Origin of the sequence: Promicromonospora sp. Marseille-Q5078 (assembly GCF_050315395.1) — a bacterium.
Classification (GTDB): Bacteria; Actinomycetota; Actinomycetes; order Actinomycetales; family Cellulomonadaceae; genus Isoptericola.
This window is the reverse complement of sequence record NZ_JBNPQG010000001.1, coordinates 451,957-508,490: the sequence shown is the minus strand read 5'-3', so window position 1 is coordinate 508,490 and position 56,534 is coordinate 451,957. Positions and strand designations below refer to the sequence as shown.

Sequence of the window (56,534 nt, the reverse complement as noted above, 5' to 3'; positions counted from 1 at the left end):
TCGAAGAACAGCACCGGGTCCGGCGACGCGATCGCGGCGCGCATCATGTCGTACGCGTCCTGCGGGGTGGACGGCGAGACGACGCGCAGGCCCGGCGTGTGCGCGAACAGCGCCTCCGGGCTCTCGGAGTGGTGCTCCACCGCGCCGATGCCGCCGCCGTAGGGGATGCGGATGACGACGGGCACCTGCAGCAGGCCGCGGGAGCGGTAGTGCATCTTGGCGAGCTGCGTCGTGATCTGGTCGTACGCGGGGAACACGAAGCCGTCGAACTGGATCTCGCACACCGGCCGGTAGCCCCGCAGGGCCATGCCGATCGCGGTGCCGACGATGCCGGACTCGGCGAGCGGCGTGTCGACCACGCGGTCCTCGCCGAAGTCCTTCTGCAGGCCGTCGGTGATGCGGAAGACGCCGCCGTTGCGGCCCACGTCCTCGCCCATCACGAGGACCTTCGGGTCCGACTCGAGGGCGGAGCGCAGGCCCTCGGTGATGGCCCTGGCGAAGGTCAGGGTCTCGCTCATCGGGTCGCCTCGCTCGTCTCGTTCTCGTACTCCTCGAACCACGCCCGCTCGGCCGCCACCTGGGCGTGCTCCGTCGCGTACACGTGCTCGAACATCGTCGTCGTGGGCGGGGCGCCGAGCTCGCGCACCTCGGTGCGCAGCCGCTCGCCGAGCGCGTCGGCCTCGCGGTCGAGCTCCGCGGCCCAGGCGTCGTCCCAGCCGTCCTCGGCGCGCAGCAGCGCGGCGACGCGGTCGATCGGGTCGCGGCGGCCCCAGTAGTCCTCCTCGGCGCGCTCCCGGTACCGGGTGGGGTCGTCGGAGGTGGTGTGCGCGCCCATGCGGTACGTGTACGCCTCGACGAACGTGGGCCCGCCGCCGGAGCGGGCGCGCTCGAGCGCCTCCGCCGTCACGGCGTAGCAGGCGAGGACGTCGTTGCCGTCCACGCGGACGCTGGGGATGCCGAAGCCCTCGCCACGCTGGTACAGCGGCGCGCGCGACTGGCGCGACGTCGGCTCGGAGATCGCCCACTGGTTGTTCTGCAGGAAGAACACGACCGGCGCGTTGTTCACCGCCGCGAACACGAGGGCCTCGCTCACGTCGCCCTGGCTGGTGGCGCCGTCGCCGAAGTACGTGACGACCGCGGCGTCGCGGGCGGCGTCGCCGGTGCCGACGGCACCGTCCCGCTGGACGCCCATCGCGTAGCCCGTGGCGTGCAGCACGTGGGAGCCGATGACGAGCGTGTAGAGGTGCACGTTGTGGGCGGCCGGGTCCCAGCCGCCGTGGTCCGCGCCGCGGTACAGGCGGAGGCGGTCCACCGGGTCGACGCCGCGCGCCTGCAGCACGCCGTGCTCCCGGTACGACGGGAACACGTAGTCCTGCGGCGCGAGGGCGTACGCCGACCCGACCTGGGCGGCCTCCTGGCCACGGCCCTGCGCATACAGCGCGAGCTCGCCCTGGCGCTGCAGGGCCGTGGCCTCGTCGTCGAACCGTCGCGTCAGCACCATGTCGCGGTACAGGGCGCGCAGGTCCTCGGAGGTGAGGTGGTCGACACGCGAGCGGTAGGTCGCGTTGTCGGGTTCGACGACACGCTCGCCGGTGGGCGAGACGAGCTGGACGAGGGGGGTGACGTCGGCGGGCGCGACCTCGGGCTCGCCGGTGACCTCGCCGGACTGGGTGTGCGGCACGCGTTCTCCTTCGCTGGCGGCCCCGGGCGGGGCTGGGCTGCTCCGGCACGGGCGAGGTCCCGGCGGGTGACCCACCGGAACCTACGCTTACGTAGCCTACGCCAGCGTAGGTTGTGGCCCAGGGGGCACACCCCCGGACTTCGGTACCAATGTCCCCCGTCTCGTTTTGGAGGAATCCTCCAAGCGTCGGCGGCTGTCGCGCGCGTCGTCGGGCCGCCGCCGCAGGTCAACGAGCAGGTCAGCGCGGGTACCCCTGCCCCACCCGCAGCGCGTCCCGCTCGCGCAGCACGGGCCAACGTGAGAAGGCGAACACGAGGAACATCACCACGTTGAGGATCGGCACGAAGCCGACGAGGATCCACCAGCCGGAGTAGCCGGCCTTCTGGATGACCCGGATGTAGGCGATCAGGAAGATCACGGCGATCGCCAGGTACACGGCGATGGCCACCCCGCCGACGAGCCACCCGTAGTCGTCGGCGAGCTGGTCGTAGTCCACGTTGTCCATGGTCAGGGAGTCTTCCGCGGCAGGGCTCCGCCGCAACCCGAGCGAAGGGACGCGAACGTCGCACCTCGTCGCCTACAGAGCCCGGGTTGACGACGAGGTACGACGCTCGCGCGCGAGCCGTGTCGGTGTCGAGCAGGATGCTCGGTGGACACCTCGACGAAGGGACGCGCCATGTCGACGCCGACGCCGGTCAACCCGCCGCAGCTGCACCAGAACCCCGCCTTCGCGCAGGGGATGATCCTGCCCGCCGGGCGCACGCTCTACGTGGGCGGCCAGAACGGCACCGACCCCGACGGCGCGATCGTCGAGGGCGGGCTCGGGCCGCAGACGGAGCAGGCGCTGCACAACGTGCTGGCCGTGCTCGCGGAGGCGGGCGCCGGCGCGGAGCACGTCGCGAAGATGACGATCTATCTCGACCCGTCCGTCGACCCGAACGACGCCTACGCCGCGTCGGGACGGGTCTGGCAGGCACGGACCGCCGTCACCGTCCTGGCCGTCGCTCCCGCCCGGCCCGGCGCGCTCGTCGAGGTCGAGGCGGTGGCCACGGTCCCCGAGGGCTGACGCGCCGCGCACGAGCCCCTACGGTGGGGCCGTGCGCCGTCGTCATACCGTCGCGAGGATCGTCGCGGCCGTCGCCCTGTGCCTCGCCGTCGCCGACGGGTTCCGCTGGGGCAACCGCTGGTACGTCTCGACGATGTACGACCGGTCCGGCTCGACCGTGATCTCCCACAACGTCCTCATGAAGGCCCACGACGCGCTGCTGCACGGGCTCGTCTGGCTCGCCGTCGCGCTCGTGGCCGCCGTCGTCGGCTGGCAGCTGCACCTCGTCCGGCGCCGTTCCGGCTGAGGCGAGCCCTCCCTCCGCACGGCCGGACCCTGCCCTCCGGTGGGCAGCGTCGCGGCGTCCGTGCGCCCCGAAGCGGTGGCAGCACTCTCCCCGAGCGTCTCGGCGTCGTCATCGACCGCACCAGACACGGTCGCCGATGTGAACTTGTGTGATCACAAGTGTGCTGACGTGTGACATTCTTGCCGAGTTTGTTATCGCACCGAGACCGCAACCGTTTGACCTGATCGGCCAGTATCCGCCAGAGTATGACGCGGACACCCGATCATCACCCTCGTAGTCGAGGATGACACCACAGGGACGTGGGCATGATGAGTTCACAAACTCACACTCTTGAACACACAAAGTCACAGACGACACCGCGTCGGCTCAGCGACGGCCAGTTCGCCGTCCTGCTGCTGCTGCCGGGCGTCGCGCTGCTGGCGGGCGTGGTCCTGTACCCGCTCGTCGCGGCGCTCGTCACGGCGTTCTTCGAGCAGAGCCTCGTCCTGCCCGGACGCACGTTCGTGGGGCTCCAGAACATCGTCGAGGTGCTGCAGGGCGACTTCCTGCGGCTGCTCGGCCAGACGATGGTCTTCACGCTCGGCACCACGATCCTGCCGTTCGTCATCGGGTTCGCCCTGGCGCTGGCGCTGAACACGAAGATCCGCGGCGCCAAGGTGCTGCGCGGCCTCATGCTCATCCCCTGGCTCGTGCCCGGCGTCGTCGTGTCGTTCCTGTGGATGTGGATCTTCAACGCCAACTACGGCGTGATGAACGCGCTGCTGCAGGGCCTCGGCGTCATCGACGACCCGCAGGCCTGGCTCGCCCAGCCCGGCACCGCGATGGGTGCCGTGATCCTGGCGAAGACCTGGCAGTCGTTCCCCTGGATGATGGTCATGCTGCTGGCCGGCCTGCAGACCGTGCCCGGCGAGCTGCACGAGGCCGCGGAGATGGACGGCGCGGGCACCGTGCGCAGGTTCTTCGCGATCACGCTGCCGCACCTGAAGGGCATCGTCGGGCTGGTGCTGCTGCTGGAGTTCATCTGGAACTTCCAGCACTTCGACATCATCTACGTCCTCACCGGCGGCGGCCCCGCGGGCGCCACCCAGACGTTCGCCACCGCGGTCTACGAGACGGCCTTCCACGGCTTCGACCTCGGCCGCGCCGGCGCCCTCGGCCTCCTGTGGATGGTGCTGCTCATGGCGCTCGTCGTCGTCTACGTCCGCTTCTCGGAGAAGGGGGAGGAGCGATGAGCGCGACGACGCAGCTCCCCGCCACGCCCACGCCCTCGACGCCCGCGCCCTCCGGCGCCGGCCGGCCCGCGGCCCCCGCCCGACGACGCCGCGGCGCGCTGCGCTCGGAGCGCCGCGGCGTGCGGGTCGCCGCCTGGACGACGGTCGTCGTCCTCGGCGGGTTCGGCCTCCTGCCCGTGTACTGGCTGCTGGCGACGGCGCTCACGCCGCGCAACCAGGTGTTCGCGTACCCGCCCCGGTTCTTCCCCGCGGCGCCCACGCTCGACGCGTTCGCCTCGCTCGCCTCGAACGACGCGCTGTTCGGCTACCTGCGCAACAGCGTCATCGTCTCGGTGATCACCGCGCTGCTGTCGGTGCTCGTGTCCGCGTACATGGGGTACTCGTTCTCCAAGTTCCGCTACCGCGGCCGCCGCTCGCTGATGTACCTGGTGCTGGCGTCGCAGATGTTCCCGCAGGCCCTGCTGCTCATCACGCTCTACTCGGTGTTCAGCGCGTACAACCTGCTGAACACGTACACCGCGCTGGTGCTGAGCTTCACCACGTTCACGCTGCCGCTGTGCGTGTGGATGCTCAAGGGCTTCTTCGACACCATCCCCGACGAGCTGATCGAGGCGGCGCGCGTCGACGGCGCCTCCCGCCTGCGGATCATCCACTCGATCGTGCTGCCGCTCGCGGCCCCCGGCCTCATCGCCGCCGGCCTGTTCGCGTTCGTCCGCGGCTGGAACGACTTCGTCTTCGCCCTCACCCTCGCCGGCCCGGAGAAGCAGACCCTCCCGCCCGGCCTGGTCAACACGTACATCGGCGAGGCGTCGACGGCGTGGCCGGAGCTCATGGCCGCCTCGCTCGTCGTGTCCCTCCCCGTCGCGATCGCCTTCATCGCCCTGCAGAAGTACCTCGTCGGCGGCCTCACCGCCGGCGCGGTCAAGGGCTGACCCGCACCCAGCGCACCACCCGTCCCGACAGACCCTGACCGACCCTCGATGCGGAGGATCCCCATGTCCCTCACCCTGCCCGGCTCCGCGATGTCGCGCCGCCGCATGCTCCAGCTGCTCGGCGTCGGCGCCGGCACCGCCGCCCTCGCCGCCTGCGCTCCGTCCGCCGGTTCGTCGACCGGCACGGCCGGTGCCGCCGCGAGCGGCGGCGCGAAGACGAACTTCGCGTTCTCCTCGTGGTCGTTCACGGAGGAGGCCGCCGCACCCGCCCTCGAGGCGATCGTCGCCGCCTACCAGGACAAGGAGGGCGTCACGATCAAGGACGTCTCCTTCCCCTACAACGAGTACATCAACCAGCTCACCCTGCAGGTGAAGGGCGGCCAGTTCACCGGCGCCGCGCACGTGGACGTCGCGTGGCTCGGCTCGCTCGCCGCCATGGGCAAGCTGCAGGACCTGTCCGCGCTCACCGAGGGCCGCGGCTACACCGACGCCGCCCTCACGGCGGCCCAGTTCGACGGCACGCAGTACGCGGTGCCCTGGACGATCGGTGCGATCGGCCTCATCTCGAACTCCGAGCTGCTGACGAAGGTCGGCGTCGAGAACGACGCCTTCCCGACCACGGTCGACGAGTTCGAGAAGACGCTCAAGGACCTCAAGGCGCTCGGCGGCGGGCTCATCCCCTACGCCGCGTCGACGAAGGCCGCGCAGCTCAAGGACATCCTCATCTGGATGCAGACCTTCGGCAGCCCGCTGGTCGACGGCGACACCGTCACCATCGGCGACGACGCGTCCGTCGAGGCCGTGACCTGGTACAAGAGCCTGTACGACCAGAAGCTCATCGCGCCCGACGTCGACCGCTTCGACGCCCGCTCGCTGTTCGCCCAGGGCCGCGCGGCGATCTACGACGACGCCCCGGTCGGCCGCGGCGCCGTGACCGAGGAGTCGCCGGACAAGGACCTGGACAAGAAGCTCAACCCCGTCGCGCGCCCGGTGCTGAAGGCCGGCGACACCCCGCAGGCGCTCGTCTGGGGCGGCGCGATCGCCGTCGTCGACGGCGAGGGCGCCGCGACCGCGGGCGACTTCGCGCAGTTCGCGACCTCCGACCTCGACACCGTGCTGGCCGACTACGAGGTGCGCGGCCTGCCGCCCGTGACGACCGAGGCGCTGGAGTCCGACACCGTCAAGGCCGACACCTTCGGGACCCTGTTCAGCGAGCGCATCACCGCGACCGCCACGACGAACCCGTTCTGGAAGTTCACCGCGTACTCGCAGGTCGAGACCGAGATCGCCGAGCAGGTGCAGGCGGTGCTCGTGGGCAAGACCGACCCGAAGACGGCCATGCAGAAGGCCGGCGAGGCCGCACAGAAGCTCATCGGCTGACCCTGCCCTTGTCCACCCCCGGAGTCATGACCACGGTTCAAGGAGGAACCATGCGACGACGCCCCACCCCGCGCGTGACGATCGCGATCGCCGCGGCTGCAGTGCTCGCCACCGCCGCCCTGCCGGCGGCGGCTGCGGTGCCCGCGGCGCACGCCAAGCACGCCGCGCAGGTCGAGGAGCTGCCGTTCACCGTCGACTCGTCCAACCAGGCGGGCTGGTGGAAGCCGATCGACGTCGTCGACGGCACCACGTACGTGGCCTTCAACGCGCCCGGGCCGACGGCCGCGACGCACGAGGTCCACGTGGCCTCGCGCGGCGTGGACGGCGGCTGGACCGACGGCTGCCTGCGGGCGGCGGACGGCGCCTGCGCGACGTTCGTCGACGACGACGGCCACAACCAGCCGTCGATCGTCGTGGACGGCGACGGGAACGTGCACGCCTTCGTCTCGATGCACCACGAGCAGTGGAACTACTTCCGCACCACGACGCCGGGCGACGTGACGAGCCTCGTCGACGTCTCGGCCGAGATGCCCGACCAGGACCTCGCCGTCACCTACCCGGTGACGGCCCGCGGCGCCGACGGCGACGTGTACGTCATGGCGCGGGCGGGGGCGGACCAGCGGCAGGCCCGCACGGGCAACCTGTACCGCTTCGACACGGTCGCGGGCACCTGGTCGCGGGTCGCCGTCGTGGCGGACGCCCAGGGCTATTCGTTCTACCCCGACGACCTCGAGGTGGGCACCGACGGGCGCGTGCACGTGCTGTGGGAGTGGGGCCCGTGGCCCGCCGACCCGTCGCGGCACCTCGGCTCGTACGCCGTGTACGACCCGGCCGACGGCTCGTTCCGCGACGTCGCCGGGACCGCGCTGAGCACGCCGATCACCCCGGCCACGCCGGGCTCGGTGGTCTACCAGCCCTACGTCGAGGGCGAGGACATCAGCTCCTACTGGCCGGCGCTGCAGACGGCGAAGCTGTCGGTGCACGGCGACGAGCTCGACGGCATCGCCTACCGGTTCCGCACCGAGGGCGTCACGGCCTTCGACGGCTACGACGTGCGGTTCGCCCGATGGGACGGCGGCGCGTGGCAGCGCCAGACCGTGCTCGACCTCGGGGCGGTGGGCCCCGGGGTCGAGACCTCGGCCGCGATCGAGACCACGTCGGCCGGCCCGACCACCCGCGTCTACGCGGTCGTCGAGACGAGCTCGTGCGCCACCGGCCGGCAGAGCGCCGTGCTCCGCGCCGAGCAGGTGCGCGGCGAGAGCACGTGGCGGTTCGGCACGCTGGGCGACGCCCGGACCGGGGCCCAGCGGCTCAGCGCCGTCACGGCGCCCACGGGCACCGACCAGCTGTACGTCACGGTCCCGAGCGCCGGGGAGCTGTTCCACGCCACGGTGCCCCGCACGGGCGGCACGCCGGAGGGCTCGACGGCGGCCGAGGTCGTCGCCGGGCTGCGCGGCGAGGCCTCGGGCACCAACGTCGCCCGGGGCGCCGCCGTCACGGTCTCGTCGTCGCTGCGCGCCGACACCGGCGGCGAGCTCGCCGTGGACGGCGACTGCACGGACGCCAGCCGCTGGATCTCGGCGGCCGACGACGCCCAGCCGGTGCTCACCGCCGACTGGGGCTCCGACGAGGCCGTGGACACCGTGCGCGTGCGCAGCGGCTACACGAAGTCGACCGGCACCGCCGACGTGCTGCGCTCCTTCTCCGTGGAGCTGCACACGCCGGACGGCTGGGTACCGGCCGGCCAGGTCACGAACAACACCTCGGGCACCGTCACCCTGCCGGTGCCCACCACCACGGCGGACCAGGTCCGCCTGCTGATCACCGACCCCTCGGCGTCGGCGACGGACGTCGCCCGCGTCTACGAGGTCGAGGTGCTCGCCGCGGACGGCTGACACGGCTCGTCGGTCGAGCCTGTCGAGACCACGTCGCGGGTCTCGACAGGCTCAACCACCGGGTCTCGACACGCTCAACCATCGAAGAAGGACTGGGAGAACATGCGCACGCAGACCGTCGAGGCGGACGTGGTCGTCGTCGGAGGGGGGCTCGCCGGCGTCAGCGCGGCGGTCGCCGCCGCGCGGCTGGGCCGCCAGGTCGTGCTGGTCAACAACCGGCCGGTGCTGGGCGGCAACTCCTCCTCCGAGGTGCGGGTGTGGGTGTGCGGTGCCACCGCGCACGGCAACCAGCGCTGGGCCCGGGAGACAGGGATCGTCGGCGAGATGTATGTCGAGAACCAGTACCGCAACCCCGAGGGCAACCCGGTCTACTGGGACGACGTCGTGCTGGACACCGTGCGCCGCGAGGAGAACCTGCGGCTCTTCCTCAACACGGACGTGCGCGAGGTGGTCGCCAGCGGCCCCGACGACGCGCGCCGCATCGAGTCCGTCACCGGCTGGACGATGGGCTCGGAGATCCTCACGACGTTCACCGCGCCGGTCTTCCTCGACTGCACCGGCGACGGCCTCGTGGGCCACCTGGCCGGCGCGCGGTACCGGCTCGGCAAGGAGTCGCAGGCCGAGTTCGGCGAGGAGTGGGCGCCGCCGGAGCCGGTGCGCGAGTTCCTCGGCTCCACGCTGCTCTTCTACACCAAGGACCTCGGCCACCCGGTGAAGTACGTCGCGCCGGAGACCGCGATCGACATCACCCGCACGCCCATCCCGATGAACCGCGTCATCCGCAGCGGCGACTCCGGCGCGCACTACTGGTGGATCGAGTGGGGCGGCGAGCTCGACATCGTCGACGACAACGAGCGCATCCGCGACGAGCTGCGCGGCGTCATCCTCGGCATCTGGGACTACATCAAGAACTCCGGGAAGTTCGACGCCGACAACCTCACGCTCGAGTGGATCGGCAACGTGCCCGGCAAGCGCGAGTACCGCCGCCTCGTCGGCGACTACACGCTGCACCAGGGCGACGTCGTCGACCAGACGGTGTTCGAGGACGGCGTCGCGTTCGGCGGCTGGTCGATCGACCTGCACCCGGCCCAGGGCATGTACGCCGAGGGCGCGGGCGCGCTGCAGCGGTTCTCCGAGGGCGTCTTCGAGATCCCCTACCGCTCCCTGTACTCGGTGAACGTGGAGAACATGCTGTTCGCCGGGCGGGACGTGTCGGCCACGCACATCGCCTTCGGCGCGGCCCGCGTCATGGCGACGTGCGGCGCGATGGGCCAGGCCGCGGGCACCGCGGCGGCCCTGTGCGTGGAGCACGGCACCACGCCGCGCGGCATCTACACCGACCACCTCGACGAGCTCCGCCAGACCCTGCTGCGCTGGGACGCGCCCGCGGTCGGCATCGCGAACGCCGACCCGCACGACCTCGCCCGCCGGGCCCGCGTCACGGCGTCCAGCGCGACGACGCGCGTCGCCGCGCCGGTCACGGAGCCGTCGGACGGCGACCCCTACGACGCGTACGACGTCTACGACCTCGACGTGGACCTCGGCATCGTGCTGCCCGTCGACCCGCGCCTCGACACGGTCGAGCTGCTCGTCTCCGCCCGCCGCGACACGACGCTCTCGGTCGAGGTGTGGTCCACCGGCAAACCGCAGAACGTGGTGCCCGCGCACCTCGAGGCCAAGACCGACGTCGCCGTGGCCGCGGGCGACGAGCGCTGGGTCACCGCGCACGTGCCGTTCACGCCCGACGCGCCGCAGAACGCCGTCGTCGTGCTGCGCGCCAACCCCGACGTCGCGGTGCGCACCACGTCCCCGCTGCCCGCGGGCGTCCTCACGCTGGTGCACCGCGTCGACAACGACGACCAGAACGTGCAGATCAGCTCCGACGAGCTGCTGGTGCAGTGGCCCACCAAGCCGCTGCGCGGGCGGTCCGTCGTCTTCCGCGCCGGCCCGGACACCCGCGCCCTCGCCCCCGAGCGCGCCACGAGCGGGTTCCACCGCAACCACGGCGGCCCGAACCTCTGGGCGTCGTCCCCGCTGGTGCCTGGCCGCGACGAGTGGCTGCGCCTCGACTGGGACGAGCCCGTGACCGGGCGCGAGGTGCGCGTGGTGTTCGACGACGACCTCGACGTCGAGCTCAATACGCTGCACCACCACCGCACGCCCGACGAGATCATGCCGACGCTCGTGAAGGACTACCGGGTCGAGGTGCTGCCCGCCGGCGCTCCCGGGGCCGGCGACGACTGGGTGACCGTGGCCGACGAGACGGACAACCGGTGGCGCCTGCGCGTGCACCCCCTGCCCGCCGACGTCGGGCCGCTGCGCGCCGCCCGCCTCGTGATCGGCGCGACGAACGGCGCAGCGCAGGCCCGTGTGGTCGCGCTGCGCGTGCAGGAGTGACGGTGCCGCACGCAGGACTCACCCGCACGGCCCGCGGCATCGTCACGCCGGCCCGGGCTACGCTGACGGCCGTGCACAGGAAGGAGCGCACCGGCATCGTGGCGCTCGCCGTGCCGGACCTCGAGGAGCCGTACTTCGCCGAGCTCACGGCGCTGCTGGTGCGGCGCGCGGACGAGCGCGGCCTGTCGATCCTCATCCAGCAGACCGCCGGCGACCACGAGCGCGAGGTGGACGTCGCCAACGGCCTCGGGCTGCCCCCGACCGACGGGCTCATCCACATCCCGCGCGCGCTGTCCGTCGCCGACCTGACCCGGCGCACCTCCCCCGGCCCGCTGGTGCTGCTCGGCGAGCACATCCTGGTCAGCCCGTTCACGCACGTGACGATCGACAACCGGGCCGCGTCGTACGCCGCGACCGCGCACCTCGCGTCCGTCGGGTGCCGCCGGGTGGCGTTCGTCGGCCCGCGCGACGCCCGCCCGTCGGACGCGGCCGACCGCCGGTACGCCGGCTACCGGGAGGCCGTGGCCGCGCTCGGCATCGCGGACGACCCGGAGCTCGTCGCCCAGGTCGAGTCGTTCACGCCCGCCGAGGGGCTGCGCGCCGTGCGCGAGCTCCTGGAGCGCGGCGTGGAGCTCGACGGCATCGTCTGCTCCAACGACTCGGTCGCGTTCGGCGCCCTGCCCGCCCTGCACGACGCCGGGCAGCGCATCCCCGAGGACGTCGCGGTCGTCGGCATCGACGACGTGCGCGGCGCCCGCTTCACGACGCCGTCGCTCACGTCCGTCTCCCCCGACAAGGAGGCGCTGGTGGAGCGGGCGCTGAGCGAGCTCGAACGGCAGATCGCCACGCCGCCCGGCGCGAACCTGCCGGTGCAGCACGTCGTGGTGGACGCGCGCGTCGTCCACCGCGCGAGCACCGCCCGCTGACGGCGGTGCCGCCCCGCAGCGTGCCGGAGCACGGCGGTCAGCCGACCGGGACCACCCAGAGCTCGCCCACGTGCGCCTCGACGAGCTCGCGCGCGTCGTCGTCCAGGCCGTCGTCGGTGACGAGGCGCTCCACCTCGTGCAGGTCGACGATGGTCGTGAGGCCGACGACGCCCCACTTGGTGTGGTCGGCGAGCACGACCGCGTCCTGGCCCGCGGCGAGCAGCGCCCGGTCGGTCTCCGCCTCCAGCAGGTTGGGCGTCGTGAGGCCGGCGTGCAGGTCGACGCCGTGCACCCCGAGGAACGCCACGTCGAGGTGCAGGTGCTCCAGCGAGCGGACGGCGACGGGGCCCACGAGGGCGTCGGACGGCGTGCGCACGCCGCCGGTGAGCACCACGGACTGCGTGTACGGCTCGTCGGCGCGCTCGGGCCGGCGGAGCACCTCGGCCACCGGGAGCGAGTTGGTCACCACGGTGAGGTCCGGGACCGCGCGCAGCTCCTGGGCGAGGATCCACGCCGTCGTGCCGCCCGAGAGGCCCACGGCCATGCCCGGCTCCACGAGCTGCGCGGCGCGGCGGGCGATGGCCCGCTTCTCGGCGACGAGGTGCTGCGTGCGGGCGGCGAACGCCCGCTCGTGGCCCGCCTCGGGCGCGTCGCCGCGCGTCGTGGCGCCGCCGCGCACCCGGTCGAGCTCGCCCGCGTCCGCGAGCGCCTCGATGTCCCGGCGCACCGTCATGGCGCTGACGCCCAGCTCCTCCGCGAGCTCGGTGACGCTCGCGGCGCCCCTGCGGCGCACCTCGGCCACGATCCGCGACCTGCGTTCTGCGACGAGCACCCGCACCCCTTTCGACCCGCGGCACAGTCTGTCACGCAGGCTGCCACCCGTTGGCCCTGACCCGGAGAACCTGGAGACCCCGTGACGCCGCCCGCCCCCTATGACGCCTGGTTCCCCGACAGCCCGATCGACGGCACGTACGGCTTCGACCGGGACGCCCTGCTCGCCGTGCCGCCGGCCGCGGAGCCGGAGGGGTTCGCCGACCTGTGGCGGTCGTGGCACGCGGCGGCCCGCGGCGTCCCCGCCGACGTCGTGACCGCGCCGGTGGGCCGCCAGGGTGCGCACGACGTGTCCGTCGTGACGTTCACCGCCGCCGGCGGCCTGCGGCTGCGCGCGTGGCTCGCGCTCCCCGTAGAGGGCCCGGTGCGCGTGGGGATCGTGCACGGCCACGGGTACGGCGGCCGCGACGCGCCGTCGTTCGAGCGGGTGCCGCGCGACGCGGCGGTGATCTTCCCGGTGGCCCGCGGCCTGGGGTCGCTCAACTCCGGGGTCGGGGCCCCGGCGGTGAGCACCGAGCACGTGCTCGCCGGCATCGAGGACGTCGAGACGTACGTGCTCGGCCGCTGCGCGGTCGACCTGTGGCACGCCGCCACCGCGCTGCAGGAGGCGCTCGCCGGCGTCCCCGGGGTGCCGGACGACCTGCCGCTGTACTACGTGGGCACCAGCTTCGGCGGCGGGGTCGGCGCCCTGGCCCTGCCGTGGGACGACCGGTTCGTGGGCGCCACGCTCGAGGTGCCGAGCTTCGGCCAGTACGACGAGCGCCTCGCCGTGCCGTGCACCGGCAGCGGCGAGGCCCAGCGCCGGTACGTGGCGGCGCACCCCGGGGCGCGCGCGGTGCTCGCCCTCACCGACGCGTCCGTGGCGGCCACGCACCTGCGCGTCCCGACCCGCGTCGAGTGCGCCCTGTGGGACGCGCACGTGCCGCCGCCCGGCCAGTTCGGCGTCGCGAACGGCGTCCCCGCGGCCGAGCTGGAGCTGGCCGTGCACTCCGCCGGGCACGCGGAGTACCCCGGCCAGGCGCGCGAGATGGCCGCGGCGTTCGCGGCCACCCGCGATCACGTCGCACGCGCCGTGGCGCGTGCGACGTGATCGCGGCGAGGACGCTCAGTTCCAGTCGTCGATCTTCACGTCCCGGGGCGACGGCGCGGCGTCACCGCCCTCGACCAGGGCCTTGAGGCTCACCAGGAACGTGGCCCACTTGGTGCTGCAGTGGTGCATGAACTCGACGGGCTCGCGCCAGCCGCGGTGCGCGAACAGCACGATCGTGAAGTCGCCGTCCTGGCGCAGGTCCCACTCGATCGTCGTCCCGACCCACTCCTCGGGGCCGTCGACCACCCGCCACACCACGCGCTGCTGCGGGACGGCCTCCACGACCTCCATGACGAAGCCGCCGTCGGGGAACCGGAACTCGACGGTGCCGCCGAGCCCGGCGTCTCCCGTCGTCTTCTCGGTCCACCAGCGGGCGAGGCCGTCGACCGTCGTCAGCGCGTCGTACATCGTCTCGGGCGTCGGGGTCTCGGCCCCGATGCGGTGCAGGATGTCCACCATCGTGATCAGCTCCTTCTCGTGGTCTCGATCGCCTCGGCGATCGCCTTGATGCGGTGCAGCCTGCGGTCCCATGCCCGGCCGACGGACGCGAGCTGGTCCGCCGCCCGGGCGAGCTGGGCGGCGTCCACCTGGCACCGCCGCTCCCGGCCCACCGAGGTCGAGCGGACGAGGCCGGCCCGGTCGAGCACGTCCAGGTGCTTGGCCACCGCCTGCCGGGTGACCGGCAGCTGCCGGCTCAGCGACGAGGCGGTGCCTCCGCCGTCCGCGAGCAGCAGGTCGAGGATGCGGCGCCGCGTGGGGTCCCCGATCGCCGACCAGAGGTCGTCGTCGACCGGGCCCGGCGTCGCGGGACTCACGACGCCACCCCCGGCGACTGCGCGTAGGTCACGAGCCGCGGCAGATAGAAGGCCCAGCCCTCGACGTGCTCCCGGTACTGCTGCTCGAGGACGGCGACCTCCCAGCCCATCTCGCGGAAGCCGGTCTCGGTCATCCGCAGCAGCGTCCCGCCGCCCGACGGCACGAGCTCGAAGGTGACGAGCAGCGAGTTCCCCTCGGCCGCGGCCTCGCCGGCCGGGTGCGTCCAGCGGAACGAGAACGTCCGCGGCGGCAGCGACTCGACGACGGTGAGCTGCTCGACCGACCGGTCGGCGCCCTCGCCGAAGACGATCTCCCCCGTGCCTCCCGGCTCCGAGGAGTACCGGGCGTCGTCCGGCCACCACTGCTTGACGTGGTCCGGGCTGCTCACCACCTCGAAGACGACCTCGGGTGACGCGTCCACGAAGATCTCGCGCTCGATGCTTCCCAGCTCCATGACGCCCTCCCGCAACTATTGGTTGCACATCAACATAGCCTCGCCGGACCAGATGCGCAACCATGAGTTGCGGAATATGCCATCAGGTCGGAAAGTCAGTCCTCGGCGAACAGGCGCGCGGCGAGCGCGCAGGGGTCCGCGGGGTCGTCGGCGACCGGGGCGGCCGCAGTCAGCGGGCTGGGGGAACCCGACGGCGAAGCGGCCGTCGTCGGGCCGCCCGTCCCGCACGCCGTCAGCAGGGTCAGGAGCGCGACGGCGGGCAGCACGGAGCGGACGCGACGAGGCATGGGCACATGCCTCACCAGCACCGCGGACCGCGGGCAAGACCCTCGCGACCGCGCCTACCGCCGACGCGTCGCCAGGAACTCGCCGATGCGGCCGATGGCCTCGGTGAGGACCTCCTCGTCGGGCAGGGTGACGAGGCGGAAGTGGTCGGGCTCGAACCAGTTGAACCCGGTGCCGTGCGTGACCAGGATCTTCTTCGCCCGCAGCAGGTCGATGACGAACTGCTCGTCGTCCTCGATCGGGTACATCTCCGGGTCGAGGCGCGGGAAGCAGTACAGCGCGCCCTTCGGCCGGACCGATGTGACGCCGGGGATCTCGTTGAGCAGCTTGTCGGCCAGCATCGCCTGGTCGTAGAACCGCCCGCCGGGCACGATGAGCTCGTCGATCGACTGGTAGCCGCCGAGCGCCGTCTGGATGGCGTGCTGCGCGGGCACGTTGGCGCACATGCGCATGTTGGCCAGCAGGGTGAGGCCCTCGAGGAACTCGGTGGCGGTCTCCTTCGGGCCCGACACCATGACCCAGCCGGCGCGGTAGCCGCACACGCGGTACGCCTTCGACAGGCCGCTGAAGGTCAGGCACAGCACGTCGTCGCCCGCGGCGGCCGCGGCGTGGTGGTGGGTGGCGCCGTCGAACAGGATCTTCTCGTAGATCTCGTCGGTGAGGACCACGAGGTCGTGACGGCGGGCGATGTCCACCATCGCCTCGACCATCTCCTTGCTGTACACGGCGCCGGTGGGGTTGTTCGGGTTGATGATCACCATGGCGTGCGTGTTCTCGGTGATCTTCGACTCGAGGTCCTCGAGGTCCGGCATCCAGCCGTTCTCCTCGTCGCACCGGTAGTGCACCGCCGTGCCGCCGCACAGCGTGACCGCGCCGGTCCACAGCGGGTAGTCGGGCGCCGGCACGAGGATCTCGTTCCCCTCGTCCACGAACGCCTGCAGCACCATCGAGATGAGCTCGGAGACGCCGTTGCCGATGAACACGTCGTCCACCGTCGTGTCCCGCAGGCCGCGCGACTGGTAGTACTGCGCCACCGCGGTGCGCGCCTCGTAGATGCCGCGCGAGTCGCTGTACCCCTGCGCCTCCGGCAGGTGGTGCACGACGTCGGCCTGGATGGCCGCCGGTGCCTCGAAGCCGAACGGCGCCGTGTTGCCGATGTTCAGCTTGAGGATGCGGTGGCCCTCGGCCTCGAGGCGCTGGGCCTCGACGAGGATGGGGCCGCGGACGTCGTAGCGGACGCCGCGGAGCTTGCGGCTCTGTCGGATGGTGCGCACGGGGACCATCATCCCCCGCGCCCCCGCCGTCCGACACGGCCATTCCGCGACGAGCGGCCCCAGGGTCACGACGGCGGGCCGACGTCGCAGGTCAGCGGGCCGCGGCGTCGCCCGTCGCGGGGCGGCCGGTCGCGGCGTCGTCCCGCGAGGTCGTCGCCGGCGCGGCGCCGACCAGCGCGTCCAGGCGCTCCAGCCGCTGCGCGGTGGCGTCGTCGGCGGGCGTCATGAGGATGATCCGGTCCCCGCGGGCGCGGTCCAGCCACAGGCTCTGGAAGTGCACGTCCAGCCGGCCGACGCGGGGCGACCGGTAGCGACGCAGCTGCGTCCGGTCGGCCGCGACGTCGTACGACTCCCAGTGCCGGACGAAGTCGGGGGACGCGGCGCGCAGCCGGGACACCAGGGCGGCCCAGCGCGGGTCGTCGCGGTGCTCGGGCTCGCGGGCCCGCAGCCGCGCGGCGATGTCGTGCAGCACCGTGTCCTCGGCGTCGCCCAGGGCCCCGCGCCAGCGCGGGTCGGTGTACATCAGCCAGGCGCAGTTGCGCTCCTCGGGCGGGTGGGCGTCGAGGTCGTCGAACAGGTACCGGTAGGCGCGGTTGGCCGCCAGGAGGTCGTAGCCGTCGGTCTGGACGGCGGCCGGGAACGGCAGCAGCCCCGCCAGCACGGCCAGCTGCTCGGGCCGCACCTCGGCCGGCGCCCCCGGCGCGACCGCGGCCTCCCGGCCCGCCAGCGCCATGAGGTGCCGGCGCTCCGCCGGGTCGAGCCGCAGCACCCGGGCCACCGCGTCGAGCACCTGGTCGGAGACGTTCTTCGCCCGCCCCTGCTCGAGCCACGTGTACCAGGTGACCCCCACCCCGGCGAGCTGCGCCACCTCCTCCCGGCGCAGGCCGGGGGTGCGGCGGCGGCCGCCCGCGGGCAGCCCGACGTCGCCAGGACGGACCCGGCCGCGGCGCTCGCGCAGGAACTCTCCCAGGGCGGCCCGGTCGGGGGCGACGGCGGTCATGCCGCCCAGTCTCGCCCCGCGCGGCCCGCGGATCCAGGTGCTGCCGGTACCACGATCAGCAGGCTCCTGGTACCAGGATGACGAGGAGCGCACCGTCGGGTCATGACCTTGCCCCCCACGGCCGCGCCCACCACGGCGCCCACCTCGGCCCCGAGCACCGCGCGCGTCACGACCCACGACGCCGCCCCCGTCGAGGCCGCGACGCCCACCCGCGCGCTCACCGGCCTCGGCCTCGCCGTCCTGCTCCTCGCCTACCTGCCGGTCAACATGACCTTCGGGTCCGTGAACCTGCTCGCCCCGGCGATCACCTCGGACCTCGGCACCGCGATCTCGGGCGGCCAGCTCGTGCTCTCCGCGTACACGACGACGTTCGCCGCCACCCTCGTCGTCGCCGGCCGCCTGGGCGACCGCTACGGCCGGCGACGGCTGCTCGCCGTCGGGCTGACGGCGTTCGCCGCGCTGTCGGTGCTGGCGGCAGTCGCGCCGAGCCTGACCGTGCTGGTCGCGCTGCGGGCCGCCCTCGGCGTCGCCGCGGGCCTGTTCACGCCGCAGGTGCTCTCCACCATCCAGGCCACCGCCCCCGACCGGCTGCGCACGCTGGGCGTCACCCTGTTCACCGCGGTGAGCGGCGTCGCGACCATCGCCGGGCAGGTCCTCGCGGGGGCCGTGGCCGGGCTCGCCGGGGAGCACCTGGGCTGGCGGCTGGTGCAGGCGGCCACGGGCGCGATCGCCGCCGCGGCCCTGCTCGCGCTGCGGACCGTGCCCGAGTCCCGCTCGTCGGCGCCGCTGTCCCTCGACCTGCGCGGCGCGACCCTGCTCGGCGCCGGGCTGCTGCTGCTCGTGGTGCCGCTGACGCTCGGCGCGTCGGCCGGCTGGCCGCCCGCCCTGATCGGCATGCTCGCCGCGGCCGGCGTCGTCCTCGCCCTGTTCGCCCGGTCCCAGCACCGGGCCGAGCGGCGCGGCGAGCTGCCTGTCGTGCCGCCGAGCGTGCTGCGCAGCCCCGCCGTGCGGCTCGGGCTGGTCATGACCCTGCTGTTCTTCACCGGCTACGGGGCGTTCCTGTACGAGTTCTCGGCCCTCGCGCAGGGCGCGCTCGGCGCCGACGCCTGGGGCACGGTCGTGCTGCTGCTCGGCTTCGGCGGCGCGTTCGTCGCCACGGCCCTCGCGATGCCGGTGATCGAACGGCGCACGGGCCGCTGGACGATGGCCGGGGCCGCCGTCGCGCAGGCCCTGGTGCTCGGCGCGCTCGCCGTCGTGGTCGGCGGCGGGCACGGCGGGACGACGGCGGTCCTGCAGCCGCTGCTCATGGCGCTCGGCGCCGCCCAGGCACTCATGTACGGGCCGGTGCTCCGCACGGTCCTGTCGCGGACGCCGACCTGGGCCGCCGGCGTCGCGGGCGGGCTGTTCACCACGCTGCAGCAGCTCGGGCTCGGCCTCGGCGTCGCCGTCCTCGGTGGGCTGTTCCAGTCCGTCGCCGCGCGGGCGTCCGGGGGCGCGGCGGCCGGGCTGCCGCGCGGCTTCGTCGTCGCCGTCGTCGTGCAGGCGGGCCTGGCGCTGACCTTCGCGGCGCTCGCCACGCGGGTCGCGCGCGGTCAGCGCTGACGACGCGCTCGGTTCGGCAGGTCGATCTGCCGCATGGGTGGCACCGTCCCGCCTGGTGCGCGACGGTGGAACCTCACGCTTCACGCTTGGAGGTCGTCATGAAGGTCGTCGTCATCGGTGCGCTCGGCAAGGTCGCGCGCCAGCTCGTCCCGCTGCTCGCGGACGGCGGCACCGGACCCGTCGTCGACGTCGTCGGCGTCGTGCGCAAGCCCGAGCAGACGGACCGCGTCGCGGACCTCGGCGCGGACCCGCTGCTGCTCGACGTCGAGCACGCGAGCACCGAGGAGATCGCCGGCGCGCTGGCCGGCGCCGACGCCGTCGTGTGGGCCGCCGGGGCGGGCGGCGGCAACCCCGACCGCACGTACGCCGTCGACCGCGACGCCGCGATCCGGTCCATGGACGCCGCCGCGAGCGCCGGGGTGCGGCGCTACGTGATGGTGTCGTGGGTCGGCTCCACGCCGGAGCACGGCGTCCCCGAGAGCGCGGGCTTCTTCGCCTACGCGGACGCCAAGCTCGCCGCCGACGACCACCTGCGCACCACCGACCTGGACTGGACGATCCTCGGCCCGGGCACGCTGACGGACGAGCCGCCCACCGGGCGGATCGCCGTCCTGCCGGAGACGGGCGCCGTGCCCTCCGGGACCGACACGAGCGTGCCGCGCGCCGACGTCGCACAGGTGGTCGCCGCGGCGCTGCGCGAGCCCGCCACCGTCGGTCGGTTCGTCCGGTTCTCCTCCGGGGACACGCCGATCCCCGCCGCGCTGCGGAGCCAGTCGTAGGCGACGGCGCAACAGCGGGCTTCAGCCGCGGCGCAGACGCTGCGCGTACACGTCGAGCACCTCGATGATCCCCGCGTGCTGATAGACCCGGTTGCGCTGCATCCCGGTGCGCTCCTCCAGCACTCCGGCGTCGACCAGCTGGCCGAGCGCGCGCTGCGCGCCCATCCCGTTCATGCCCACACTCTCGATCAGCAGGCTCGCGTTCACCACCGGGTGTGCGACCAGGTGCGGCAGCACCCTCCACGCCCCCGCGTTACGGCGCACGCCCGACATCCGACCCCGTGACCACTCCACCTGTGCGGCGAGGTCGTCGACCAGCTGAGCGCCGGAGGAGGCCGCGAAGCGGCTCGCGTTGCCGAAGCTCTCGATGATCGGTCTCGCGTCTCCGGCGCGATAGGCGCCGAGCGCTCGGAAGTAACCCTCGGTGTCGCGGAGCAGCCCCGCCGAGACAGGCGCCGTGGTGCTGGTCAGCACGCCTTTGGACCTCAGCAGGGCGTGCACGATCGCGCGGCCGGTGCGACCGTTGCCGTCGGCGAACGGGTGGACGGTCTCGAACTGGGCGTGCGCGATCGCCGCCTGCACGAGCACCGGCATGTCGTCGCGGCGCATGAACGCGACCAGGTCGTCCATCGCAGCCGGTACGCGCTCGGCCTGCGGAGCGATGTGGCTGGCCCCGATCGGGGTGAGTCCGCTGGAACCGACCCAGACCAGGCCTTCGCGGTAGCGACCGGCGTGCTCCTCCCAGCCTGGCTGGGCCTCGAGCAGCTCGCGTTGCATCGAGAGGATCGCGTCGGCGTCGAGGCGATCGGCGAGATCGAGCGCGGCCTCCATGGCACGCACGTTGGCCACGACCACTGTGGCGTTCCGCGAGGTCGACTGGTCGATCTCGGCGAGGGCCAGCTGCCGAGCGCCGACAGTCAAGTTCTCGATCTGGGAAGAGGAGGTGGACTCGGTCCGCAGCAGGATCGACGACATCGGCCCGAGCGTCGGGCTGTCCGCGCCGAGCACGGATCGGGCGTAGGTGTCGAAGCGCGCCAGGGCCGCGGTCGCCTCCTCGGCGTCAGCGGCGAGGTCCGTCGGCACGTTCGGCACGAACTGCGCGATGGGCGGGGTCACCGTGGACCGGTACGGGCCGCTGGCGGCCGCCACCCGTGCGCGGCCGTGCAGCCCGTCCGGCTCGGCCTGCCAGACATGCTCCTCGTCGCCCATCTCGGGGACGTTCACCGGAAGTGTGACCACGCCCGCCATCTTAGTAACACTTCATGCGAATGTGTTTCTTAGCGCCCGGCGAGGGTCACATGACGCCGGCTCCGCGGCCGACGCCGCGCGCTGATCGCCCCGTGCGGGCGGACGCCGGGGTCGGTGCGGGCGGCGGCCGCGACGACCTCGAACCCGGCCCGGTGCAGCCTGGCGGCCAGCTCCTCGATCGGCCAGTACCAGGCCCTCGTCACCGCGTGGTCGAACGGCTCCACGCGCGGGCCGCGGCAGAACCCGACCAGCAGTCCGCCGTCCGGCGCGACGGCGCGGGCGAGCCCGGCCAGCACGGCGTCCATCTCCTCCGGCGGCGTGTGGATGAGCGAGTACCAGGCGAGGACGCCGCCCAGGGACTCGTCGGGCACGCCGAGGTCGTCGAGCGAGGCGCGGCGGAAGCCGACGCCGGGGTACGCCGACCGCGCGCGCTCCAGGAACGGCTCCGCGAGGTCGACGCCCTCCGCGTCCAGGCCCTGGCGGGCGAGGAAGTCGGTCCAGTGCCCCGGCCCGCAGCCGGCGTCGACGACGCGCCCCGTCAGCCCGGCGGCCCACCGCGTGACCAGGTCCCGGTCGTCGTCGTGCACCGCGTCCATCGACCCGAACAGTGCGGTGTACTCCTCCGCTCGCGCCGCGTAGTCCGCGCTCGCGTCGCGCACGCGGTCAGCCCAGCTCACGCAGCGGCGCGGTCCGCTCCCCGCCGGCGTCCCCCGTGTTGACGGTCGCGGTCGGCTCGACGAGGAGCGCGTGCACCTCGCCGTCGGCCCGCGGGCAGTGCTCGACGCCCTTCGGCACGACGAAGACGTCGTGCGGCCCGAGGACGACGTCGCGGTCGCGGAGCTGGATCGTGAGCCGTCCGCTGAGCACGAGGAACAGCTCGTCCGTGTCGTCGTGCGTGTGCCACACGAACTCGCCGTCGAGCTTCACCACCTTCACGGCGTAGTCGTTGACGCTCGCCAGCAGGTGGGGCTGCCAGGGCCCCGGGACGCCCTCGAGGGCGGTCAGGATGTTCCGCACGTCGCTGCTCACCCCGTCACCTTAGGCACGCGGCACGGCGGTCAGGCCAGGAGCGCCGTGACGCGGCGGCGCACGCCCGCCGCATCGAGCCCGTGCGCGGCGGCGTGCTCGCGCGGGGTGCCGTAGCGCCGCAGCTCGACCTCGCCGGGCACGCCCACGTGCAGCACCCGGCTCGGCCGGTCGACCAGCGCGGCGGCCACGGCGGCGGCGCTCGTGCCCTCCAGGTAGGGCTCGACGACGGCGAGCACCGGCGCCGGGCCGGCCAGCGCACGCAGACCTTCGGCGTCGAGCGGGTGCGGGGTGGCGGTCCACGCGACGCGGACGGGCAGGTCGGCGGTGGCCTCCAGGACGGTGTCGAGCATCGGCCCGACGGCGACCACGAGCGGCGCGCCCGGCGTCCCGCCGTCGCGCACCAGGTGCAGCCGCCCGTCCACGGGGCCGGGCCGCGAGTTGCGCTGCCCGGACAGCCGCACGTAGACGCGGCCGGTGCCCGCGGCCTCGCGGTGCAGGATCTCCGCGACCTCGTCCGCGTGGCCGGGCACGTGCACCGTCCACCCCGGCAGCGCGGAGATCAGCGCGACGTCGGCCGGCGCCTGGTGGGTGCGGCCGCCGGCGCTGACGTCGTAGGAGGCGCCCGCGCTCACGAGCACCGCGCCGACGTCCTGGTGCCCGAGGTCGAGCTTGACCTGCTCGTACGGCCGCTCGACGAGGAACGACGCGAACGTGTGCACGATCGGGCGCCGCCCGGCCAGCGCGAGCCCGCCGGCCACGCCGATCAGCGCCTGCTCGCGGATCCCCACGTCGATGACGCGCCCGGGGTGCCGCTCGATCGCGCGAGTCATGTAGCCGGCGCCGATGACGGCCAGCACGACGTCCACGTCGGGGTGCGCGTCGAGCAGCGGGTCGATCTCCTCGTAGAAGCGGGTGCGCAGGTCGAGGGCAGGCGCCGCCGGGGCGAGGGTGGTCATGCGGACTCCTGCGTGGTGCTGTCGGACGTCGTGGTGGTGTCGACGACCACGACGGTGGGCCGGTCGGGCTCGGCGCGACGCAGCGCGGCGGCCAGGCGGGCCTGGTCGTGGCTGCGGACCTCCGCGGGCGACCAGCCCTCGACGGCGAACCGGGTGGCGATGCCGCCGGGCCACCCGAGGCCGTCGCTGTGGTTGTCGACGACGACGCACGTGAGGTTGCCGAGGCCGAGCCGCCCGGCCACCTGGATCGCCTCGGCGTTGCTCCCCTCGTCCAGCTCGGCGTCGCCCACCAGCACCACGACGCGAGCGGACGAGCGACCACGCAGGCCCAGCGCGAGGCCGACGGCGATCGGCAGCCCGTGGCCCAGGGAGCCGCTGCCGATCTCGACGCCCGGCACCAGCGTGCGGTCGGGGTGGTGGCCGAGCGGCGCGTCGAAGGCGCCGACGCCGTCCAGCCACTCCTCGGGGAAGAAGCCCTTCGCGGCCAGCACCGCGTACGTCGACGCCGGGCCGTGGCCCTTGGAGAGCAGGAACCGGTCGCGGTCCGGGTCGTCCGGACGGTGCGGATCGACGCGCAGCACCTGGTCGTACAGGGTCCACACGACGTCGAGCGTCGAGTGGGCGCTCGGGTCGTGCTTCTCGTCGCCCGTCACCCGGGCGACGAGCGCCCGGACGGACGGCGGGACGGTGGCGGCCTCGGCCGGTGGCGCGGATGTCGTCGTCATGGCTCGATCGTCACACCTCAACCAAACTTGAGGTCAAGCGTCCTCCGAGCACCACGTGCGGCACGTCACGCGGCGACGTCCTGCGGAACGTCCACGCCGGGGGCAGGATCGACAGCGGACCCGCCGCCGTCACCAGGAGGTCTTGCCATGGCCCGCACCGTCGCCGAACACCTCGTCGACCAGCTCGTCGCCGCCGGCGTCAAGCGCATCTACGGCATCGTCGGAGACTCGCTCAACCCCGTCGTCGACGCCGTGCGCCGCACGGAGGGCATCGACTGGGTGCACGTGCGCCACGAGGAGGCCGCGGCGTTCGCGGCCGCCGCAGACGCCGAGGTCACGGGCGAGCTCGCCGTCTGCGCCGGGTCGTGCGGGCCGGGCAACCTGCACCTCATCAACGGCCTCTACGACGCCAACCGGTCCCGCCTGCCGGTGCTCGCCATCGCGTCGCACATCCCGAGCGCGCAGATCGGCACGCAGTTCTTCCAGGAGACCCACCCGGACCGGATCTTCAACGAGGCCTCCGTGTTCTCGGAGCTGATCTCGTCGGCCTCCCAGCTGCCGCGTGTCACGCGCTCCGCCATCCAGCACGCCCTCGCCGCCCCCGGCGTCGCGGTGCTGACCCTGCCGGGCGACGTCGCCGACGAGCGCGTCCCCGACGACGACGCCCCGATCCTCGTGCCCGGCGCCTGCCCGGCGCGCGTCGTGCCGAACGAGACCGACGTCGAGGCCCTGGCCGAGGCGATCAACAAGGCCAAGAAGGTGACGCTCTTCGTCGGCGCCGGCGCCCGCGGTTCCCGCGACGCCGTGCTCGAGCTCGCCGACCTCGCCGCCGCGCCCGTCGGCCACTCGCTGCGCGGCAAGGAGATCATCCAGTACGAGAACCCCCACGACGTGGGCATGTCCGGGCTGCTCGGCTACGGGTCCTGCCACGAGGCGATGCACTCGGCCGACCTGCTGATCATGGTAGGTACGGACTTCCCGTACGACTCGTTCCTGCCCTCCGGCGTGCGGACCGCCCAGATCGACGTCGACGCCTCCCACCTGGGCCGGCGCACCCGCCTCGACCTGCCCGTGCACGGCGACGTCGGCGAGACGCTGCGGCTGCTCAACCCGCTGGTCACGCGCAAGAAGGACCGCAAGTTCCTGCGCTCCATGGTGGACAAGCACGCCGGCCTGATGACCAAGGTCGTCGGCGCGTACACCCGCAACGTGGAGAAGCACACGCCGATCCACCCCGAGTACGCGGCCGTGCAGCTCGACGAGACGGCCGCCGACGACGCCGTCTTCACCGTCGACACCGGCATGAACAACGTGTGGGCCGCCCGCTACCTCACGCCCAACGGGAAGCGGCGCGTCATCGGGTCGTTCATCCACGGGTCGATGGCGAACGCCCTGCCGCACGCCATCGGCGCCGCGTTCGCGCAGCCCGGCCGCCAGGTCGTGGCGCTCGCCGGCGACGGCGGCCTGTCCATGCTGCTGGGCGAGCTCATCACCGTGCGCACGTACGACCTGCCGGTCAAGATCGTCGTGTTCAACAACGCGACCCTCGGCATGGTGAAGCTCGAGATGCTGGTCGAAGGGCTGCCCTCGTACGGCACCGACTCGCCCCCGGTCGACTACCGCAACGTCGGGCTTGCCCTCGGCATCCCGTCGGTGCGCGTCGAGCGGCCGAAGGACCTGCGCCGCGCCCTCAAGGACGGCCTCGACCGCAAGGGGCCGGCGCTGATCGAGGTGGTCACCGACCCGAACGCGCTCTCCATCCCGCCGTCCATCACGTCCGGTCAGATCCGCGGGTTCGCCACCGCCATGACCAAGGAGATCTTCGGCGGCGGCATGGGCGAGGTGATGTCGATGGCGCGCTCGAACCTCAGGAACCTGCCCCGCTGACGCTCACCGCCGCTGGTCGACCAGCGGGTCAGCGCCAGGCCGCGGCGACGGCGAGGAACGCGTCGTTCGCCTCGATCTCGCCGATGGTCACCCGCAGGCCGTCGCCGGCGAACGGGCGCACGAGGACGCCGGCGGCGGTCGCCTCCGCGGCGCGCGCCACGGTGGCCTCGCCCAGCGGGAACCAGACGAAGTTGGCGTGCGTCTCGGGCAGGTCCCAGCCCTGCGCGCGCAGGGCGGCGGTGACGCGCTCGCGCTCGGCGACCAGCGCGTCGACGCGCTCGCGCAGCTCGTCCTGCGCCACCGGCTCCAGGGAGGCCAGCGCCGCCCGCTGCGCGACGTGGTTGACGCCGAAGGGCGTGGACACGGCCCGGATCCCGGCGGCGAGGCGCGGCTCGGCGACGGCGTACCCGACGCGCAGGCCCGCCAGGCCGTACGCCTTCGACAGCGTGCGCAGCAGGACGACGTTCGGGTGGCGGCGCAGCAGGTCGACGCCGTCGGGCGCCTGCGGGTCGCGCACGAACTCGAGGTAGGCCTCGTCGACGATCACCAGAACGTCGCGCGGGACGGCGGCGAGGAACGTCTCGAGCTCGTCCGCGTGCACCGCCGGGCCGGTCGGGTTGTTCGGCGTGCAGACCATGACGACGCGGGTGCGCGGCGTGACGGCGGCGGCCATGGCGGGCAGGTCGAGCCGGCCGTCGGGACCCACCGGCACGGTGACGGCGACGCCGCCCGCGACGGCGACCACGATCGGGTACGCCTCGAAGGACCGCCAGGGGAACACGACCTCGTCGCCGTGCTCCACGACGGCCTGCAGCACGTGCGCCAGCACGGCCACCGACCCGTTGCCCACCACGACCTGGTCCGCCGGGACGCCGACGTGCGCGGCGAGCGCCTCGACCAGCTCGGTGGCGTACATGTCCGGGTACCGGTTCGTCTCCTCCGCGGCCCGGGTGATGGCCTCGAGGACGGACGGCAGCGGCGGATACGGGTTCTCGTTCGACGACAGCTTCCACAACTTCGCGCCCTCCGCGGGCCGCGCGCCCGGGACGTACGCGGGCAGCGCGGCGACGGCGGCGCGCAGGGGGACGGTCGACGAGTCAGCGGGGGTGGTCACAGCCGTCAAGGATGCCACCTCGAGCAGGGCGGCTGACGTCCAGATTGCCAGGGCCCCACGGCACGCGCGCGAGCCGAACTGTTGACGACGGGGCGATGAACTCTGCCTCGCCGGTCTTGGCCCGGGTGCTCGCCCCGACGAGCATGTAAGTCATGCCAGAGCACCCCAGGTCCGCCGTGCCGATCACCCGACGCCGCGCTCTCGCCGTCGCCGCCGCCGTGACCGCGGCGACGACCGTGCACTCCGCGGTCCCGCCGGTGGCGGCAGCCACCGGCAGGCGCCCCGAGCCGACATACGGCCTCCTCATCGACATGCGGGAGCACGGCGCGGCCGGCGACGGGGTCACTGACGACACCGAGGCCCTGAATACCGCACTCGACGAGGTCGAGCGCAACGGCGGCGGCACGATCTACCTCCCGCCCGGCACGTACCCGGTCGGCAACAGCGCGCGCCCCCGGCTGCGGGACAATCTGACGATCGTCGGGAACGACGCGACGATCCTCAAGGCGGGCCCCAACGGTGCGCTGTTCGTCGCTCTGTCCCGGGGGCGCTCGGGGTACGGGACCGGCGTCCGGCATGTCCGGATCCGCGGGCTGAGGTTCCTCGGCTCCTTCCGCGACACCCGCCTGATGTGCCCGTTCGCGCTCAACCACGCGAGCGACGTCGTCGTGGAGAGGTGCACCTTCGAGCAGGTGCAGGGTTCGCGGCACTCCTTCGACCTCAACGCGTGCGAGGACGTCGTGATCCGGGACTGCACGTTCCTGGGCTACCACGACAACGAGGGCTATCAGAACAGCGAGTGCATCCAGGTCGACTACAGCTACAACGGCGCACTCTCGTACAGCGACGAGCCTGGGTCGCACAGCGGGTTGATGAGTCGCAGGATCACCGTCGAGGACTGCCAGTTCCTCCCGATCCGCGCCGACGGCGTCGACTACCCCTGCCCCAACCCGTTCGGCTCGCACGGGCTGAAGGAAGGCTCGTGGTTCACCGACCTCACCTTCCGGCGCAACGTCGTGGTCGACCCGATCCACGCCCCGGCGACGAGCGACGGACCGAACGTCGGCCACGACCGCGGGCTGATCCACCTTCCGACCTCGTCCCGCGTCCGGATCGAGCGCAACCGTTTCGTCCAGACACGGCCCGGCATGCTCCGGGCGATCTCGTTCTGCGCCGCGTCGTACGTCATCACGACGCAGTCGGACCCCAACGCCTTCCCGCCCGTCAAGGAGACGCTGGAGCACCCGCTCGACTGCCACGACATCAGGATCCGCGACAACGTCTTCCAAGGGTTCCGGGCCACCGACCCGACCGTGCCACCCCAGCAGGTGATCTTCCTCGGCGGGCTGCCGGACGGCGGTGAGCTACGGAACGTGGAGATCCGGGGCAACCGGTTCGACGACTCGGACCACCCGACCGTGTCCGGGGCGCCGGCCATCGAGGCGCGGTACGTGCACGGGCTGACCGTCGCCGGGAACACGTTCGACCGCAGCAGCCGGCTCGTCCGGGTCGACGAGTCGTGCCGCGACGTGCGGATCGAGTCCTCGACCGCGACGTCGGTCACCGGATCCGTGGCCGCGATCGACGTCGCCGCGAGCCTCTACACCGTCACCGGCAACCGGCTCCGCGGACGCCGGCCTCGGCCGGACGTCGGGGTCGCGATCGGGGACGGGAGCCCCGGGCTCGTCGCCCGCAACACGATCACCGGCTTCACCGAGGCCGTCCGGACCCCGCAGCCCCTGCCCGAGGGAGTCGTCGTCCGGCACTAGGTGTACTCGTGCGCGAGGCGTCTACCGTCCGCGGGCCCTCAGGCGGCCGTGCTCGCGTGCTCGACCTCCGCGGCCACGAGCCCGGCGAAGAACCGGGCGATCGCGTCGGCGGCGGGCACCTCGACCGACGCCTCGACGTCGGGGCTGTAGTTGGTGTTGGTGTTGATGTCGTACGGCACCGTGCGGCCGTCGACCGTCTCGAAGAACTCGACCCCGGCGATCTCGATCCCCTGCTCCGCGAGCAGCCGCTCGAGCGGGGCGACCAGCGGGTGCTCCGCCGTGATCTCGGGCCGCAGCGCGAACAGGGGCGGAGGCGTCTCGCCGTCGGCCCCGGGCAGCGCGCACGCCTCGGCGGGGCACAGCTCGAACCCGGTGGACGTGTCCACCCGCACGGCGTAGTGGAACCGTCCGCCGACGAACTCCGCGCGCGTGACGAACGACTCCGGCGCCACGAGCAGCTCCTGCAGCAGCCACACGCCGTCGACCGGCTCGTCGACGAGGCCGGCGTCGAGCGCCGCGGCGAACGTCTCGACGTCGTCGAAGCGCTGCACCCCGAGGCCCTTGCCCCCGCGGTTGTGCTTGGTGATGAACGGGGTGCCGATGCGCTCGGCGGCCCCGCGCAGCGCCGCGCGGTCCGTGACGGCGACCGTGCGCGGCGTGTCGAGGCCCGCGGCGCGCAGCAGCGCGTACTGCCGCACCTTGCTCACCTCGAGCGCCGCGGCGCGGGTGCCGTTCACCACCCGCCGGCCGGCGGCCTCCGCCGCGGACAGCAGCGCCTGCGCCGCCTCGGGGGCGTGCGGCACGCCGCGCGTGTGGGCGGACGCGCTCAGCCGGGACCAGTGCACGGCCTCCGGCGGCGGCGCGGAGAGGTCCAGGGTGACGTCGCCCAGGTGCCGGGGCTCGAGCCGGACGCCGGCGCGGTCGAACGCGCGCTCGAACGGCGGCAGCCACTCGGGGTTGTCGTGCAGGACGAGGACGGTACGGTCGCTCACCCAGCGAGCCTACGCGCCGCCGCCCCGAGAGTCGTGCCTGCGTCGCAGGGCCTTGACGTGCCACGATGACCGGATGAACTTCATCGTCCGCGTGATCGTCACGGCCGTCGCGCTGTGGCTGAGCGACCTGATCTTCACCAACCTCGAGATCTACGGCGGCGACGACAGCACGCTGAGCCGCATCCTCGTCATCCTCGGCGTGGCGCTGATCTTCACGATCGTCAGCAGCTTCGTGAAGCCGATCGTCAGCATCATCTCCATCCCCCTGCTGATCCTCACGCTGGGGTTGTTCTACCTCCTCATCAACGCCTTCATGCTGTGGCTCACCACCTGGATCACCGACCAGGGGTGGTTCGGCGACTGGGGCGTCGAGGTCACCGGCGGCTTCTGGTGGTTCATCTGGATCGCCCTGATCCTCGCCGTGCTCCAGGCGATCATCGGAGCGTTCGCTCCGAAGAAGGACTGAGACCAGCAGCAACACCTGCCTCTCCGGCGCCCTCGGGCCCGGGCGCCAGCACGGCGTCCGGGCCCGCTGTCGTCCGGCGGGCCGCGAAGAACCAGGTCTGCGCGCGCGTCCCGCCGAGCAGCCGCTCCAGCCGGCCCGTCACCCCGGCCACCTGCACGCTCCCGGAGTCCCGAGCCGCGGCCAGCGTGCGCAGGTGGGTGGGCATCGCGTGGGCGAGGGCGATGCTGCCGGACGCCGCGAGGTCGGCCGCGTCGGCCGACGCGAGCAGCCTGCGGCCCACGGTCACCCGGTCCGGCGTCGCGGGGTTCTCACCGCTGGAGCGTCCGTCCACCGTCGAGACCAGCTCCTCGTCGTTCTCGAGGTGCAGGACGGGCACGCCCGCCGGGGTGGCGAACGTCGCCGTCGGCGCGCCCGCCGTCACGACGCCTCCCACCGGGTGCTTCGCCCGGAACGCCGGCGACGCCGCGAGCGCCGTCGCCGCGATCCCGCCGAGGCTGTGCCCCACGAGCACCACCTCCTCGTCCTCGTCCGCGCCGGCCAGGTCGAGCGCCTGCTCCACCGCGGCGGACACGTCCGCCGACTCGTGCGCCATGAGGTCGAGGTCCGTGGCCGCGTCGAAGGGGTTCGTGGGTGACAGGAGCGCCTGGGTGCCGGGGATCAGCACGGTCCACGACGTGGAGCCGTCCTCGTGCGACACCCGCTCCACCGCGAGCGTGCCCGCGGGGACGCCGACGCCGGGCCGGCCGACGACGCCGCTGCCCTGCGGGTAGAGGTCGGCCGTGCGGGCGAGAGCCTCCGCGACGGTGCCCGAGGGACGGTCCGCCCAGCCGGGCGCCGGGCCGGCCAGGTCGGCGTCGGACAGCGCGAGCACCCGGACCTCGGAGGCGGGCAGCAGCGCGTCGACGAGGTCCGAGAGCGTCCCCGCGCCGCGCGTCAGGCCGCCCACGCCGGCCAGCCCGAGGACGGTGCCGGCGACCGCCTCGTCCGCGTACGGCGCGACGACCCGCCACAGGTTCGCCACCAGGTCGTCCGACGGCTCGACGGCCTCGCGCGTCGCCGGCGGCGGGGGCGTCGCGGCCCGGGGCGTCGGCACGTCGACCGTGGCCGGTCCGGCCAGGCCCTTCGCCCCCTGCGACACGGCGACGAAGGTCCGCACGGCCGGCTGGCCCACCAGGAGGTCGGCCACCGCCCCGACGGCGAGGGCGTTCCAGGAGACGAACGCGCCCACGGCCTGCTCGACGAGGGACTCCGTACGGCGGTAGAGCCCGGCCGCGAGCCGGAGCCGCAGCGCGCACCGGTCGACGCGGGAGGCCCGGAGCTCCAGCCGCGCGGCGGCGTCGGACACGCGGTCGGCGAGGACGAGGCCCGCCGCGACCGCACGCGGGTCCGGGGCCGTGAACGGCGCCGCCAGCGGGTCGGGCGCCCACGTCCACCGCACCAGGACGCCCTGGGCGGCCGCGCCGTGCCGGGCCGCCTGCCGCAGCCGCTCTGCCGCGGCGTCGAGCAGCGCGGACGCCCCCTGCACGGCGTCCGCGTCGACCCGCGCGAGCCCGCGCCCGCCCGAGATCGCGAGCGTCTCCGGCGGGGGTTCGCGCCCCGTCATCGGCCCAGCACCCCCGCCAGCTCCTCGAGCCGGGTCAGGTCGGCGTCGAGCTCGGCCAGCAGCGCCGCCACCTCGTCCCGGAACCGCTCCGCGGCCTCCGACTCCCACGCGACCGCGAGGCTGCGGCGGGCCGCGGCCGCGGCGTCGGCGACGCCCTCGTGCGCCGCGAGCAGCAGGGCTCGCGCCTCGACCGGCACTGCGCGCGCGGAGCCGGAGGCGGTGGCCGGAGTGAGCGGCCCGAGGCCGCCGTGGGAGGTCATGACCGCGACGCTAGGCCGGGCGGCGCCACACCTTCGGCAGGCCGTTCGCCCCTGTGGACGGCGGCCGCCTGGGGACAGGCTCGGCGCCGCGAGGCGCGGCGGCGCCGTCCCCTCGGTCTCGACAGGCTCGACCGACGGGACCCGGCCTCGTGGGAGAATGTGGGCCGTGACCTCCCCCGCGCCGCAGACCTCGCCGTCCGACGTCCAGCCCGCCCGCGTGAACCTCGCCGACGTCACGCCGCCCGTCGCGCTCGGCCCGCTCGACGGCCGCTACCGCGGCGCCGTCGCGCCGCTCGTGGACCACCTGAGCGAGGCCGCGCTGAACCGGGCACGCATCCACGTCGAGGTCGAGTGGCTGGTCACGCTGTGCAACGGCACGACGACGTCCCCCGGCGCCGTCGTCCCGGGCGCCCCCACCCTGACCGACGCCGAGATCGCCTACCTGCGGACGATCCCCGCCACGTTCGGGGCGGACGAGATCGCCGAGCTCGCGGCCATCGAGCGCGAGACGGTGCACGACGTCAAGGCCGTCGAGTACTTCATCAAGCGCCGCATCGCCGCCGCCCCCGAGGTCCTCGGGGAGACGAGCCTGCCGGCCGCGAGCGAGCTCGTGCACTTCGCGTGCACCAGCGAGGACATCAACAACCTCTCCTACGCGCTCATGGTGCAGGGCGGGGTGCGCGACGTCTGGCTGCCCGCCGCGGACGACCTGGCCGACCAGCTCGCCGGCATGGCGCGCGAGCACGCCGAGGTGCCGATGCTGAGCCGCACGCACGGTCAGCCCGCCACGCCGACGACGATGGGCAAGGAGATCGCCGTCCTCGCGCACCGCCTGCGCCGCCAGCTGCGCCGGATCGAGGGCGCGGAGTACCTGGGCAAGCTCAACGGCGCCACCGGCACCTACGGCGCGCACACCGTCGCCGTCCCGGGTGCCGACTGGCCCGCGGCCTCGAAGGGGTTCGTCGAGCACCTCGGCCTCACGTGGAACCCGCTGACCACGCAGATCGAGTCGCACGACTGGCAGGCGGAGATCTACGCCGACGTCGCCCGGTTCAACCGGATCCTGCACAACCTGGCCACCGACGTGTGGACGTACATCTCCCTGGGCTTCTTCACGCAGGTGCCCGTGGCGGGCGCCACCGGATCGTCGACCATGCCGCACAAGGTCAACCCGATCCGCTTCGAGAACGCCGAGGCGAACCTCGAGATCTCCTGCTCCCTGCTCGACACCCTGTCCGCGACGCTCGTCACGAGCCGCCTGCAGCGCGACCTCACCGACTCCACGACGCAGCGCAACATCGGCCCGGCGTTCGGCCACTCGCTGCTCGCGATCGACAACGTCCGCCGCGGCCTCAAGGCGCTCAACGTCAACGCTGCCCTCATGGCCGACGACCTCGACCACAACTGGGAGGTGCTCGGCGAGCCCGTCCAGTCCGCGATGCGCGCCGCGTCCGTCGCCGGCGTCGAGGGCATGGAGAACCCGTACGAGCGCCTCAAGGAGCTCACCCGCGGCCAGCGCGTCGACGCCGCCCGGATGCGCGAGTTCGTCGCCGGCCTCGGCCTGCCCGACGACGTCGCCGCCCGCCTCGCGGACCTCACGCCCGCGTCGTACACCGGCATCGCCGCGCAGCTCGTCGAGGACTACCTGAGCTGAGCAGCGCCCCGCCGAACATGCACCTGCGCTCGGAATCCGGTCCGGATTCCGAGCGCAGGTGCATGTTCGGCATCACGACTACCTCGACCGCGTCATCGCCTGCTGCCCGACGACGGCCAGCAGCGCGAGCTTCTCCTCCGCCTCGGAGCGGGGCGGGGCGGTGAGCACGAGCAGCGCTTGCGTCTGGTCCTCGGTGAACAGCACCTGGCAGTCCAGCTCGACGGGCCCGACCTGCGGGTGCACCAACGTCTTGTGGTCGGCGAAGCGCTGGTGCACCTCGTGCCGGTCCCAGATCTCGGCGAACTCGTCGCTGCGCGCGCGCAGGGCGTCGACCAGCTCCCCCGCGCGCGAGCGCGGGCCGAGCATCCCGTGCGCGACGCGCAGCGTGGAGACGAGCGAGCGGCCCTGCCGGTCGCGGTCGCCGGTGGGGTACAGCTCGCGCTCCGCGGGGTCGGTGAACCAGCGGTAGACGTCGCTGCGCGCCCACCCGGTCAGCGCGGAGCGGTCGCCCAGCAGGGCGACAGCGAGGTCGTTCGCCACGAGGGTCTCGCCGAGCGCGGAGAGCACGAGGGCGGGCGTGTCGGACAGCCGGTCGAGGACGCGCAGCAGCGCGGGCGAGACGTGCGACGACATCGTCGTGCGGTCGGGCGCGCCCCGGCCGGCGACGCGGAAGAGGTAGTCCCGCTCGTCGTCGGTGAGCCGCAGCGCCCGCGCGAGCGAGGCCAGCATCTGCTCGCTGGGCTGCGGTCCGCGCTGCTGCTCGAGCCGGGTGTAGTAGTCGGCGGACATGGCCGCGAGCGCCGCGACCTCCTCGCGGCGCAGCCCGGCGGTGCGCCGCCGGGCCCCGGCGGGCAGGCCGACGTCGTCGGGGTGCACCGCCTCGCGGCGGCGGCGCAGGAACTCGGCGAGGGCGCGACGGTCGACGGCTCGGTCCATGCGACCCATCGTCCGCCGACGTCGCCGGGTCGGCCAGGCCCCAGCCAGGGACCGTCGGTCCCCCGATGACCGCTCCCCTCCCGTCCCCCGGGCCGGCGGCGCAGGGTGGGAGACATGGACATCACGCGCAGCACCGTCTTCATTCCCGGCGCGACCAGCGGCATCGGCCTCGCACTCGCGCTCCGCCTCCAGGCCCGCGGCAGCACCGTCATCGTCGGAGGACGCCGCACCGCCCTGCTCGACGAGATCATGACCGCCCACCCCGGGATCGACGCCGTCCGCGTCGACACGGCCGATCCCGACAGCATCGAGGACGCGCGCCGCGAGGTCCTCGAGCGCCACCCCGGCCTCGACGCCGTCGTCGCGATGGCGGGCATCATGCGGGCCGAGGACTGGACGTCGTCGGACTTCCTCGCCACGGCCGAACGGACCGTCGTGACCAACCTGCTCGGGCCGATCCGGCTGGCGGCCGCGTTCCTGCCGCACCTGCGGACCCGCCCGGGCGCCGCCTTCGTCACGGTCTCGTCGGGCCTGGCGCACGTGCCGCTCGCGGTGACGCCCACCTACAACGCCACGAAGGCGGCGGTCCACCGGCTCAGCGAGGGCATCCGGCTGCAGCTCGAGCCGGCGGGCGTGCAGGTGATCGAGATCGTGCCGCCCGCGGTGCGGACCGCCCTCATGCCGGGACAGGAGGAGAGCCCGGTCGCGATGCCGCTCGACGCCTTTGCGGACGAGGTGGTCGAGCTGCTGGCGGCGGACCCCGACGCGCACGAGATCCTGGTCGAGGGCGTGAAGTTCCTGCGGTTCGCCGAGACGTCGGGCGCGTACGACGCGACGGTCGCGCGGCTCAACGCCACGGACCCCCACGCCGTCGCCCGGACGAGCTAGGCCTACTTGCGCAGGTACTTCGTCGCGACGTACCCCTGCTTGCCGTTGACGTAGACCTTGACCCACCCGTTCGAGGGCTCCCAGACCTTCTTCACGGCCTTGCCCTTGTTCAGCGAGTCGAGGATCCGGCCGCTGGTGCTGGGGGTCGAGCGCAGCCGCAGGCCGTTCACGGTCACGTACCGCGTCCCGAGCGAGGTCACCCAGGGCGAGACGTAGCTCGAGTGCATCCAGCCCGTGGTGCCGTCGCGCGTCACCTTGCGCCACAGACCCGAGCTCGCCCCCGGCTTCGCGGTGAGCTTGCGGTTGACCCGCACCTCCTTGATCACCCGGTAGTTGGTGCCGGGGCCGGAGCGCAGGTTGACGCGGGTGGTCGTGTAGTAGGTGCACGAGGACGGCACGACGCGCCGGTTGGCCCACGACGCGCCCGCGGTGAGCGACGCGCCGTGGTTCTTCATCCAGGGCAGGGGATCGGTGGTCGAGCCGGAGCCCTTGTAGGCGCCCTTCCAGATCTCCAGGTGCAGGTGCGGCGCGGTCGAGGTGCCGGAGCTGCCGACGTCCGCGATGTGCTGCCCGCGCTTCACGTACTTGCCGGTCTTCACGTACTTGTTGCCGTCGATGACGTGCCCGTAGACGGCGAAGACCTTGCCGCCGTTGGCGTTCGACCGCACCACCACGACCTGGCCGAAGCCGGGGGCGGAGCCCGCCTTGATGACGGTGCCCGGTGCCACGGACTTGATCTTGGTGCCCTTCTTGGCGCTCATGTCCTGGCCCAGGTGCCAGGCGGACGCCGCCTTGATCGGCATGCACCGCGGACCGTAGTAGGAGGAGAGCCCGTAGGACTTGTCCGGGAGCGGGCGGACGGCGGCCGACGCGGCGCCTGCGCCGGCGATGCCCGTCGTCAGCGCCATCACGGTGGCGATCCCCATGGTGACTCCGGTCGTGATGATGCGGCGCACGGTGCGCATGGTGGTGCCCCCTCCAGCGTCAGTGAGCTCGGGCATCGTTGCCCAAGCCGCACGGTAAGCACAGGGGGTGGGGTAGCGCGCGCGGTACGACATCCACGACACTCGTCTTCACAGGTGATCGTGAGCGTGAAACTCCCTTACCAGTCGTCGTGACCCACGGAGGACCCGCAATGTCGCACCCGTCCGCTCCCCGACCCGCCGTCGCCGTCGACCGGCGCCGCTTCCTCACCCTCGCCACCGCCGGGCTCGCCGGCTCCGCCCTGTCCGTGACCGTGGGGTCGATGGCGCCCGCGCACGCCGCCGGCGCGGAAGCCCCCGGCACGACGGGCGCGGGCGCGACGTCCCGCAAGCGTGAGCTGCGCGCGATGTGGATCTCGTCCGTCGTGAACATCGACTGGCCGTCGCGCACCGGGCTGAGCGCGGACGAGCTCCGGGCCGAGTACGTGCACTGGCTCGACGTGGCCGCCGACATGCACCTCAACGCGGTCTTCGTGCAGGTCAGGCCCACGGCGGACGCCTTCTGGCCCAGCCCCTACGAGCCGTGGTCGCAGTACCTCACCGGCACGCAGGGCGGCGACCCCGGCTTCGACCCGCTGGCCTTCGTCGTCGCCGAGACGCACGCGCGCAACCTGGAGCTGCACGCCTGGTACAACCCGTATCGGGTGTCGATGCAGACCGACCCGGCGCAGCTCGTGCCCGAGCACCCGGCCCGCCTGCACCCGGACTGGGTGTGGCCGTACGGCGGCAAGCTCTACTTCGACCCGGGCCTGCCCGAGGCGCGCGAGCACATCTACGCCGCGATCCTGCACAGCGTCGAGCACTACGACCTCGACGGCGTGCACTTCGACGACTACTTCTACCCCTACCCCGTCGCCGGCCAGACCCTGCCCGACGCCGGCACGTACGCCGAGCACGGCGGCGGCTTCGCGACGATCGAGGACTGGCGCCGGCACAACGTCGACGAGTTCGTGCAGACGATCTCCGAGCGGATCAAGCAGCTCAAGCCGTGGGTCAAGTTCGGCATCAGCCCGTTCGGCATCTGGCGCAACGCGTCGACCGACCCGCGCGGCTCGGACACGGGCGGGTCGCAGAGCTACGACCTGCAGTTCGCCGACACCCGCCGGTGGGTGCTCGAGGGCTGGCTCGACTACATCAACCCGCAGATCTACTGGCAGTTCGGGCTCGCCGTCGCGGACTACGCCAAGCTCGTCCCGTGGTGGGCCGACGTCGCGGCGCAGGGCGGCACGCACCTGTACATCGGCGAGGCCCTGTACAAGGTGACGTCGGGGGTGTTCACCGACCCGGCGGAGCTGAGCAACCACCTCACCTTCTGCGCCGAGGTCACGGACCGGGGCACGCCCGTGCACGGCAACGTGTACTTCTCGGCCGTGCACGTGCCGCAGGACCCGCAGGGCTCGATGTCCCGCGTGCGCGCCGACCACTACGCCCACCCCGCGCTGGTCCCGACCATGCCGCACCTGCCGGGCACCCGCGTCCAGCAGCCGCTGCTCACACACGCGCACCACGACCGCGACGGCGTGGAGCTGCACTGGGTGGACGCCGCCCCGCACCGCCGTCGCGCGACGTCGTTCGCGGTCTACCGCGCCACCGGCAGGGGCGCGCGCGTCGACGTCGACGACGCCACGCAGCTCCTCGGCACCGTCCGCTCCGACGGGCGCGTGCTGCAGGACTGGACCGACGCGACGGCGGTGCGCGGCGAGCGGTACACCTACGCGGTGACCGCCCTCGACCGGCTGTGGAACGAGTCCCGGCCCAGCCGCTCCCGCTCGGTCGGCTGAGCCTCGTCGGTACCGGGTCTCGACAAGCTCGACCAGCCAGCGTTGGTTGAGCCTGTCGAAACCGGGTCTCGACAAACTCGACCGGCGGTGGTCGGTCTCGACAGGCTCAGCCAGCGGTGGTCGGTCTCGACAGGCTCGACCGGCGGTGATCGGTCTCGACAAGCCCGACCGGCGGTGGGTCAGCGGGCGCAGTCGAGCGCCCGGAGGTCGACGGCGTCGGCCATCGCCCGGTACCCGGCGTCGTTCGGGTGCAGGTGGTCGCCGACGTCGTACGCGGGGAGGAGGCGGCGCGGGTTCGCGGGGTCGCGGGTGGCGGCGTCGAGGTCGACGACGGCGTCGTACTCGCCGCTCGTGCGGATCCACTCGTTGACCCCGACGCGCACCTGCTCCTTCGCCTCGTCGGCGTAGACCGCGCCCTCGAACGGGGTGAGGGTGGCCCCGACGACGCAGACGTCCGCCGCGTGCGCGCGGGAGATGAGCTGCCGGTACGCGGCGATCAGCTGGTCGGCCGACGTCGCGTCGCCGTGGCCGATGTCGTTGATGCCCGCGAGCACGACGACGGTCTCGACGTCGGGCTCGGCGAGCACGTCGCGGTCGAACCGCGCCAGGGCGCTCACGCCCATGCTGTCGACGAGGACCCGGTTGCCGGCGATCCCCTGGTTCGACACCCCGAGGCGCTGACGGCCCGGGGCGGCGGCGAGGCGGTCGGCGAGGCGGTCCGGCCACCGGTGGTTCGCGCCGGCGGTGGAGCCGTACCCGTCGGTGATCGAGTCGCCGAGCAGCGCGAGCGTGCCCGCCCGCTCGGGCGCGTCGACCGCCACGCCGGTGACCCAGTACCAGTGCGGCGAGGTCTCCGTGTACGCGGCTCCGCCCTCCTCGGCGGCCACGTCCCCGGGGCCGGAGAGGTAGTTCGCCTGCATCGCGAGGCGGTGCCCCGTCAGCGCCACCTGCTCCCCGACGGCGTGCACGCTCACCGCCAGCGTCGTGTCCGCCGGGACGTCGCCCTCGACCGGGTCGCTCAGGACCTGGGCGCCGGGCGGCACGGTGACCGTGCCGGAGCCGGCGAAGGTCACTTCCCGGTTGCTGCCGGGCACCACGTCGGCGCCCGCGTCCTGGAGCCCCACGTACACCGAGTCGAACGTGACGGGCGCGGCGCCGAACGTGTTCGACAGCTCCACGCGGGGGTCCGCCCCCCCGACGCTGGTGTGCACGAGGTTGCGGACCGTGCGGTCGTCGAGCGTCCCCCGGACGCGGTCGGCGCTCGCGCCCCACGTCGCCACCCGATCGGTCCCCGCGGTAGGCGTCGACACCGTCGTGGGCGTCGACACCGTCGTGGGGGTCGACCCGGCCGTCGGCGCGACGGCCGACACCCCCAAGAGGCCGACGGAGGCCACGAGGACGGCGGCGAGGGCGCGGCGGCGGGGGCTGCCGCCCTCAGACATCGCCGACATCGTCGGCCCCGGTCCGGACGTCGCTCACCCCGCCACCGTCGCGCGTGACGCGGCTCCCGCGCAACCGTGCCGTGGCGGCGGCGGGATCAGCTCTCGAGGAAGATCCCGTTGCCGGGGCCCACGGGCAGGTCGAGGAAGAAGAACACGGTGAGGATCGCCGCCCACACCAGCCAGAAGCACACGGTGAACGGCAGCAGCCGCGCCATGACCGTGCCGAGCCCCGCCTGCGGCTCCCACCGCCGCAGGTAGGCGAGCAGCACGATCATGTACGGGTTCAGCGGCGTGATGATCTGCGTGGCGGAGTCGCCCACGCGGAACGCGGCCTGCACGAACGCCGGCTCGTAGCCGATGAGCGCGAACATCGGCACGAAGACGGCGGCCATGAGCGTCCACAGCGCCGAGCCCGAGATGATGAACAGGTTGAGCAGCGACGCCACGACGAGGAAGCCGAGGATCGCGCCGTAGCCCGTCAGCCCGATCGACTCGAGCGCCGACGCCCCGGAGACGGCGATCCACTGCCCGACGCCGGACCAGTTGAACAGCGCGACGAACTGGCCGAGCACGAACGCCAGGACGACGAACCCGATCATGTCCTTGAGGGCCTGGCCGAACATGATCGGCACGTCCTCGATGCGCCGCACCGTCCCGACCGCGCGCCCGTAGGCGATCGCGGGGACCAGGAACAGCGTGAAGACGATGAACACGATCGAGCTGAGCAGCGGCGACTCGGGCAGGAACGCGCCGTCCTCGTTGCGCCACGGGGAGGCGGGCACGAGCGCGGCGACGACCATCACCGCCGCCACTCCGAGCGCCACGACCAGCGCGTTCCGCAGGCCGCGCCGCTCGTCCGCCGTCGTCGCCGCGGACGCGTCCGCCAGCGGGTCGTCGCCGTCCTCCACGACCTGCTCCGTCGGCACGCCCTGGCGGCGGACCCGCGGCTCGAGCACCCGGTCGATGAGGAAGCCGGCGAGCAGCGCCAGCGCGATCGAGGAAACGGCGTTGAAGAACCAGTTCGACAGCGGGTTCACCGGCGAGCCCGGGTCGGGCAGGATCTGGGCGACCGAGCTGGTGATGCCCGCGAACAGGGCGTCCAGGCTGGTGACGAGGATGTTCGTCGAGTACCCCGCACCGGCCGCCGCGAACCCGCCGAGCAGGCCCGCGACGGGGTGCCGGCCCGCCGCGCGGAACACCATGGCCGCGAGCGGCGGGATGATGATGAAGGCGGTGTCGGACATGATGCTGCCCATCACGCCGACGAAGCCGACCGCGTACGCGAGCGCCCACCGCGGCGCGGACCCGAACGCGTAGCGCACCGCGGCGCCGAGCAGGCCTGACTTCTCGGCCACGCCGACGGCCATGAGGATCGGCAGCACCGTGACCAGCGGCGGGAAGCCGAGGAAGTTGGGACCGAGGTTCTCGGTGAGCCAGGTCATCCCCTCGGCCGTGAACAGGCCCTTGACCTGGACGACCTCGTCGCTGCCCGGCATCTGCACCGTGACGCCCGCGAACGCCATCGCGGTCGACACGACGGCCACGACGCCGAAGAGGACGAGGAACAGGGTGAACGGCTCGGGGAGCTTGTTGCCGACCCGCTCCACGCCGGCGAGGAAGCGGTCGGTGCGGGATCGTGCGTCGACGGAGCTGGTCACGCGGTCTCCTCGGTCCGGCCCGCCGCCGCGGGCGTGTCCGCCCGACCGTAGTAGCCCCGATCATCCGTTGCGAGAGTTTCGTCCGCATCATGAGATTCGCGCCGTTCCTCCCGGCCGCGGCGACCGCGTCCTTACGATGCCTGACATGACTGTGCCCGCATCGAACGCCGCGCCCGACTCGAACGCCGTGCCCGACTCGAACGCCGTGCCCCCCGCCCGGCCGAGCACCGCCTACCTCGACCACCTCGTCCGGGAGTCGGAGGAGAAGCGCCGCGCGTCCGCGCCGCCCGACGTCGCGCCGTCGCCCCTGCCCGACGCGGTCGCGGACGCCGTCGAGCGGGCCGCCGAGGCGCTGGAGCCCGAGCTGCGCGAGATCGTCGACCGCCTGCACGCCGACCCGGAGCCGGCGTTCGAGGAGCACCGCAGCGCCGCGACGCTCGTCGAGGTGCTCGCCCGGCACGGGGTCGAGGCCGAGCTCGGCGTGCACGACGTCGCGACGGCGTTCCGCGCCGAGCTGGGCACGGGCGACGGTCCGACGGTCGCGATCTGCGCGGAGTACGACGCGCTGCCCGTCATCGGGCATGCCTGCGGGCACAACGTCATCGCGGCCGCCGGCGTGGGCGCGTTCCTCGCGCTGCACGACGCCCTGTCCGCGGGCGACGGCCCGCTTGGGCGGGTGGTGCTGCTCGGCACGCCGGCCGAGGAGGGGCACACCGGCAAGGAGGTGCTGGCCCGCGCGGGCGCGTTCGACGACGTCGACGCGGCGATCATGGTGCACCCGTACGGGCAGGACGTGGCCGAGCAGGTGTGGCTCGGGCGGCGGCTGCTCACGTGGACGTTCACCGGCCGCCCGGCGCACGCGTCGGCGCAGCCGTTCATGGGCCGCAACGCGCTCGACGCGGCGAACCTCGCCTACCAGGGCGTCGGCCTGCTGCGGCAGCAGCTGCCGCCGGTGGACCGCGTGCACGCGACGATCGTCGAGGGCGGCACCCGCCCCAGCATCATCACCGAGCGTGCGGTCATGCGGCTGTACGCCCGGTCGAAGTACCCGGACACCCTGCGCGACCTGTCGGCGCGGCTCGACGACATCGCCCGGGGCGCCGCCCTCATGACCGGCACCCAGGTGGAGATCGGCTGGGACGACGGCGCGCTGCCGAGCCTGCCCGTGCGCACCAACGCCGCGCTCACGGAGCGCTGGGTGGCGGCGCAGCGCCGTCGCGGGCGGGACCCGCTGCCGGCCGGCGTGGTGTCCGAGACGATCGCGGCCTCGACGGACTTCGGCAACGTGTCGTTCCGGGTGCCGGGCATGCACCCGCTGGTGCAGGTCTCCGCGCCGGAGGTGGCGCTGCACACCGCGGAGTTCGCCGACGCCGCGGCGGGCCCGGCGGCCGTGGCCGCCGCCGTCGACTCCGCCGTCGGCCTGGCCCTCACCGCGCTCGAGTACCTGAGCGACGACGCCCTGCGGGCCGCCGTGCACGACGAGTTCGTCGCGCACGGCGGCCCGCTGGACGTGCCGCGCTACTTCGACTGAGCCGGTCGAGCCACCCACCGCCGGTCGAGCCACCCACCGCCGGTCGAGCCACCCACCGCCGGTCGAGCCTGTCGAGACCCCTCCGTGGTCTCGACAGGCTCGACCGACGAAGGTTGTCGACAAGCTCGACCGACGAGAGCTTTCGACGGGCCCGACCGCCGGGTCAGCGGCTCCCGACGGTGAACCGCAGGGTGTCGGTGTACTCCCGGCCCCGGTGGTCGGTGGCCGTCACGGTCGCGGCGTGCGTGCCCTCCTCGAGGCCCGCCGGGACGGGCAGGCGCCACAGGTGGGCGCTCGACCGCGTGACGCTGCCGCTGGTGAGCAGGTTGCGCGTCGCGGCCTGTGGGTCGGAGAACTCCCACCCGGTCTGCAGGGCCTCGCCTGCCATCGGCTGCGTGTGCTCGGCCTCGACCGCGGCGCCGCCGTCGATCGACACCTCGACCTGCGCGTCCGAGGAACCTGCGAAGAAGTTGGCCGTGAGCCAGCTGTCGCCCGCGAGGTCCTCGGCGCTCACCAGGTGCTGGTCGCCCAGCGCCGGGGCATCACCGTCCTTGCCGCCGTCGCGCCACGCGAGCGCGTCGCCGGCCCAGTCCCGCCAGTGCGGCGTGTTCACGCCGAGGGCGAGCTGGAGGTCGTCCTGCTCCCCGCGGATCGTGTACCGCTCGGAGAACTCGTTGCCGTCCAGCTCCAGCGTGAGGACGCCCGGGCGGGCGCCGTCGGCCATGTACGCGAACGGCAGGCCGTGCTCGTCCAGGCCGCCGGAGTACCAGTCGCCGGAGACGGCGCCGGCCACGAGCTGGGTGTGCTCGAGCTCCTCGACGCCGCCCGCCTTCCACTCGGCGCGGGTGTCGCCGGGCAGCAGGTTCTCCAGCATGTGCGTGTGCCCGCCGACCGTGACGGCGTTGCGGCCCTCGAGGACCTCGTACAGCGCCGGCGCGTTGTCGGTGATGACCTCGCGGTGGTCGACGATCGGCGCGTGCGCGGCGACGACGACGAGCTTGTTCCTCGGCACCTCGGCGAGGTCCGCCTCGAGCCAGGCGAGCTGGCCGTCGTCGATCGCCTCCGCGTAGCCGCCGTTCTTCCCGTCCTTGGCGCCCTTGTAGACGATGTTGTCCAGCACGACGACGTGCGCCTGGCCGACGTCGTACGAGAAGTAGCCCGGCCCGACCTGCTGACGGAACGTGTCCAGGGCGTGCGCGTCGTCGACGGCGTCGTAGTCCATGTCGTGGTTGCCGGGCGCCATGCGGACCGGGCCGTTCGCGGCGGCGTACAGGTCCTTGAGCGCCGGGTACAGGCTCAGGTCGTCGCCGACGTTGTCGCCGAGCAGCAGGACGCCGCAGCTCGCGTAGTCCTCGCGGTCCATGAGGTCCCCGACGGCGCCGTCCCGGGCGTATCCGACCTGGGTGAGGTCGTACGTCTGGGTGTCGGCCGCGATCGGGCAGCTCTGCGCAGCCCTGCTCGTCGCCTTGTCCTTGGCGAGCGGGAAGTTGACCGCCTTCGGCAGCGGGCCCGTGGGCTCGATGCCGCCGTACGTCAGCTCGGGCGACCCCTCGGGGACATGGTTGTAGCTGAACTGCGCGATCGCGTCCTCGTCCACCGGCACCTGGTAGCCGGCGGGCTGCGTGACGAACACGGTCGTGTCGTCGTCGACCGGGATGCTGTAGCGCCCCTGGCCGTCGGTCGTGACGACGTCGCGCCCGTTGGACACCTGGACGCCGGCGACGCCCTTCTCGCGCCGGTCCTGGGTGGAGTCCTCGTCCTTGTCGTGGAACACGGTGCCGGTGAGCACCTCGGGGTCGGCGGCCTCGCCGCGCACGACCTCGACGTGACCGGTGTACAGGCCGGCCTGGCTGCGCTGGGCCGCTGCGTTCGACGCGGTCGTCGTCGGGTCGGACGACGGCGCGGCGACCGCGCCCGGCGCCGCGAGGACCAGCCCGACGAGCGAGGCGGTCCCGGCGACGGCGCATGCCTGGCGGATGCTGCGGGGGTTCATGTACTTCCTCCGGGTTCTGGGAGAGCGGATCGAGTACACGCCCTCGTCAGGGCGCTCCGGCATGCCGATGGCGACGACGCTAGGCGGCCGAGGCAACCGTCCGGTGACGCCGAGACGCCGGGCAGCCGAACGTCAGAGCGGCCACGGCGAACTCCCAGCCAACGGTGGCCTTCCGTTACCCCGTGGACACCGGCGACGAACATGCGCGTCATGCGCGCTGCCTAGCGTCGTGCGCACCCGGACCGCGAGGGCTTGGGGACGAGCGCGAGGAGCACACATGCACGACGGACGAGACGCTGCCGAGACCCTCACCGCGGGGCTGGGCCGCCGCCGCTTCCTGCAGGCCGCCGCGGGCGTCGGGGCGGGCACCGCGCTGACCGTCGGCACCGGGCTGTCGGCCGCCGCCACGGGCACCACCGCCGCCACGCGAGGGAACCCCGCGACGTTCGGCGGGATCCTCCAGCCGGGTCGGGGCCGCGTCCGCGGCGACCACTACCTGGGCTCCGACGTCGACGACGTGCTGTGGGGCTACGTGCCGTCGGTGCACGCGACGCCCGTGACGCGGGTCCGCTCGGGCCGCACCCTGACGATCGACTCCGTCTCGCACGAGGGCATCCTCGAGGACCAGGGCCGCGACCCGGTGGCCTGGTTCGGCGAGCACGGCGTGCGCCGCCGCGAGGTGCTCGACGACGCGGTCGCCATCGCCGCCGGCTACGACCGGACCACCCGGAGCTTCGACACCGACGGCCCGCACGTCATCACCGGCCCGGTCCACGTGGAGGGGGCCGAGCCCGGCGACGTGCTCAAGATCGAGACGCTCGACGTCGCCCCGCGCGTGCCGTACGGCGTCATCTCGTCGCGGCACGGCAAGGGCGCGCTGGCCCGCACCGCCTCCGGGGCGCCGGCGGGCATCTCGCTGGACGAGGTCATGCCCCCGGTGGCCACGGACGGGCGCGGGTCCGGCATCCCCACCGAGTACGGCAACGTGTCGGTGTTCGCGCAGGTCCAGGGGAGCCGGGCCGTCATCGGCTCCGGCCGCTCGCGCGTGTCGTTCCCGCTGCGCTGCTTCTTCGGCACGATGGGCGTGGCGTTCTCGGAGAACACGGGGCTCACCGCCCCCGAGGCCAACTCCGTCCCGCCCACGCTGGGCGGCGGCAACATCGACATCAGCCACCTCGGCGCGGGCTCCACCTTCTACCTGCCCGTGCGCGCGCCGGGCGCCCTGTTCTACGTGGGCGACCCGCACATGGCCATGGGCGACGGCGAGGTGGCGCTCACCGCGATGGAGGGGTCGCTGCGCGGCACGTTCCGGCTCACCGTGTGCAAAAAGGGCTCCGGCGACGCCCCGTCGGTGGCGTACTCCTACCCGTTCGCGGAGACGGACGACGCGTGGATCCCGATCGGCCTGTCCGACCCGGACGGGGCCGTCGGCGGGAACGGCAGCGACCTCGACGTCGCGATGCGCCGCGCCGTCGTCAACGCCCTCGACTTCCTCGAGCACGACCAGGGCATGGACCGCGCGATCGCCTACGCGTACCTGTCCGCGGCGGCCGACTTCGCCGTCTCGCAGGTCGTGGACCGCACCGTCGGCGTGCACGGGCTCGTCCGCAAGGCGGACTTCCGCCGCTGACACCTCACCCCTGACAGGCGTGGCCGGCGCCTGGCAGTATCGACCCCATGCACGAGCGCGCCGGCCAGCCTGCCCAGCCCGAGGACCTCATCGACGTCGACCGGGTGGTGGGCGCGTACTACGACCTGACGCCCGACCCAGACGACCCGGCACAGCAGGTGGTGTTCGGCACGTCCGGCCACCGCGGCTCCAGCCTGGACACGGCGTTCAACGAGGCGCACATCGCGGCGGTCACGCAGGCGATCGTCGAGTACCGGGCGTCGCAGGGCACGGACGGGCCGCTGTTCATCGGTCGTGACACGCACGCGCTGTCGCTGCCGGCGTGGCAGACGGCGCTGGAGGTGCTGGCCGCGGCGGGCGTGACGGTCATGGTGGACGCGCGCGACTCGTTCACCCCCACGCCCGCCGTGTCGCAGTCGATCCTCATCCACAACGGCGCGACGACGGGCGACGGCGTGCGCACCCAGGGGCCGGGGCTGGCCGACGGCATCGTCGTGACGCCGTCGCACAACCCGCCGCGCGACGGCGGCTTCAAGTACAACCCGCCGCACGGCGGGCCCGCCGGGTCGGAGGCGACCGGCTGGATCGCCGACCGCGCCAACGAGATCCTGCGCACGGGCGGGCTCGCGTCGGTGCGCCGCGTGGCGCTGGAGGACGCGCTCGCCGCCGACACGACGCACAAGCACGACTTCCTCACCACGTACGTCGACGACCTGCCGAACGTGGTCGACCTCGAGGCGATCCGCGGCGCCGGTGTGCGCATCGGCGCCGACCCGCTGGGCGGCGCGTCGGTGGAGTACTGGGGCGCGATCGGCGAGCGGTACGACCTCGACCTCACCGTCGTGAACCCGCAGGTGGACCCTCGCTGGTCGTTCATGACGCTCGACTGGGACGGCAAGATCCGCATGGACTGCAGCTCCCCGTACGCGATGGCGTCGCTGGTGGAGCGCATGGTCTCGACGGGCTCGACCGGCGGGAGCGCGCCGTTCGACGTCGCGACCGGCAACGACGCGGACTCCGACCGGCACGGCATCGTCACCCCCGACGCGGGCCTGATGAACCCGAACCACTACCTGGCCGTCGCCATCGAGTACCTGTACGGCGGGGCCCGCCCCGGCTGGCCGCAGGGCACGGCGGTCGGCAAGACGCTCGTGTCGTCCGCGCTGATCGACCGGGTCGTGGCCGGCCTCGGCCGGGAGCTGGTCGAGGTGCCGGTGGGCTTCAAGTGGTTCGTGCCCGGCCTGCTCACGGGCGAGGTCGGCTTCGGCGGCGAGGAGTCGGCGGGGGCGTCGTTCCTGCGTCGTGACGGCCGCGTGTGGTCCACCGACAAGGACGGCCTGCTGCTGGCGCTGCTCGCGTCCGAGATCATCGCCACCACCGGCCGCACGCCGTCCGAGCACCACGCCGACCTCGTGGCCCGCCACGGCGAGTCCTGGTACGCCCGCGTGGACGCGCCCGCCTCCCGCGAGCAGAAGGCGAAGCTGTCGGCGCTGTCCCCCGAGCAGGTCACCTCGACGACGCTCGCCGGCCAGGACGTCACCGCCACGCTCACCGAGGCCCCCGGCAACGGCGCGAAGATCGGCGGCCTGAAGGTCACGACCGACGACGCGTGGTTCGCCGCCCGCCCGTCCGGCACGGAGGACGTGTACAAGATCTACGCCGAGTCGTTCGTGTCCGCCGACCACCTCGCCGAGGTGCAGGCCGCCGCGAAGGAGCTGGTCGACGGCGCGCTCGCCTAGCACCGCGACCTGGCGGCGATGTGGCGCACGTCGCGGCGGTCGGCGGGCGCCCAGCGGACACGGGCGCGCCCCGCACCCGCGCCGACCTGCGCTCCTGACCCGCCCTTGCCTCACCCATGCCCTAGGGCAGCCCGCCCCCGCCCCACCCCTGCCCGTCCGCTCTTCGGGACGAACTTGATTTCAGCAGGCAACCTTTTTTAGGTTGCTCTCCGCAATCATCTAGGGGGTGTGTCCCGGTGTCGGAGTCGGACCACGCGAGGTACGAGGAGCTGCAGCGCCAGCTGCGCGCCGTCGGTGCCGTCAAGCGGACCATCGTGCGGAACCTTCCGCCCGACTGTCCGGTCGGCCCCACGGCCGTCCTGTCGACCCTCCGCCGTCAGGGGTCGATGCGGCTGAGCCGGCTCGCCGAGCTGCTGCTCATCGACCCCTCCGTCACCAGCCGGCACGCGTCCCACGCCGTCGACCAGGGCTGGGTCGAGCGCACGCGCGACCCGGAGGACCGGCGGTCCTGGACCCTCAGCCTCACGCCCGCGGGATCGCGCAAGCTCGAGGAGATCTCCGAGCGCACCACCCGCCTGTTCGCCGAGCGGATGGGCGACTGGGACGGCGACGAGATCGACGACCTCGCCGCCCTCATGGCGCGGCTGCACGGCAGCTTCGCCGAGTGCCGGCCGACCGCGCGCGCCGCGGTCCCCGCGTGAGCCCGACGACACCCCCCACGCTCCACCTCGGAAGGACTTCCATGGCAACCACAGCGACGGTGCCCGCGCACGCCAAGCGCACCGGGCACTCCGCAGACCCCACCGGGGGCGCCGGCGTCTCGATGACGCACCGGCAGATCCTGGAGGCCCTGACGGGCGTCCTGCTGGGCATGTTCGTGGCGATCCTGTCGTCGACGATCGTCTCGAACGCCCTGCCGGAGATCATCGCGGACCTCGGGGGCGGCCAGTCCGCCTACACCTGGGTCGTCACCGCGTCGCTGCTGGCGATGACGGCCAGCACCCCGCTGTGGGGCAAGCTCGCCGACCTGTTCAGCAAGAAGGTGCTGGTCCAGGTCGCGCTCGTGATCTTCGTGCTCGCCTCCGCGGCCGCCGGGCTGGCGCAGTCCCCGGAGTGGCTGATCGTCTGCCGCGTCTTCCAGGGCATCGGCGGCGGCGGGCTGTCCGCCCTGGCGCAGGTCGTGATGGCGTCGATGATCGCGCCGCGCGAGCGCGGCCGGTACTCCGGCTACCTCGGCGCGACGTTCGCGGTCGCCACGGTCGGCGGCCCGCTGCTGGGCGGCGTCATCACCGACACCGACTGGCTCGGCTGGCGCTGGTGCTTCTACGTCGGCATCCCGTTCGCGATCATCGCGATCATCGTGCTGCAGAAGACGCTGCACCTGCCCGTCGTCAAGCGCGACAACGTCAAGATCGACTGGGCCGGCGCGTTCCTGTCCACCGCCGCCGTGTGCCTGCTGCTGCTGTGGGTCACCTTCGCGGGCGACAAGTACGAGTGGAACTCCTGGCAGACCTACGCGATGACCGGCGGGGCGCTCCTGCTCGTGCTGCTGTTCATCCTGGTCGAGACCAAGGTCTCCGAGCCGATCATCCCGATGCGCCTGTTCAAGAACCGCACGGTCGCCCTCGCCGGCGTGTCGTCGCTGTTCGTGGGCGTGGCGATGTTCGCCGGCACCATCTTCTTCAGCCAGTACTTCCAGCTGGCCCGGGACAAGACCCCGACGATGGCCGGCGTCATGACCATCCCGATGATCGGCGGACTGTTCGTCTCCTCGACGGTCTCCGGCCTGATCATCACCAAGACGGGCCGGTGGAAGGCCTGGCTCGTCACCGGCGCCGTCCTGCTCACCGGCGGGCTCGGGCTGCTGAGCACCATCGAGTACGACACCGAGTACTGGCACGTCGCCGTCTTCATGGCGCTGATGGGCCTCGGCATCGGCATGATGATGCAGAACCTGGTGCTCGCCACGCAGAACCAGGTGTCCCCGAGCGAGCTCGGCGCCGCCAGCTCCGTGATCAACTTCTTCCGCTCGCTCGGCGGCGCGATCGGCGTCTCCGCGCTGGGCGCCGTCCTGGCGAACCACGTCGCCGACCACGTCAAGGACGGCCTCGCGGACCTCGGCCCGCGCGGCGCCGAGCTGGCCCAGGGCACCAGCGCCACCTCCGGCACCATCCCGGACATGGACCAGCTGCCCGGCCCGCTGCGCACCGTCATGGAGAGCGCCTACGGGGCCAGCATCGCGGACATCTTCGCGATCGCCGCGTGCGCCGCGTTCGTCGCCTTCCTCCTCGTGATCTTCATCAAGGAGGTGCCGCTGCGCACCACGCCGGTCTCGCAGGCGGCCGACGGCGACACGGCCGTCGCGCCGTCCTCGGCCCCCGCGGCGGTGGCCGCGGCACACGCCGAGCCTGCCACGGTCGCGACGCTCGCCGACGGCGCTCCGGTGCCGGGCGGGGCACCGGGCGTGCCCGTGCACGGGCTGGTCCGCGGGCCGGAGGGCGCGCCGCTGCCGCAGGCGGCGATCACGCTCATCTCGCTGGGCGGGCGACAGCTCGGCCTGGCGATCGCCCGGCCGGACGGCGCGTACACGGTCGACGCCCCCGGCGCCGGCACGTACGTGCTCATCGCCTCGGCGGACCGGTTCCAGCCGCAGGCGTCCACGATCGTCGTCGGCGCCGGGCCGCTGGCGCACGACGTGCTGCTCAGCGGCACCAGCGGCCTGCGCGGCGTCGTCCGCGGCGCCGACCTGCTGCCGGTGCCCGGGGCGATGGTGCTGGTCACCGACGTGCGGGGCGACCTGCAGGCCACCGCCAGCACGGCCGAGGACGGCACCTTCACGCTCGAGGAGCTCGTGCCCGGGCCGGTCACCGTGGCGGTCAACGCCGCCGGCTTCCGGCCCCGCGCCCTGCCGGTCGAGGTGGGGACCACGGGCATCACGCACATCGAGGTCGAGCTCGCGGCAGGGGCACGGGTCACGGGCGTCGTGCGCGCCCCGCACGGCCCGCTCCCGGACGCCCGCGTCACGCTCGTCGACGCGGCGGGCAACGTCGCGGGGACCGCCACCACCGGGGAGGACGGCGCCTACGCGTTCACCGACCTGGACGGCGGCGAGTACACCCTGATCGCGACGGGCTACCCGCCGGCGGCGACGGCCCTGAGCCTCGCGGGGCACGGCGTGGACGGCCACGACGTCACGCTCGCCCACCCGGCGGAGTGAGCGCCGTGCTGACCGCGACCATCAGGACCCGCGACGGGTGGGCCGTGCCGCACGCCGTCCTCACGCTCACCGACCCGGCCGGCGCCCAGGCGCTGCGGACCGGCACGGACGAGGACGGCGCGGTGCGCGCCGAGGCCGCGCTCGCGCCCGGCGCGTACGTCGCGATCGTGACCGCCGTGGGCTACGCGCCTGCGGCGTCGACGACCATCGTGACGGCCGCCGGCCACGCCGCCGTCGGCACGGTGACGCTTGCCCGGCAGGGCGGCACGGAGCTGCCGCCGCCCGGGCCGTGGACGATCGACCCGGCGCACTCGTCGGTGGCGGCCGTGGCCCAGCACCTGGGCATCTCCAGCGTGCGGGGCCGGTTCACCCAGTTCGCGGGCCGCATCGACATCGCTCCCGACGACGTCACCCGCTCGCGGGTGGAGGCCGTGATCTCGGCGGCGTCGATCGACACGGGGACGGCGATGCGCGACGCGCACCTGCGGTCCGCGGACTTCCTCGACGTGGACCGGTTCGCGGAGATCACCTACCGGTCCACCGGGCTGAGCCCGGCCGGGGCGGACCGCTGGACGGTGCACGGCGAGCTCACGCTGCACGGCCAGGCCCACCCCGTGGACCTCGACCTGGCCTACCTGGGCTCCGGCGCCGACGCGTCGGGCGTGGTGCGCGCCGCGTTCCGCGCCGTCGCCGAGCTGCGGCGCGACGCCTTCGCCATCGCCTACAGCGAGGTGGCCGCGGCGGGCGTCGCCATCGTCGGGACCACCCTCCGGATCGAGCTGGAGATCCAGGCCGCCCAGGGGGCGGCGCTCCCCGGCTGAGGCTCCCCGGGTGAGGCTCACCGGCTGCGAGCGGCGCCCCCCCACCGCGCTACTCGCAGCCGACCCCGTCGCCGTCCCGGTCCAGCCGGGACGAGTAGCCCGCGTCGCCGCGACGGACGGGCGCCGCGCCCGCGGCGCTCGCCTCGGCACAGTTCGCGAACGGCTCCTGCGCGTCCGGCTCCGCCTCGGCGGGGTCGGACGTGGCGGGGTCGGACGTCGCGGCGCCGTCGCCCCCGCCGACCGGCGGGGCCGCCCCGCCGGACGGCAGCGGCTCGTCGGGGCACCGTGCCAGCACGCGCCCGATGGCGTCGTGCTCCGCCTGCGTGACCCACAGCGCGTACGCCCGCTTCACGGCCACCTGCCGGGCCACGTACTGGCAGCGGAACGCCTTGTTCGGCGGCAGCCACGTGGCGGCGTCGCCGTCGCTCTTGCCCGCGTTGGTCGGGCCGTCGACGGCGAGCAGGTTGAGCGGGTCGTTCGCGAGCTGACGGCGGGCCACGCCGTCGAGCTTCTGCGCGCCCTTCTGCCACGCGTCCGAGAGCGCGACGACGTGGTCGATCTGTACCGCCGTCGAGGTGGTCTGCCCGCGCAGGAAGTCGACCGTGGTCGCGGTGTACGGGTCGGCGAGCACGCCGGTCAGCACCACGCAGTCGTGCGTGCCCGGGTCGGTCGTGGTGCGGGTCAGGTCGCGGGCCAGGATGTCGTTGCGGGTGTCGCACCCGTTGTGGTCGACGTCGGACCACGCCGGCCCGAACTGGTCGCGCGAGTAGTCCGTCTTCGGCGCCCGGCCCTTCACCGGCAGTTCGTCGAGCACGGCGAGGGCGGAGCCGGGCTCGACGTCCGGCGGCGGGAGCTCGGACGTCGTGGCGGGGGCCGAGGTCTCCACGTGCGACTCGGCGGGCCCCTGCTCGACCGGGTCGCCCCCATCGGCAGGATCGATTCCGCCGGCGCACCCGCCCGCGAGGAGCACGACGGCGACGCCCAGCGCGGCGAGCCCGCCGCGCCGGGTCGTGGTGGCGGCCCTCACCGGGCGGCGGGGTGCGCGAGCAGGTCGGCGTACTCGGGGTGCCGACGCACGTACGCCTTGATGAACGGGCACAGCGGCACGATCTTCAGCCCGGCCGCGCGCACCTGGTCCAGCGCGCCGGCGGCGAGCTGCGACCCGATCCCCTGCCCCTCGAAGGCGGGGTCCACCTCCGTGTGGGTGAAGACCACGGCCCCCTCGGACAGCTCGTAGTACGCGCCACCGGCGGTGCGGCCGTCGTCGAGCCTGGCGAGGAAGACCTGCTGGTCACGGTCGTCGACGACGGTGACGGGGGTCGGCGTGGTCTCTGCGGCGTCCATACCCCCATCCTGGCCGTCGGCCCCGGCATCTGTCGCCACCCGGTGGGAGAATCCGCAGGTGACAGTGCCCACTCCCGAGGCCCCCGACGCGGCGTCGGGGACCCGGGCCCGCAACCCCTACCTCGACGTCCTGCGTGAGCCGGGCTCCGCCCGCTTCTCCGTCGCGGGCGTGATCGCCCGCCTGCCGATGTCGATGGTCGGCATCAGCACGGTGCTGATGGTGCAGACCCTGTACGGCTCGTACGCGATGGCGGGCCGCGTGTCGGCCGTGCTCGTCGTGGCGCAGGCGGTGGTCGCGCCGCAGATCGCCCGGCTCGTGGACCGCGCGGGTCAGGCCCGGGTGATGACGCCCATGCTGGTGACGACGACGGTCGGGCTGCTGGGGCTGGTGGTCGCGGCGACCCTGGGCGCCCCCGAGTGGGTGCTGTGGGTGTGCGCCGCGGTGGGCGGGGCGAGCCAGGGCTCCTACGGGTCGCTCGCGCGGGCCCGGTGGTCGCACGCCCTCCCGGAGCCGCGGCGCGTGCACACCGCCTACTCGCTGGAGTCGGCGCTCGACGAGCTGGTGTTCGTCGTGGGCCCGGTGCTGGCCACGACCCTCGCGACGACGGTCGCCCCCGCGGGCGGCCTGCTGGTGGCGGCCGTCGTGGGCGGCGGCGGCGCGGCGTGGTTCCTCGCGCAGCGCCGCACGGAGCCGCCCGCTCGTCCTCGAGCGACGGGGCTGCAGCAGGGCGACCGCCGGTCGGCGATCCGGATGCCCGGGATGCCGGTGCTCGTCGTCGTGTTCGTCGGCATGGGCGTCATGTTCGGCTCGAGCGACGTCGCCACGGTGGCGTTCGCCGAGGAGCAGGGCGTCAAGGGGCTGGCCGGGGTGGTGCTCGCCTGCTTCGCGCTGGGCTCGATGGTCTCCGGGCTGGCGTACGGGGCGCGGCACTGGGTGTCACCGCTCTCGACGCGCTTCACGATCACCGCGTGCGGGATCGCCGTCGGGGTCTCCCTGTTCTTCTTCGTGCAGAACCTCGCCGTCCTGGCCGGGGTGATGTTCCTCGCCGGGTTCGCCATCGCGCCCACCCTCATCAACGGCAACGCGCTGGTGCAGGCCCTGGTGGCACCCCACCAGCTCACCGAGGGCCTCACCTGGGTGGGCACGTCGCTCGGCGTCGGGGTCTCGCTCGGGTCGTGGATGGCGGGCGTGGCGATCGACGCCGCGGGCTCGCACGCCGGGTTCCTCGTCACGATGTCGGGCGGCTGGATGTGCGCGATCCTCGCCCTCGCCGCCCTGCCGGGGATGCGGCGCCGCCGGCCCTATGCTCCCGCGACGGCCGGATGAGCCGCGGCGGCGTACTCTCGGGCAGATGTACGCGTTGACGCTGACGGAGTTCCTGCTCGCCAGGGTCGAGGAGGACGCCGCGGCGGCACGCGCGGACCTCGAGGCGGCGAACGGGGCCGGCTCGCCGGGCTGGAGCCCGGCCCGCGTCCTGGCCGAGTGCGACGCCAAGCGCCGGATCGTCGAGCTCGCGTACGAGGCCACCGGGCTGGACATGACGGTCGACCTCGACCGGCACGTCACGGCCCGCGAGGACAGCGGCGTGGAGTTCGTCGGGGAGCGCATCCTGCGCGCCCTGGCGCTCCCCTACGTGGAGCACCCCGACTTCCTGCCCGCCTGGCGCCTGTGAGGGCGACGGCCTACGGCTCGGGGTGCCGGGCGTCGTAGCGCCAGAACCGCGGCTGGAGCCGCACGACGATCCACAGGACGGCGACGCACGCGAGCCCGCCGACGACGGCCGCCCAGCCCTCGCCGAACCACGTGGCCTCGGTGCCGAGCACCATCTCCCCCAGCCGCGGCCCGCCCGCGACGACCACGATGAACACGCCCTGCAGGCGCCCGCGCATGTGGTCGGGGGTCGCCGTCTGCAGGATCGACTGGCGGAACACCGACGAGATCGCGTCGGACCCGCCCGCCAGGAGCAGCGCCACCCCCGCCAGCACGACGGCGCCCCACAGCACGCCGTCCGGCGCGCCGGGCCCGACGGCGACGAGCACCGCGCCGAACGCCGCGACGCACACCCCCCACGACGTGATGGCCCACACGATGATCCGGCCCTGCCACCGCACGCGCACCAGCGCGCCGGAGAACACGCTCGCGAGGATGCCGCCGACGGCGAACCCGGCGGCGAGCACGCCCGTCGTCGTCTCCCCGCCGCCCAGGTAGAGCGCGCCCGCGGCCGGCCACAGCACGCGCGGGAAGGCGAGCACCATCGCGGCGAGGTCGACGACGAACGTGGTGCGCACGTTGGGCCGCGTGGCGAGGTAGCGCAGGCCGTCGAGCACGGAGCTCAGGCCGACGACGCGGCGGCGGGCCGGCGCGTCCGCGCGGGTGTCGTCGGCGCCCGGCTCGGGCGGCACGGCCGGCAGCCGCCACACCGCCCACAGCGCCGCGGTGAACAGCAGGGCGTCGAGCGTGTACGCGATCCCGTACCCGCCCCAGCCGACGAGCGTCGCGCCGATGAGCGGCCCGCCCGTGAGCGCGATGTTCATCGACAGCGTCTGGAGCGCGTTCGCGGCCGGCATGAGCTGCGGCTCGAGCAGGCGCGGCACGATCGACGTGCGCGCCGGGTTGTTGATGGCGAACGCCGCGGACTGCAGCGCCACCAGCCCGTACAGCAGGTTCACGGAGCCGACGTCGAGCCACGCCTGCACCGCGATGCCGGCCGTCACCAGCCACAGCACCGCCGACGCGAGCAGCGAGACCCGGCGCCGGTCGTAGTGGTCCACCAGCGCCCCGCCGTACAGGCCGAGCGCGACGAGCGGCACGAGCGCCGCGATGCCGAGCGTGCCCACCGCGAGCGTCGAGCCGGTGAGCGAGTACACCTGCAGGCCGACCGCGACCACCGTGACCTGCGTGCCGATGTTCGACACGCCCAGACCCCACCACAGCCGCCGGA

52 protein-coding genes (2 of these 52 only partly in view) are annotated in these 56,534 nt (G+C 73.6%); 25 read left to right on the top strand and 27 right to left on the bottom strand.

The window, feature by feature from the left end; all coding sequences use genetic code 11:
- From ACQFYA_RS02350 to ACQFYA_RS02340, 3 genes are all read right to left on the bottom strand, one after another.
- On the bottom strand, positions 1-518 hold the 5' portion of the coding sequence (locus ACQFYA_RS02350; RefSeq protein WP_499121253.1) for an alpha-ketoacid dehydrogenase subunit beta. The gene continues 484 nt to the left of window position 1, outside the view; the window shows 518 of its 1,002 coding nt (coding positions 1-518); it begins with the start codon at positions 516-518; its stop codon lies beyond the left edge, outside the window.
- Positions 515-1,681: a pyruvate dehydrogenase (acetyl-transferring) E1 component subunit alpha gene (pdhA, locus tag ACQFYA_RS02345; RefSeq protein ID WP_499121251.1), complete on the bottom strand. Its 1,167-nt coding sequence runs from the start codon at positions 1,679-1,681 to the stop codon at positions 515-517. Before pdhA ends, ACQFYA_RS02350 begins: the two co-directional genes overlap by 4 nt.
- Positions 1,682-1,919: 238 nt before the next feature.
- Positions 1,920-2,186 (bottom strand): DUF805 domain-containing protein, encoded by a 267-nt coding sequence (locus tag ACQFYA_RS02340; RefSeq protein ID WP_499121249.1) that lies wholly within the window; start codon positions 2,184-2,186, stop codon positions 1,920-1,922.
- Positions 2,187-2,357: 171 nt separating this feature from the next.
- On the opposite strand from ACQFYA_RS02340, the gene ACQFYA_RS02335 reads away from it, so the two are divergent.
- The 8 genes from ACQFYA_RS02335 (at position 2,358) to ACQFYA_RS02300 (ending at position 11,795) form a co-directional block, all read left to right on the top strand.
- Positions 2,358-2,747, top strand: coding sequence for a RidA family protein (locus ACQFYA_RS02335; RefSeq protein ID WP_499121246.1), 390 nt, complete (start codon positions 2,358-2,360; stop codon positions 2,745-2,747).
- A 31-nt stretch (positions 2,748-2,778) separates the two neighbouring features.
- Complete coding sequence (locus tag ACQFYA_RS02330) at positions 2,779-3,033, top strand: hypothetical protein (RefSeq protein WP_499121244.1); 255 nt, start codon at positions 2,779-2,781, stop codon at positions 3,031-3,033.
- A 308-nt stretch (positions 3,034-3,341) separates the two neighbouring features.
- Complete coding sequence (locus ACQFYA_RS02325; protein ID WP_499121242.1) at positions 3,342-4,265, top strand: carbohydrate ABC transporter permease; 924 nt, start codon at positions 3,342-3,344, stop codon at positions 4,263-4,265.
- Entirely contained in the window at positions 4,262-5,197 is a 936-nt protein-coding gene (locus ACQFYA_RS02320; RefSeq protein WP_499121239.1) for a carbohydrate ABC transporter permease, read from the top strand. The genes ACQFYA_RS02325 and ACQFYA_RS02320 overlap by 4 nt, the downstream gene beginning before the upstream one ends.
- A 63-nt stretch (positions 5,198-5,260) precedes the next feature.
- The gene (locus tag ACQFYA_RS02315) at positions 5,261-6,577 is read left to right on the top strand and encodes a sugar ABC transporter substrate-binding protein (protein WP_499121236.1); all 1,317 of its coding nucleotides are present in this window, start codon (positions 5,261-5,263) and stop codon (positions 6,575-6,577) included.
- A 50-nt stretch (positions 6,578-6,627) separates the two neighbouring features.
- Positions 6,628-8,472: a BNR-4 repeat-containing protein gene (locus ACQFYA_RS02310; protein WP_499121234.1), complete on the top strand. Its 1,845-nt coding sequence runs from the start codon at positions 6,628-6,630 to the stop codon at positions 8,470-8,472.
- A 102-nt stretch (positions 8,473-8,574) separates the two neighbouring features.
- On the top strand, positions 8,575-10,869 hold the full coding sequence (locus ACQFYA_RS02305) for an FAD-dependent oxidoreductase (RefSeq protein WP_499121232.1): 2,295 nt from the start codon (positions 8,575-8,577) through the stop codon (positions 10,867-10,869).
- Between the two features lie 71 nt (positions 10,870-10,940).
- Positions 10,941-11,795, top strand: a complete 855-nt coding sequence (locus tag ACQFYA_RS02300; RefSeq protein WP_499121230.1) for a LacI family DNA-binding transcriptional regulator — start codon at positions 10,941-10,943, stop codon at positions 11,793-11,795.
- Positions 11,796-11,832: 37 nt separating this feature from the next.
- Here the strand turns inward: ACQFYA_RS02300 and ACQFYA_RS02295 are convergent, their stop codons facing one another.
- Positions 11,833-12,627: a DeoR/GlpR family DNA-binding transcription regulator gene (locus ACQFYA_RS02295; RefSeq protein WP_499121227.1), complete on the bottom strand. Its 795-nt coding sequence runs from the start codon at positions 12,625-12,627 to the stop codon at positions 11,833-11,835.
- Between the two features lie 81 nt (positions 12,628-12,708).
- Here ACQFYA_RS02295 and ACQFYA_RS02290 point away from each other — a divergent pair, with 81 nt between their 5' ends.
- Positions 12,709-13,716: an acetylxylan esterase gene (locus ACQFYA_RS02290; protein WP_499121225.1), complete on the top strand. Its 1,008-nt coding sequence runs from the start codon at positions 12,709-12,711 to the stop codon at positions 13,714-13,716.
- A gap of 15 nt (positions 13,717-13,731) precedes the next feature.
- Here ACQFYA_RS02290 and ACQFYA_RS02285 read toward each other — a convergent pair whose 3' ends face one another.
- From ACQFYA_RS02285 to ACQFYA_RS02260, 6 genes are all read right to left on the bottom strand, one after another.
- Complete coding sequence (locus ACQFYA_RS02285; RefSeq protein WP_499121222.1) at positions 13,732-14,175, bottom strand: SRPBCC family protein; 444 nt, start codon at positions 14,173-14,175, stop codon at positions 13,732-13,734.
- Positions 14,176-14,180: 5 nt separating this feature from the next.
- The gene (locus tag ACQFYA_RS02280) at positions 14,181-14,531 is read right to left on the bottom strand and encodes an ArsR/SmtB family transcription factor (RefSeq protein ID WP_499121219.1); all 351 of its coding nucleotides are present in this window, start codon (positions 14,529-14,531) and stop codon (positions 14,181-14,183) included.
- On the bottom strand, positions 14,528-14,986 hold the full coding sequence (locus tag ACQFYA_RS02275; RefSeq protein ID WP_499121216.1) for an SRPBCC family protein: 459 nt from the start codon (positions 14,984-14,986) through the stop codon (positions 14,528-14,530). The genes ACQFYA_RS02280 and ACQFYA_RS02275 overlap by 4 nt, the downstream gene beginning before the upstream one ends.
- Before the next feature lie 95 nt (positions 14,987-15,081).
- Complete coding sequence (locus ACQFYA_RS02270) at positions 15,082-15,273, bottom strand: hypothetical protein (RefSeq protein WP_499121214.1); 192 nt, start codon at positions 15,271-15,273, stop codon at positions 15,082-15,084.
- A gap of 54 nt (positions 15,274-15,327) precedes the next feature.
- Entirely contained in the window at positions 15,328-16,545 is a 1,218-nt protein-coding gene (locus tag ACQFYA_RS02265) for a pyridoxal phosphate-dependent aminotransferase (RefSeq protein ID WP_416344374.1), read from the bottom strand.
- Positions 16,546-16,636: 91 nt separating this feature from the next.
- Positions 16,637-17,545, bottom strand: coding sequence for a helix-turn-helix transcriptional regulator (locus ACQFYA_RS02260; protein WP_499121210.1), 909 nt, complete (start codon positions 17,543-17,545; stop codon positions 16,637-16,639).
- A gap of 102 nt (positions 17,546-17,647) precedes the next feature.
- On the opposite strand from ACQFYA_RS02260, the gene ACQFYA_RS02255 reads away from it, so the two are divergent.
- Together ACQFYA_RS02255 and ACQFYA_RS02250 are read left to right on the top strand one after the other, a co-directional pair.
- The gene (locus ACQFYA_RS02255; RefSeq protein WP_499121207.1) at positions 17,648-19,147 is read left to right on the top strand and encodes an MFS transporter; all 1,500 of its coding nucleotides are present in this window, start codon (positions 17,648-17,650) and stop codon (positions 19,145-19,147) included.
- 98 nt (positions 19,148-19,245) lie between these two features.
- Positions 19,246-19,926: an SDR family oxidoreductase gene (locus tag ACQFYA_RS02250; RefSeq protein ID WP_499127403.1), complete on the top strand. Its 681-nt coding sequence runs from the start codon at positions 19,246-19,248 to the stop codon at positions 19,924-19,926.
- Between the two features lie 21 nt (positions 19,927-19,947).
- Here the strand turns inward: ACQFYA_RS02250 and ACQFYA_RS02245 are convergent, their stop codons facing one another.
- The 5 genes from ACQFYA_RS02245 to ACQFYA_RS02225 are packed head-to-tail and all read right to left on the bottom strand — an operon-like array spanning position 19,948 to position 23,884.
- Complete coding sequence (locus tag ACQFYA_RS02245; RefSeq protein WP_499121205.1) at positions 19,948-21,150, bottom strand: Fic family protein; 1,203 nt, start codon at positions 21,148-21,150, stop codon at positions 19,948-19,950.
- A gap of 53 nt (positions 21,151-21,203) precedes the next feature.
- Positions 21,204-21,833, bottom strand: a complete 630-nt coding sequence (locus ACQFYA_RS02240; RefSeq protein WP_499121202.1) for a class I SAM-dependent methyltransferase — start codon at positions 21,831-21,833, stop codon at positions 21,204-21,206.
- 4 nt (positions 21,834-21,837) lie between these two features.
- Entirely contained in the window at positions 21,838-22,203 is a 366-nt protein-coding gene (locus ACQFYA_RS02235) for a cupin domain-containing protein (RefSeq protein WP_499121200.1), read from the bottom strand.
- A gap of 29 nt (positions 22,204-22,232) precedes the next feature.
- On the bottom strand, positions 22,233-23,159 hold the full coding sequence (locus tag ACQFYA_RS02230; protein ID WP_499121197.1) for a transketolase family protein: 927 nt from the start codon (positions 23,157-23,159) through the stop codon (positions 22,233-22,235).
- Positions 23,156-23,884: a thiamine pyrophosphate-binding protein gene (locus ACQFYA_RS02225; RefSeq protein WP_499121194.1), complete on the bottom strand. Its 729-nt coding sequence runs from the start codon at positions 23,882-23,884 to the stop codon at positions 23,156-23,158. Before ACQFYA_RS02225 ends, ACQFYA_RS02230 begins: the two co-directional genes overlap by 4 nt.
- A 147-nt stretch (positions 23,885-24,031) precedes the next feature.
- Here ACQFYA_RS02225 and ACQFYA_RS02220 point away from each other — a divergent pair, with 147 nt between their 5' ends.
- A complete protein-coding gene (locus tag ACQFYA_RS02220) occupies positions 24,032-25,771 on the top strand; it encodes a pyruvate dehydrogenase (protein ID WP_499121191.1) in 1,740 nt (579 codons plus the stop codon).
- Positions 25,772-25,799: 28 nt separating this feature from the next.
- Here the strand turns inward: ACQFYA_RS02220 and hisC are convergent, their stop codons facing one another.
- A complete protein-coding gene (gene hisC / locus ACQFYA_RS02215) occupies positions 25,800-26,885 on the bottom strand; it encodes a histidinol-phosphate transaminase (RefSeq protein WP_499121188.1) in 1,086 nt (361 codons plus the stop codon).
- A 152-nt stretch (positions 26,886-27,037) separates the two neighbouring features.
- On the opposite strand from hisC, the gene ACQFYA_RS02210 reads away from it, so the two are divergent.
- On the top strand, positions 27,038-28,654 hold the full coding sequence (locus ACQFYA_RS02210) for a glycosyl hydrolase family 28-related protein (protein ID WP_499121185.1): 1,617 nt from the start codon (positions 27,038-27,040) through the stop codon (positions 28,652-28,654).
- Between the two features lie 38 nt (positions 28,655-28,692).
- Here ACQFYA_RS02210 and ACQFYA_RS02205 read toward each other — a convergent pair whose 3' ends face one another.
- Positions 28,693-29,646 (bottom strand): ATP-grasp domain-containing protein, encoded by a 954-nt coding sequence (locus tag ACQFYA_RS02205; protein ID WP_499121182.1) that lies wholly within the window; start codon positions 29,644-29,646, stop codon positions 28,693-28,695.
- A 73-nt stretch (positions 29,647-29,719) separates the two neighbouring features.
- Between ACQFYA_RS02205 and ACQFYA_RS02200 the strand changes: the two genes are divergently transcribed.
- Positions 29,720-30,112 carry a phage holin family protein gene (locus ACQFYA_RS02200; protein WP_499121179.1) on the top strand — a complete coding sequence of 131 codons (393 nt, stop codon included), beginning with the start codon at positions 29,720-29,722 and terminating at the stop codon, positions 30,110-30,112.
- Here ACQFYA_RS02200 and ACQFYA_RS02195 read toward each other — a convergent pair.
- Together ACQFYA_RS02195 and ACQFYA_RS02190 are read right to left on the bottom strand one after the other, a co-directional pair.
- Positions 30,081-31,715 (bottom strand): hypothetical protein, encoded by a 1,635-nt coding sequence (locus tag ACQFYA_RS02195; protein ID WP_499121176.1) that lies wholly within the window; start codon positions 31,713-31,715, stop codon positions 30,081-30,083. The two genes, ACQFYA_RS02200 and ACQFYA_RS02195, sit on opposite strands and share 32 nt — an antisense overlap.
- Complete coding sequence (locus ACQFYA_RS02190) at positions 31,712-31,975, bottom strand: hypothetical protein (protein ID WP_499121173.1); 264 nt, start codon at positions 31,973-31,975, stop codon at positions 31,712-31,714. The genes ACQFYA_RS02195 and ACQFYA_RS02190 overlap by 4 nt, the downstream gene beginning before the upstream one ends.
- A gap of 157 nt (positions 31,976-32,132) precedes the next feature.
- Here ACQFYA_RS02190 and purB point away from each other — a divergent pair, with 157 nt between their 5' ends.
- Positions 32,133-33,629 carry an adenylosuccinate lyase gene (purB, locus tag ACQFYA_RS02185; protein WP_499121171.1) on the top strand — a complete coding sequence of 499 codons (1,497 nt, stop codon included), beginning with the start codon at positions 32,133-32,135 and terminating at the stop codon, positions 33,627-33,629.
- Between the two features lie 78 nt (positions 33,630-33,707).
- On the opposite strand, the gene ACQFYA_RS02180 is transcribed toward purB, so the two are convergent.
- The gene (locus ACQFYA_RS02180) at positions 33,708-34,565 is read right to left on the bottom strand and encodes a helix-turn-helix transcriptional regulator (protein WP_499121168.1); all 858 of its coding nucleotides are present in this window, start codon (positions 34,563-34,565) and stop codon (positions 33,708-33,710) included.
- A 114-nt stretch (positions 34,566-34,679) separates the two neighbouring features.
- Between ACQFYA_RS02180 and ACQFYA_RS02175 the strand changes: the two genes are divergently transcribed.
- Positions 34,680-35,453: an SDR family oxidoreductase gene (locus tag ACQFYA_RS02175; RefSeq protein ID WP_499121166.1), complete on the top strand. Its 774-nt coding sequence runs from the start codon at positions 34,680-34,682 to the stop codon at positions 35,451-35,453.
- A 2-nt stretch (positions 35,454-35,455) separates the two neighbouring features.
- Here the strand turns inward: ACQFYA_RS02175 and ACQFYA_RS02170 are convergent, their stop codons facing one another.
- Complete coding sequence (locus ACQFYA_RS02170) at positions 35,456-36,409, bottom strand: SH3 domain-containing protein (protein WP_499121163.1); 954 nt, start codon at positions 36,407-36,409, stop codon at positions 35,456-35,458.
- A gap of 179 nt (positions 36,410-36,588) precedes the next feature.
- Between ACQFYA_RS02170 and ACQFYA_RS02165 the strand changes: the two genes are divergently transcribed.
- Entirely contained in the window at positions 36,589-38,217 is a 1,629-nt protein-coding gene (locus ACQFYA_RS02165; RefSeq protein ID WP_499121160.1) for a glycoside hydrolase family 10-like protein, read from the top strand.
- Positions 38,218-38,396: 179 nt separating this feature from the next.
- Here ACQFYA_RS02165 and ACQFYA_RS02160 read toward each other — a convergent pair whose 3' ends face one another.
- Entirely contained in the window at positions 38,397-39,659 is a 1,263-nt protein-coding gene (locus ACQFYA_RS02160) for an SGNH/GDSL hydrolase family protein (protein WP_499121157.1), read from the bottom strand.
- Between the two features lie 95 nt (positions 39,660-39,754).
- Positions 39,755-41,317 carry an AbgT family transporter gene (locus tag ACQFYA_RS02155; protein ID WP_499121154.1) on the bottom strand — a complete coding sequence of 521 codons (1,563 nt, stop codon included), beginning with the start codon at positions 41,315-41,317 and terminating at the stop codon, positions 39,755-39,757.
- A 145-nt stretch (positions 41,318-41,462) separates the two neighbouring features.
- Between ACQFYA_RS02155 and ACQFYA_RS02150 the strand changes: the two genes are divergently transcribed.
- Complete coding sequence (locus tag ACQFYA_RS02150; protein WP_499121151.1) at positions 41,463-42,848, top strand: M20 family metallopeptidase; 1,386 nt, start codon at positions 41,463-41,465, stop codon at positions 42,846-42,848.
- A gap of 163 nt (positions 42,849-43,011) precedes the next feature.
- On the opposite strand, the gene ACQFYA_RS02145 is transcribed toward ACQFYA_RS02150, so the two are convergent.
- Positions 43,012-44,841: a calcineurin-like phosphoesterase C-terminal domain-containing protein gene (locus ACQFYA_RS02145; RefSeq protein WP_499121148.1), complete on the bottom strand. Its 1,830-nt coding sequence runs from the start codon at positions 44,839-44,841 to the stop codon at positions 43,012-43,014.
- A 277-nt stretch (positions 44,842-45,118) separates the two neighbouring features.
- Here ACQFYA_RS02145 and ACQFYA_RS02140 point away from each other — a divergent pair, with 277 nt between their 5' ends.
- The 5 genes from ACQFYA_RS02140 to ACQFYA_RS02120 all read left to right on the top strand — a co-directional run bounded on the left by ACQFYA_RS02140 (position 45,119) and on the right by ACQFYA_RS02120 (position 52,248).
- Positions 45,119-46,471, top strand: coding sequence for an acetamidase/formamidase family protein (locus ACQFYA_RS02140; protein WP_499121146.1), 1,353 nt, complete (start codon positions 45,119-45,121; stop codon positions 46,469-46,471).
- A gap of 47 nt (positions 46,472-46,518) precedes the next feature.
- Positions 46,519-48,210 carry a phosphoglucomutase (alpha-D-glucose-1,6-bisphosphate-dependent) gene (gene pgm / locus ACQFYA_RS02135; RefSeq protein WP_499121143.1) on the top strand — a complete coding sequence of 564 codons (1,692 nt, stop codon included), beginning with the start codon at positions 46,519-46,521 and terminating at the stop codon, positions 48,208-48,210.
- A gap of 236 nt (positions 48,211-48,446) precedes the next feature.
- Entirely contained in the window at positions 48,447-48,911 is a 465-nt protein-coding gene (locus ACQFYA_RS02130; protein WP_499121140.1) for a MarR family winged helix-turn-helix transcriptional regulator, read from the top strand.
- 41 nt (positions 48,912-48,952) lie between these two features.
- Complete coding sequence (locus ACQFYA_RS02125; RefSeq protein ID WP_499121137.1) at positions 48,953-51,427, top strand: MFS transporter; 2,475 nt, start codon at positions 48,953-48,955, stop codon at positions 51,425-51,427.
- A gap of 5 nt (positions 51,428-51,432) precedes the next feature.
- On the top strand, positions 51,433-52,248 hold the full coding sequence (locus ACQFYA_RS02120) for a YceI family protein (RefSeq protein ID WP_499121134.1): 816 nt from the start codon (positions 51,433-51,435) through the stop codon (positions 52,246-52,248).
- Positions 52,249-52,297: 49 nt separating this feature from the next.
- Here ACQFYA_RS02120 and ACQFYA_RS02115 read toward each other — a convergent pair whose 3' ends face one another.
- Both ACQFYA_RS02115 and ACQFYA_RS02110 read right to left on the bottom strand, forming a co-directional pair.
- Positions 52,298-53,275, bottom strand: a complete 978-nt coding sequence (locus ACQFYA_RS02115) for a GmrSD restriction endonuclease domain-containing protein (protein ID WP_499121132.1) — start codon at positions 53,273-53,275, stop codon at positions 52,298-52,300.
- Entirely contained in the window at positions 53,272-53,592 is a 321-nt protein-coding gene (locus ACQFYA_RS02110; RefSeq protein ID WP_499121130.1) for a GNAT family N-acetyltransferase, read from the bottom strand. Before ACQFYA_RS02110 ends, ACQFYA_RS02115 begins: the two co-directional genes overlap by 4 nt.
- Before the next feature lie 58 nt (positions 53,593-53,650).
- Between ACQFYA_RS02110 and ACQFYA_RS02105 the strand changes: the two genes are divergently transcribed.
- Both ACQFYA_RS02105 and ACQFYA_RS02100 read left to right on the top strand, forming a co-directional pair.
- Entirely contained in the window at positions 53,651-54,919 is a 1,269-nt protein-coding gene (locus ACQFYA_RS02105) for an MFS transporter (protein ID WP_499121128.1), read from the top strand.
- Positions 54,920-54,944: 25 nt separating this feature from the next.
- Entirely contained in the window at positions 54,945-55,265 is a 321-nt protein-coding gene (locus ACQFYA_RS02100; RefSeq protein WP_499121125.1) for a DUF6221 family protein, read from the top strand.
- 10 nt (positions 55,266-55,275) lie between these two features.
- Here ACQFYA_RS02100 and ACQFYA_RS02095 read toward each other — a convergent pair whose 3' ends face one another.
- Positions 55,276-56,534 carry the 3' portion of an MFS transporter gene (locus ACQFYA_RS02095; RefSeq protein ID WP_499121123.1) on the bottom strand. 49 nt of this gene lie beyond the right edge of the window, so only the last 1,259 of its 1,308 coding nucleotides appear in the window; the start codon falls outside the window, past its right edge; its stop codon occupies positions 55,276-55,278.

What these genes read in the sequence shown, in the direction of transcription:
- ACQFYA_RS02100 (WP_499121125.1), top strand. Translation starts at nt 54,945, where the DNA reads ATGTACGCGTTGACGCTGACGGAGTTCCTGCTCGCCAGGGTCGAGGAG.
- ACQFYA_RS02190 (WP_499121173.1), bottom strand. Translation starts at nt 31,975, where the DNA reads ATGACCTCCCACGGCGGCCTCGGGCCGCTCACTCCGGCCACCGCCTCC.
- ACQFYA_RS02225 (WP_499121194.1), bottom strand. Translation starts at nt 23,884, where the DNA reads ATGACGACGACATCCGCGCCACCGGCCGAGGCCGCCACCGTCCCGCCG.
- ACQFYA_RS02145 (WP_499121148.1), bottom strand. Translation starts at nt 44,841, where the DNA reads ATGAACCCCCGCAGCATCCGCCAGGCATGCGCCGTCGCCGGGACCGCC.
- ACQFYA_RS02250 (WP_499127403.1), top strand. Translation starts at nt 19,246, where the DNA reads ATGAAGGTCGTCGTCATCGGTGCGCTCGGCAAGGTCGCGCGCCAGCTC.
- ACQFYA_RS02150 (WP_499121151.1), top strand. Translation starts at nt 41,463, where the DNA reads ATGACTGTGCCCGCATCGAACGCCGCGCCCGACTCGAACGCCGTGCCC.
- ACQFYA_RS02340 (WP_499121249.1), bottom strand. Translation starts at nt 2,186, where the DNA reads ATGGACAACGTGGACTACGACCAGCTCGCCGACGACTACGGGTGGCTC.
- ACQFYA_RS02140 (WP_499121146.1), top strand. Translation starts at nt 45,119, where the DNA reads ATGCACGACGGACGAGACGCTGCCGAGACCCTCACCGCGGGGCTGGGC.
- ACQFYA_RS02315 (WP_499121236.1), top strand. Translation starts at nt 5,261, where the DNA reads ATGTCCCTCACCCTGCCCGGCTCCGCGATGTCGCGCCGCCGCATGCTC.
- ACQFYA_RS02160 (WP_499121157.1), bottom strand. Translation starts at nt 39,659, where the DNA reads ATGTCTGAGGGCGGCAGCCCCCGCCGCCGCGCCCTCGCCGCCGTCCTC.
- ACQFYA_RS02260 (WP_499121210.1), bottom strand. Translation starts at nt 17,545, where the DNA reads ATGACCGCCGTCGCCCCCGACCGGGCCGCCCTGGGAGAGTTCCTGCGC.
- ACQFYA_RS02285 (WP_499121222.1), bottom strand. Translation starts at nt 14,175, where the DNA reads ATGGTGGACATCCTGCACCGCATCGGGGCCGAGACCCCGACGCCCGAG.
- ACQFYA_RS02175 (WP_499121166.1), top strand. Translation starts at nt 34,680, where the DNA reads ATGGACATCACGCGCAGCACCGTCTTCATTCCCGGCGCGACCAGCGGC.
- ACQFYA_RS02320 (WP_499121239.1), top strand. Translation starts at nt 4,262, where the DNA reads ATGAGCGCGACGACGCAGCTCCCCGCCACGCCCACGCCCTCGACGCCC.
- ACQFYA_RS02255 (WP_499121207.1), top strand. Translation starts at nt 17,648, where the DNA reads ATGACCTTGCCCCCCACGGCCGCGCCCACCACGGCGCCCACCTCGGCC.
- ACQFYA_RS02230 (WP_499121197.1), bottom strand. Translation starts at nt 23,159, where the DNA reads ATGACCACCCTCGCCCCGGCGGCGCCTGCCCTCGACCTGCGCACCCGC.
- ACQFYA_RS02275 (WP_499121216.1), bottom strand. Translation starts at nt 14,986, where the DNA reads ATGGAGCTGGGAAGCATCGAGCGCGAGATCTTCGTGGACGCGTCACCC.
- ACQFYA_RS02110 (WP_499121130.1), bottom strand. Translation starts at nt 53,592, where the DNA reads ATGGACGCCGCAGAGACCACGCCGACCCCCGTCACCGTCGTCGACGAC.
- ACQFYA_RS02195 (WP_499121176.1), bottom strand. Translation starts at nt 31,715, where the DNA reads ATGACGGGGCGCGAACCCCCGCCGGAGACGCTCGCGATCTCGGGCGGG.
- pgm (WP_499121143.1), top strand. Translation starts at nt 46,519, where the DNA reads ATGCACGAGCGCGCCGGCCAGCCTGCCCAGCCCGAGGACCTCATCGAC.
- ACQFYA_RS02335 (WP_499121246.1), top strand. Translation starts at nt 2,358, where the DNA reads ATGTCGACGCCGACGCCGGTCAACCCGCCGCAGCTGCACCAGAACCCC.
- purB (WP_499121171.1), top strand. Translation starts at nt 32,133, where the DNA reads ATGTGGGCCGTGACCTCCCCCGCGCCGCAGACCTCGCCGTCCGACGTC.
- ACQFYA_RS02125 (WP_499121137.1), top strand. Translation starts at nt 48,953, where the DNA reads ATGGCAACCACAGCGACGGTGCCCGCGCACGCCAAGCGCACCGGGCAC.
- ACQFYA_RS02305 (WP_499121232.1), top strand. Translation starts at nt 8,575, where the DNA reads ATGCGCACGCAGACCGTCGAGGCGGACGTGGTCGTCGTCGGAGGGGGG.
- ACQFYA_RS02165 (WP_499121160.1), top strand. Translation starts at nt 36,589, where the DNA reads ATGTCGCACCCGTCCGCTCCCCGACCCGCCGTCGCCGTCGACCGGCGC.
- ACQFYA_RS02180 (WP_499121168.1), bottom strand. Translation starts at nt 34,565, where the DNA reads ATGGACCGAGCCGTCGACCGTCGCGCCCTCGCCGAGTTCCTGCGCCGC.
- ACQFYA_RS02310 (WP_499121234.1), top strand. Translation starts at nt 6,628, where the DNA reads ATGCGACGACGCCCCACCCCGCGCGTGACGATCGCGATCGCCGCGGCT.
- ACQFYA_RS02270 (WP_499121214.1), bottom strand. Translation starts at nt 15,273, where the DNA reads ATGCCTCGTCGCGTCCGCTCCGTGCTGCCCGCCGTCGCGCTCCTGACC.
- ACQFYA_RS02220 (WP_499121191.1), top strand. Translation starts at nt 24,032, where the DNA reads ATGGCCCGCACCGTCGCCGAACACCTCGTCGACCAGCTCGTCGCCGCC.
- ACQFYA_RS02200 (WP_499121179.1), top strand. Translation starts at nt 29,720, where the DNA reads ATGAACTTCATCGTCCGCGTGATCGTCACGGCCGTCGCGCTGTGGCTG.
- ACQFYA_RS02210 (WP_499121185.1), top strand. Translation starts at nt 27,038, where the DNA reads ATGCCAGAGCACCCCAGGTCCGCCGTGCCGATCACCCGACGCCGCGCT.
- ACQFYA_RS02325 (WP_499121242.1), top strand. Translation starts at nt 3,342, where the DNA reads ATGAGTTCACAAACTCACACTCTTGAACACACAAAGTCACAGACGACA.